The sequence below is a fragment of the Nocardia aurantia genome (assembly GCF_009604425.1).
Lineage (GTDB): Bacteria > Actinomycetota > Actinomycetes > Mycobacteriales > Mycobacteriaceae > Nocardia > Nocardia aurantia.
On sequence record NZ_WEGI01000017.1, the window covers coordinates 1 to 56,475 of the forward strand.

The following is a 56,475-nucleotide window of genomic DNA, read 5'->3' on the forward strand; positions in this document are numbered from 1 at the left end:
CCGACCGACTCGGCCGGCACCGCTGGGTCATCGAACGCACGATCTCCTGGCTGACCAGCTACCACCGGCTCAACATCCGCTACGACCGCAAGGCCACCCACTTCCTCGCCTTCCTCACCCTCGCCGCGGCACTGACCTGCTACAAGAAGCTCGCGAAATCATCCACGTGAGATACGGTCTTAGGCGCAATGCGGCTGTGCACATTCACTTTTCGTGACTCTAGCATGAATGTGCACGGCACCGCCCCCATGGCCGTGTGCCTGCGACGGCGCCAAAGTTTCACCCGCGCAACGAGACTCCGGCGAAAAAACTGATGCTGCTCCGCTCGCCGGCGTTGCCGCGGTGACGCCCGTCACCAGCCACTGCGCTGCTGTACCCACCGGCAGCGGTCACTGTCCCGACTTCTTGTGGCCGGGCCTGGTGTGCGTGTTCTGTTCCAGCGCAGTTGATGTCATGCCGTAGGTGCCCCAGGCGTGGCATCGGTGGCGGGCCCAGCGCGCTATCGACTCTCCGGGCCCGGACATCGGTTCGGCCGGGTCGGCACCAGGGGACACCGAGGTGGTGGTGGAATGAGCAAGCAGTCTTCCGGTCGGTACGGCCGACGGCCGCTAAGGTCGCCGGCCATGGACAGGATCGCCATCCTCGGCTGCGGAGGATCCGGAAAGACCTATCTGGCCAACCGGATCGCAGCACTACTCGATCTCCCGCTCACGCATCTGGATGCCGTGTACTACGACCTCCAGTGGAAGCCGCTGCCGCAGAACGACTTCGCCCAGCGCCAACACGAACTGGTCGCCCCGCAACGGTGGCTGATCGAGGGCAACCACGCCGGCACACTGCCGATCCGGCTCCAAGCCGCCGACACCGTCATCTTCCTCGACCTGCCCGCCACCACCTGCCTGACCGGGATCCTCCAGCGCCGACTGCGCTACCGCGGCGGACAGCACACCGAAGCCGGGGTGTACGACCGCATCACCTGGAACTTCTTCCGCTACATCTGGGGCTATCGCCACACCATGCGACCCCGTGTGCGCGAGCTGATCGCCGAGCACGGCACCCACGCACGTCTGATCACCCTCACCAGCCGCCGGGGCATCCGGCGGTTTCTCAGAACTCTCGACGCGGAACAATCTGCGCCCCAGTAGTTATCGCTCGAAAGGCGATCCGCCCATGTCCTCCACTGGCTCGACCCGGCGGCGTCCGGCCGGATCCGGATCGGTTCACCATGTCGGCGCCGTGTCGTCTCGACTCCTGGGCTGGCCACGATGACCCAGAGCGCATACACAGGGCGCAGGTAACTCCGCTACCAGGTAGCAGCCGCCATCGACGCGGCCTACGCAGGCACGGGCGGTACTTCGGACACAGCTGACGACTGCCGAATTAGCGGCCACTTTCCGGCCACTTCGCCACGAAAACGGCCCAGGCCGGAAGGCTGATACGCCTTCCGGCCTGGGCCTCAAGTAGCGGGGACAGGATTTGAACCTGCGACCTCTGGGTTATGAGCCCAGCGAGCTACCGAGCTGCTCCACCCCGCGTTGGGTGAACACAACATTACACACGTCTTATCCGAGGCTCCAAATCGCCAGGTCGAAGACGGTTTTCGGGCAAAGATCGACGATCTTGGAGAGGGTCAGCGCGGGCCTCGAAGGCGGTGGCGACCACGTCGCGGACCTCGTCCATGTCGCCGCGTCCGGCCTCGCGGAGGACCGAGGTCATGTCGACCTCGGGGAGTCCGCAGGCGACGGCCCATTTCCACGGCTCCAGGTCGCCGTCGACGTTGAGGGCGAAGCCGTGGCTGGTGACGTTGCGGCTCGCGCGCATGCCGATGGAGACGATCTTGCGGGCGGTGGTCGCGGTCCAGACGCCGGTCAGGAGTTCGGTGCCGGGTGGGGTGTCGCGGCGTTCGGCGGGGACGCCGAGGTGGGACAGGGCGTCGATCAGGCGGTGTTCGACCTCGCGGATGTAGTCGACCACGCCTTCGCCGGGGGCGAGTCGCACGATCAGGTAGCCGACGAGCTGGCCGGGGCCGTGATACGTGAGCTGGCCGCCGCGGGTGGTCTCCAGGACGGGGATGCCGTGGGTGGGGTCGGGGAGGTGGTCCGACGGGGTGCGGCGGCCGATCGTGTACACCTGCGGGTGGCTGAGCAGCCAGAGGGTGTCGGGGCGGGCGTCTTCCTGCCGTTCGATCACCATTTCGGCCATTCGCTCCATCGCCTTGTCGTAGTCGACGAGATCGTCGCGGAGCAGGGTCAACGGCCTGGATTTCATGCTGTCGAGCGTACTCAGGGCGGGCTCGCTCGGTGTTCTAGTATTCAGATACTAGTCTGTGTAGCCTACTGGCATGCGTGGAGCTTCTACTCGGTTGTTTCTGCTGGCCGAACTCGCGAGCCGGGGGGAGGCGCACGGGCACGAGTTGCGCCGGGAGGCGGCGCTGGGCAGGGCGGAGATGTGGTCGGAGGTCGGGATCGGCTCGATCTACAGCACATTGCGGCGGATGGCGGAGGAGGGGCTGTTGCGGGTCGTCCGCAGTGAGCGGGAAGGGGCGATGCCCGAGCGGACCGTCTATGCGCTCACGGCCGAGGGACGTAAGGAGCTCTCGGTGTTGCGGGCGGCGATGCTGCGGGAGGTGGTCGTCGGTACCGATCCGTTCGATCTGGCGCTGGCGTGTTCGGCCGACGTGCCGGTCCAGGAGTTGCGCGATGTCGTGACCGATCGGCTGTCGACCCTGCGCGTGCGGATCAGCGAACTGGAGCACCTGCGGATCTCGGCCGGGCCGCATCTCGACGAGCGGGATCATCTGCTGTTCGAGCATTTGCTGATCCGGCTGCGGGCCGATATCGATTGGCATGAAGGACTTTTCGCTGTATTCGAAAGGAAGAGGAACAATGACTGATTCGAAAACTGTTGCCTACGAGTCGTTCCGGCTCATCGAGACCGGTGACGAGGAGCTCGCCCGGCGAATCATCGCGCCCGGCTTCGTCAACGAGGAGGCCGAGGACGATCCCGAGGACGTCGAGCGGCAGCAGCGGGGGCCGGCCGGGTTCCTGGCCACCGCGCAATGGTTGCGTGATGCGTTCTCGGACTTGAGATTCGAACATCACGAGACGGTGGCGGAAGGGGCTACGGTGCTGGCCGTCACGACCATGACCGGGCGGCACACGGGTTCGTTCAACGGAATCGCGCCCACCGGGCGGCCGATCCGGCACGAGCAGGTGCACATCTTCACGGTGACCGACGGGCGGATCGTGCGGCACCGGGCCGTCCGGGACGATCTCGGATTGCTGTTCCAGCTCGGAGCCGGGCCGGGGCGATGATTTCGATCGGGTGCCCCCCGCGCCGGGAGGTCAGTCGTGGGCGGGGAGCAGGAAGCCCAGGACCACCGCGGCGAGCGGGACGATGCACAGCACGGTCAGAACCGCTTGCGGGCCTTGATGATCGGCGACCACGCCCAGCACCGGAACGAACAGGCCGCCCGCGCTGACCGCCAGGCCGAGGGTGACGCTGGAGGCGGTGCCGGGGCGGCCGGGCAGGTAGTCCTGGCCGAGTTTGACCAGGACGGCGAACGGGATGTTCACCGCGGCACCGGCCGCCACGGCAGCGGCCAGCGCGATGTGCTGTTCGGGGACGGCGCGCAGTGGCGCACCGGGCTGCGACTGCACCGCGCGACCCAGTTGCTGGCCGAAGGCGTGCCGGTCACCGTGGTCGCGCACCGCTGCGGATGGGCGTCGGCGAGTGCGTTCATCGACGTGTACCGGCGCGCCCTCGGGCACACGCCGGGAACCTATCGCGCCGGTTCGATGTGAGACGGGTCCGGGAAGGCGCACAATCGGGGCGGGTAAAGGAGTTGCATATGGAAACGATCGTCTCCGTCACCGGCGGCAGGATTCGTGGCGTCACCGAGAGCGGGGTGAGGGCGTTCCTCGGCGTTCCGTACGCGGCCGCACCGGTGGGACCGGCCAGGTTCGACCTGCCGCGCCCGGTGACCGCATGGTCCGGGGTGCGCGATGCCGTCACCTTCGGCCCGAGCTGCCTCCAATCGCGGTATCCGGCGCCGATCGAGGCGCTGATCGGCCACGAGCCGACCTTCGGCGACGAATACCTCAACCTGAACGTGTGGACCCCGGATCCGGGCGGGTCGGGCCTGCCGGTCATGGTCTGGATACACGGCGGCGCGTACGTGCGCGGCTCGAACGCGCTGCCGATCTACGACGGCGGCACCTTCGCCCGCGACGGCGTGGTCACGGTCTCGATCAACTACCGGCTCGGCCTGTCCGGGTTCGCCGCGGTCCCGGGCGCGCCGTTGAACCGCGGGATCCACGACCAGATTGCCGCACTGCATTGGGTGCGGGAGAACATCACCGCGTTCGGCGGTGATCCCGGCAACGTCACCGTGTTCGGTGAGTCCGCGGGCGGTATGAGCGTCGTGAACCTGATCGCCGCGCCGGCGGCGCGCGGCCTGTTCCGGCGCGCGATCGTGCAGAGCGCCAACGGTTCCGGCATCGCCGAAGCCGACGACGCCCGCCTGGTCGCGCTGCGCTTGGCCGAGAAGCTCGATATCGAGCCCACCGCAACGGCTTTCGGTGAGGTGAGCACCGAGCGGTTGCAGGCGGCCCAGGACGGCATCGCGCTGGACCTGATGATGAACCCCGACCCGGAACGCTGGGGCGCCACCGTGATCGGCGGCGGCCTGGGCATCATGAGCTTCTTCCCGGTGATCGACGGCGACCTGCTCACCGGCCGGCCGATCGATCTGGTGACCTCCCAGCCGGATCGGGCCCTCCCACTGCTGATCGGCTGGAACCGCGACGAATTCCGCTTCTTCACCTTCCCCGCGGGCCTCGACGCCGGAATCACCGACACCACACTGCCTCTCGTGCTCCCGCGCTACGGCCTGGATCCGAAGGTCGTCGAAACCTACGCCGCCAATCGTCCCGAGGCCTCCGCCGCCGACCTGTTCGCGGCCGCGGCCTCCGACCTGATCTTCCGCGACGACGCCACCCGCATCGCCGAATATGTCGCGGCCCGAGGCGAACCGGCCTACGTCTACGAATTCGCCTGGGCCTCGGAGGTAGCGAAGCTCGGCGCCGGCCACGTCATGGAGATCCCGTTCGTCTTCGACCGACTGGACGCCGCCCACCGCTTCACCGGCCCGACCCCACCCCAGCCCCTCGCCGACGAGATGCACGCCGCCTGGGTCCGTTTCGCCACCCACGGCGACCCGGGCTGGTCCCGCTACAGCGCCGCCGACCCGAAGACCCGCGTCTTCGACCACCCCGACGTGGGCCTGGCCGCCGATCCCCGCGGCGACGAACTACGCGCCGTGCGAGCGGCCCGGTTGCGCTGAGGCCGTGGCCCGCGATCAGCGCGCTCCTGGTTCCCGATCCGGATGGCAGGACGCCAGGAAGGCGAACATCCCAGTGGCGTCCCGGGTCCGGTAGAAACTCACCATGCCCCTGCCGAACTCGGAACGCCGGGCAGCGGGGACGCTGATCGCGTCGATACCGTGCGCCATCAGATGGCCGTTCATCATCGCTCGGCCCGTGCGCTTGTTGCCGTCGAAGTAGAACTGTTGTAGCGCGGCGAACAGGTAATAGGCCAACGCCTGTTCGAAAGGTTCGGCGACCTCGGTGAGCAGCGCATCGACTCCCCGCGTGTGCAAGTCACGCAGGTTCGCGCCGCCCGCCTCCGTCTCCGGAGGGACGTACCGTCCGTCTGCGCCGAGATCGACCCAGGGCGTTCGGAGAAGCCGGCCCTCGCCGCGGAAGTGACCGGCCTCCGCTGCCTCGTCACGGGCCGTGAGTTCGTGCAACTCGTCGGAAATCGCCCTGCCGAGCGCGAATTCATCCTCGGCGACGAGGTCGGCCAGCCTTCCGGCGGCCTGCGCCAGCCGGATGACCTGCTGGGCGTCGCCGATCCGGTGTCCGCCGACCGTGATTCCGCCGACGAGGGTCAGAACCTCCGGGTAGGTGAGCGGGTTTCCTTCCAATACTGCCGCGTCCCACACGAATTCGGCCAGCGAGCGCCGATACCGCCATAGCGCCCGTGGCACGGTGTGCCGGGTGGCCGAATCGACAGTGGTCCGGTCCCAGTCGAATCCCAGTGCTGCGGCAAGCGAATTCACCATGGTGAGAAGCTTGCCGCTCGCGGGGGCGTGGGTTCAGCGGCGGGTGGGGAGGTAGGGGATCAGGTCGGGTTCGGGTTCCACGTCGAAGGCGCGCAGCGCCATGGCGACCATGGCGTAGGTGCCCACGGTGAAGACGACGTCCATGAGTTGGTGGTCGTCGAGTTCGGCGGCGAGCAGGCTCCAGGTGTCGCGGGAGATCGTGCCGCGGGAGAGGAGGTCGTCGGTGGCCTGGAGGAGGGCGCTTTCCAGCGGTTTCCATTCGGGGGCCTTGGGACCGGTTGCCACGCGGGTGATCTCGTCCTCGGTGATACCGGCGTCGCCGGCCAGCAGGACGTGCTGGGCCCATTCGTAGCGGCACTGGCGGCGGTGGGCGACGCGCAGGATGATCAACTCGCGCTGGCGGTCGGTGAGGGAGCAGCCGTAGAGGAAGTGGCCGTTGAAGGCCAGGAACGACTTCGCGAGTTTCGGGTAGCCGGCGAGGGTGCCGAGCAGGTTCGCGCCGCCGGGGCGGGACTGGACCAGTTCCTCGCCGAGTACGGCGGTACGGAACTCGGTGATGAACGTGGTCATCTCCTCGGACCAGTCCTCCGGGGCAACAGGGTCGATGCGAGCCATCGGGTTTCCTTCCGTCGGTGGGCGTTTCGGTCAGTCGATGCCCAGATAGCGTTCGTAGATCTCGGTCGGGTCGAGGTCGGCGGCGGGGCCGGTGTGCACGATGGCGCCGCGGCCGAGGATGTACACCGTCGTGGCCAGGTCGAGGGCCTTCTGAACGTACTGCTCCACCAGGATCAGGGACATGCCCTGGGCCACCAGTTGTTCCAGGGCGGTGTAGATCTGGTCCACGATGCGCGGGGCGAGACCGAAGGAGGCCTCGTCGACCACGACCGCCTTCGGGTTGGTCAGGTAGGCGCGGGACAGGGCGAGCATCTGCTGTTCACCGCCGGAGAGGCTGCCCGCGGTCTGGTGCAGGCGGGCGCCGAGGATCGGGAACAGTTCCGTCGCCGCGGCGATCGCCTCGTCGCGGTCGCGGCCGCGCGCCTGGACGATCAGGTTCTCCCGGACGGTGAGCGACGCGAAGATGCCCCGGCCCTCCGGGAGGTGGCAGATCCCGCGGCGGGAGAACTGGTGCGGCGGCCGGCCGGTGAGGTCGGTGCCGTCGAATTCGACACGGCCGGAACGGGGCCGGACGAAACCGGTCGCGGTGCGCAGCAGGGTCGTCTTGCCGGCCCCGTTGGGGCCCAGCAGGGCGACGACCTCGCCGGGGCCGACGGTGAGGGTCACATCGCGCAGGACCGTGGTCGCGCCGTAGCCGGCGGTCACCGAGTGCAGGGTCAGCATCGTCGGCTACTCTCCGGCGGGGATCGGCTCGGGCAGCGCGGCCGCGTCGCCGAGGTAGGCGGCGCGGACCTGCGGCGAGGTGTGCATGTCGGCGGGGGAGCCCTCGAAGATCAGGGTGCCGAAGTCGAGGACGTACACGTGGTCGCAGATGTCGCGGATCAGCGTCATGTCGTGCTCCACCAACAGGATTCCGGTGCCGCGGGTACCGACCACCGTCCGCAGGACCCGGCCGAATTCCTCCGTCTCGTGCGCGTCCAGACCGGAGGACGGCTCGTCGAGCAGCAGCAGATCGAACGGGCCCGCGAGGACTCGCGCCAGTTCCACCAGGCGGCGCATGCCTATCGGCAGCAGGCCCGCCTGGGTGTCGGCGAGATGGGTGATCCCGGTCAGTTCGAGGGCCTCGTCGGTAGCGGTGTCGCGGTGCCGCGTGGCGCGGCGCGAACCGGCCAGGTGCGCAAGGGGATTGCCGCCCGCGGCGGCGGCCTCGCAGCCCATCGCGACGTTCTGGCGGACGGTCAGGCTGTCGAACAGTTCGGTGCGCTGGAAAGTCCGGCCGAGGCCGCGCCTGGCCCGCCGGGACGGCCCGAGGCGCGCGATATCGCTGCCGTGCAACATGATTCGGCCCGACGTGGGACGGTTCAGGCCACTGCACGCGTTGAAGGTCGTCGTCTTACCGGCGCCGTTCGGGCCGATCAGGCCGGTGATCGCCCCGGGCCGCGCGGTCAAGGTGACACCGTCGACGGCGGTGACTCCGCCGAACCGCACCGACAACTCGCACACTGCCAGGCCATGACGGACGGGTGTTGCCGTCTCGGTTCGGGCCGCTGCGGGTGCCGACGCCGACCGGTCCGGCGGCGGCACCCGCAGCGGCCGGGGCGAGGCGGTCGCCGCGGCAGGTACCGATGCGGTCGGCAGCACCGTGCCGGCGGGCGTCGTGGTGAGTTCTATGGGGGCGGATACCGGTGGTTCTTCGCCGCCGGAGTTTGCCGCTGCGTCCTCGTCAACGGCTGGTGACGCCGCCTCATCGGACGACCGTGGCCCGGACCGGGTGAACGGCGCTGGTGCCGATGCATCGGATGAGGAAAGCGTGGGTTCGTCGGATCGCGGCGACGTTGTTCCCTCGGGTGACGAGGAGGTGGATCCGCTGAATGCCGACGCGGGCCTTTCGCCGAGTGCGGAATGTGTGTCCTCGGCCGGTGCGAGTGGGGTGAGTTCCCGCGAGGGCCCGGGTATGGTTCGGGCGGGTACCGGTGCGGTGTGGTCGGCCGGTGAACGCTCCTGCGCCCGTTCCGGTTCCGCGCCGGCAGCGGGGGCGCGGCCACCGATCCGGTCCAGCACCCTGCGCAGTGGCGCGGGCATGGTGGCGCTGCCGTAGACGGCGCTCACCGCGCCGATGCCGAACAGCAGTTGCAGGACGCTGTTGGTGGTCCCGCCCTGGATGTAATCGGGGACCACCGCGTAGAGGACGGCGGCGAGGATGCCGTACCAGGGGCTGCCGATCGTCATGATGACCACGACCGCCACGATCACGATCGAGTTGAACCAGTCGAAGTAGGTGCCGACCCCGAATTGGTAGAGCATCCCGGTGAACGCGCCCGCCAGGGCGGCCAGGGCGGCCGAGAGGCAGAACACGATCACCTTCAGGACGGCCGAGTCGGCGCCGTGGGTCTCGAGCGCACGCGGTGAATCCGACAGGGCCGCCAGCAATCTGCCGAGCCGGCCCTGGCCGATCGCGGTCACCAGCGCCACGACCGCCACGGTGACGACCAGCAGCAGGTAGTAGAAGCCGGTATCGCTGGACAGATCCAGCGCGCCGATCGTGAATGTCGGCCGGCGCTCGAGGATTCCCATCGTCGACGGCCCGAACATGAAATCGCGGGTGTAGAACACCTGTTGGGCGAGGATGCCGAAACCCAGTGTGGCCAGGGCGAGGAACACCCCCGACACCCGGACGGCGGGGATCGCGATGATCGCGCCGACCGGCACCGCCACCAGGGCCGCCAGCAGCAGTGCCACCAGCCACGGCATGCCCGCGATCGCGGAGAAGTGCGCGAACGCCGCCGCACCCACGGCCGCGAAAGCCTGATGGCACAACGAGATCTGCCCCGACTGCCGCACCAGCAGGCCCAGCGACAGGAACAGCATCACGTCGACCAGTGCCGCCGACCACACCGCCAGATGCCCGCCCTGCAGGGTCGGCACCAGTGCCAGCGCGACGATCGCCAGCGCACCGGCGGTCAGCCGCACCCGCGGCGGCGCGTAATAGGAACGCCGCACCGGAACTCGTGAAACCGCCTGCCGCGCAACCAGTCTGCCGCGCGGCGTGACGATGAGGACCACGAACAACACCAGGAACGGCAGTGCCGGGGAGAGACCGCCGATCCACGAGACCGTGGCCGCGTACTTGTCCACGAACGCCGCGGCGATCCCGATCACGAGCCCACCGGCGAAGGTCAGCGGCAGGTTCGTGAAATAGCCGACGGCGGCCGCGCCGAAGGCCGCGAAAACGATGGTGGACAGCGTGATTCCGTCCAGCGGCTGACTGGGCGCCAGTAGCAGTCCGGCGACCGAGGCGAAGCCGGTGCCGAGGATCCACGCCCAGCGCCGCACGCGCACCGGATCGTCCCCGCTCATCGCGATCAGGTCCGGATCGTCGACCACGCCGCGCATCACGATGCCCAGCCGCACCGCCCGGAAGAACCAGAACAGCACCGCCGACGCGACCAGCGAGACCAGGAACAGGATGATCTGCTCCCAGGTGACGTTCACCCCGGCGATCCGCACCGTGGACTGTGGCAGGAAATGCCCGAAGGTGGGCGGATTTCCGGGATGCCACAGCGCGCCGGCCGCCGCCACGATCAGGATCAGCCCGACCGTGGCCACCACCCGCAACATCTCACTCGCCCCGGACAGCGAACGGGCCAGCAGTTCCAGCCCCCAGCCCATCGCGGGGGCGAGGACGAGCAGGCAGAGCGCCGCCGAAACCGGCCACGGCAGACCGTGTTCGGTGTGCAGGAAGTAGAACAGGTAGGCGCTGAGCGCGGCCACCGCACCGTAGCCGAAGTTGAAGATGCCCGACGTCTTGTAGGTGAGCACGACGCCGAGCCCGGCCAGGCCGTAGACGGCGCCGGTGGCCAGGCCCGCCACGAGGAAGGGGAGGAAGGCGTTCACGGGAATCCGTTCAGGCGCAGGTGGTCTTGCCGTTGTCGAGCACCTGCGGGGTACCGCCCTGCACGCGAGCGGTGAACCAGCAGTCGACGTGATGCGGCTGCCCGGTGGTGAAGGTCAGTCCGGGGGCGAGACCGTCGGCGGTGAAGTCCCGCAACGATTCCAGGCCCTTCACCACGGCGTCCGCGGACGCTGGGCTGCCCGCGGGCACCCCGTTGCGGATCGCCTGCTCCAGTACCTGCCCCGACACCCACCCCATGATCGCGTTGTGGATGAACACGCTCGGATCCTGGCGCACGCCCGGGAATTTCGCGTCCATCGCCGCGTTGAACCGCTGCACCGCCGGGGTGTCGGCGAAGAACGGCAACGACGAGAACTGGATCCAGGTGTTGTCCGAAAGTCCCGGCGCGGTCGCCAGATTCGTCGCGTACGCGGCGCCTTGGATGACGTAGATCGGGCGGTAGCCCTGTCGCGAGCAGTCCTCGGCGACGTGGGCGATGACCGCGGGGGTGCTGCCGATGTACAGCGCGCTCACGCCCTGCTGCTGCGCGGCCACGCACTGCGCGGTGTAATTCGGTGCGGTGGCGGAGATCTTGGTGTTGTAGGTGACCGGCAGGCCGTGCTCCTTGCCGGCGTCGGTCAGCTTGGCGGCCGACTCGGCGCAGACCGGCGCCTCGGCGCAGTACAGGAAGCCGAGATTCGCTGCCCCGGCCTGCTTCGCGACGCCGATGATCGCCTGGTGGATCTTGTCGCCGGTCTGCCCCTCCGGGAAGAAGTACGGGCTGGACTCGAAGGGCTTGTTGTTGCTCAGCACTCCGACGACCGGGATCTTCGCCGCCTCCATCGCGGTCGACCAGGACTGGTCGAGGATCGAGATGTCGATCACCGCGGCGACTTTCGCGGCGATCAGGCTCTTGGCCGCGGACAGCGCGCTGCCCGGGTTCATGCCGTCGTCCTTCAGCACCAGATCGACCTTGTGGCCGTTGATGCCGCCGGCGGCGTTGGCGGTGTCGGCCCAGGCCCGCACCGCGTCCTGTACGGGCACATTGAATCCGGTCATGCTGCCGCCGGAGCAGCTGCAGATCACGCCGACACTGACGGCGTCGCCGGAGGCGTTCTTCGAACCGGTGGAGGAGCAGCCCGCGACGACCGCCAGCGCCAGGGCGCAGGCGATCGTGGCGAACGTTCGTAGTCTCGTCATCTCGCTACTCGTGATCAGACCGTGCGCCCACCGGCGACGTCGATCACTTGGCCGGTCACATACCCGGCCTCCTCGCTGACCAGGAAGGCGCAGGTGGCGGCGACGTCCTCGGGCTTCCCGACCCGGCCGACCGGGGTGGCGTCGATCTGCTGCTGCAGGTCGATGAAGCCGCCCGCGACGTGATCGCGCATCATCTGGGTCTCGATGAAGCCCGGCGGGATCGTGTTCACGGTGATGCCGTGCTTCGCGAACTCCAGCGCCAGCACCTTGGTCAGGCCGACGACGCCCCACTTCGACGACGTGTACGCGGCGAGACCGGGATTACACGTGTGGATGCTCGACGACGAGATCGTGACGATGCGGCCCCAGCCCTGTTCGATCATGTCCGGCAACACCGCCTGGCAGCTGTGGAACGTACCGCCGAAGTTGATGTCCTGCACCTTGTTCCAGGTCTCGGGGGAGATCTCCAGGAACGGCGCGCTGACGGTGATGCCGGCGCTGGTGACCAGGATGGCGGGCCGGCCGAGCCGGGCGCGCACCTCGGCGACCGCCGCGTCCAGCGCGGGCCGGTCGGAGATGTCCACGGCGACGCCGATGGCCTTACCGCCCGCGTCCTCGATGGATTCGGCCGCGGCACGGGCCGCGTCACCGTTCAGGTCGAAGATCGCCACCAGATTCCCGTCGGCGGCGAGGCGGCGGCTGATGGCGCCGCCGATGCCGGCGGCGCCGCCGGTGACGATCGCGGTGCGACTGGTCATTTGATGGACTCCGTTCCGAGGACGGTCGAGCGATGCATACGGCGCGGCTGCGCGTGATCGAAATCGCAGGCCCGGTGCACCAATCCGGTGTTGTCCCACAGCACCAGGTCGCCGACGGTCCAGCTGTGCTGCAGTACCCGGTCCGGCGCGGTGGCGCGGGCCTCCAGATCGTCGAGCAGTTCCCGGCCGCGGTCCTCGGCACCGACCAGGTGCGAGGCGCCGGCGCCGAAAACCAGTGACTTGCGGCCGGATTCGTGGGTCCAGACCAGCGGGTGCTCACGGTCCACCCAGCGCGCCCAGTCGGCGAGCTGTTCCGGGGTGGGATCGGGGTAGGACAACCGCTGGACGCGCTCCATCCGGTGCACCACCCGGATGTTCTCGAATTCCTTCTTCTCCGTGTCGGAGAGGTCGTCGTACGCGGCATAGGTACTGGCGAAGGCGGTCTCACCGCCGACCGGGGTCACGACGTGCGCGCTCATGATGGAGTACTTCGCCGGCACCTCGTCCATGAAGCCGTCGAGGTGCCAGTAGTCGTTGCTGGGGAAGTACTTCGCGTTCGGGTTGTCCGGGTCGAAGCTGATCTCCATCACGTTCGGATTCGGGTAGTTCGGGAACTGCACCAGCTCACCGAGTTTCCGGGAGAAGGCGACCTGTGCCTCGTCGCCGGCGTGCAGTTCTCGGAACAACACCACGCCGTGTTGTTCCAGCAGATCCAGGACCGCGGCGGGGAGGTCGTCGTCCTCGACCAGCCGCGTCGCGTCGACGTCGAGTACTTCGACGCCGACCTTGTCGCTCAGTTTCTTCGTGGTGACCGCGGGCATGTGCTTCTGCCTTCCTGCCTCGGGAGTGGTGACTCTTCGCTCAGCTCGGGATGTTCGGCGCGCGCTTGTTGAGCAGCGGCCGGGTGTAGGAGGGGTCCTCGGTACTGCGCGACGGGGTGCCGTTGACCTGGATGTCCGGCACGTCGGCGAACGGGATCGGCATGGTCGGCACCAGTCCGGACCATTCGATCGCGTTGGTGCGCAACGCGATCCGCCACTGCCCGTCCCGCCGCTCGAGCCGGTCGATGTACCGGCCGCCGGCGATCCAGTTGCTGTCGTCGCGATTACGGCCGACGAACAGGTAGTACAGCTCGCTGTGCGCGGTGTCGCCGTCGATGTCGACGGTCAGGTTCAGCAGATTGTGGTGTGTGGCGTACTGGCCCGCTTCGTGCATCGCCGATGCCCAGTCGAACAGGTCGGCCGGCCCGCCGACGAAATCGCCCGCCGCGATGGTGGCGTCGTCGTGGAACGCCGACAGGAACAGGTCGCGGTCGAAACGGTCCATGCCGCGGCTGAATCGGGTCAGCGCGTCCTGGATCTCCTGGCGGTCCAGCAGCCGGGTGAGTTTGGCGAGTTGATCGTCGGTGACCGAAGTCGTCATCGTTGTCTCCGAAAAAGAGGTATCGAAAAGTGCGGCGCCGGGCGCGAATTCAGATCGGCGCCCAGATGGGTTCGCCGCGGGTGGCCCGCAGCGAGGGGATCACCTTGCCGTCGATGTCGGTGATCCCGTAGTCCCCGCCCAGTTCGGCGGTGATGAAGGTGCCGCCGGTGTGCCGCATCAGATCCGGGTCGGCGGCGAGCGCGGCGATCACGCGGCCGGGATACTCCGGCGAGCAGCCGTTCTCCGGGCGGGTGGAGGCCTGCTCGGACAGTCCGTCGATGGTGGCCAGATTGCGTTGCGCGCGTTCGGTCCAGGTGAGGCCCTGCCACAGCGAGATCGACGCCACCCCATAGGGTTTGAGTTCGACCGCCATATCGCGAGCCATCCGGTCGGCGGCCGATTTGGCGGTGCCGAACACCACGCCGTAGGTGTAGCTGACGCCGGTGTAGCCGGAGATCGCCACGATGAGTCCGGACTTGTTCGGCGTCATCAGTTTCGCGGCGTGCCAGGCGGCCACGAAGTTCGAGCGCACGCCGACGTCGATCATCTCCCAGTTCGACAACGGCTTGGCCCAGAACGGTTCCGGATCGGTGAGATCCTCCGGCAGCGAGAAGGCGTTGTTGACCAGGATGTCCAGCCGGCCCTGTTCGCGGCCGACCCGGTCGAACAGCGCGGCGACCCGATCGTCGTCGTTGTGATCGACCGCGACGGCAATTCCCTTGCCGCCGCGGCGATCACATTCCGCCGCCGTCTCGCCGACAGTGCCGGGCAGGGCATAGGAGCCGGGCGTGACCGTGCGCCCGGTGACGTACACCGTGGCGCCCTGTCCGGCCAGCGCGAGTGCGATGCCCTTGCCGATGCCCCGGCTGGCGCCGGTGACCACGGCGACCTTGCCCGACAGTGCGGCCATCGAATCGCTCACTGCCCGAAGAAGGTTTCGCTGTGGTCGCCGGCGGACCGGCCGGTGAAGTGCCCGGCGGAGAACGGCGCGCCCATCAGGCCCTGCGACCAGTCGGCCGAGGCGCCGAAGTCCTGCGTCCAGTCGTACAGCATGGTGCGGTGCGCGATCCGCCAATCGCCGTCGCGCTCCTCGAGCCGGTCGAGGTACCGGCCGCCGAGCATCACATCGTGGTGCTCGGTGCCGTAGTCGACCCGGTGATAGGCGTTGACGTGCGTTTCCGTCAGCGCCACCGCGCCTTTCAGCTCGATCGCGGTCTGGCCGAGTACGTGCTGGGTGACCGGAACCGCGGGCGAACCCGGCACCACCCAGTCGAGGTACTCGTCGAAGGAACCGGCGAAGATGCCGAAATCGACGGCGGCGTCCGGCCAGAACGCGGCGCGGATCAGCGCCGCGTCCCGGCGGTCCTCGCCGCGCGCGACGCGGGCGAGGACCTGCCGGATCTGCTCGTTGGCGACGACCGCGCGGACATCCGCGGAAGCCGTGGTCATTTCGTCACCGTCCTCACGCCTCTTCCGGGGCGTAGCCGAGGATGCCCTTGGTCTCGAGGAATTCCTCGAAACCGAATTCGCCCCATTCCCGGCCGTTGCCACTCTTCTTGTAACCGCCGAAGGGACAGGCGAAATCGAAGCCGTCGTTGATCGACACCCAGCCGGCCCGGATCCGCCGGGCCACGGCCCGCGCCTGCTCGAGGTCGGCGCCCGCGACATTGCCCGCGAGACCGTACTCGGTGTCGTTGGCCAGTTCGATCGCGTGCTCGATGCTGTCGTAGCCGATGATCACGAGGACCGGCCCGAAGATCTCCTCGCGGGCGATCGTCATGTCGTTCTTGACATCCGCGAACACGGTCGGCTTCACGTAGAAGCCCTCCGCCAGTCCGTCCGGCCGGCCCGGACCACCCGCGACCAGCGTGGCGCCGTCGTCGATGCCCTGCTGGATCAGCGCCTGGATCTTCTCGAACTGCCGGCCCGACACCACCGGTCCGATGCCGACGTCGCCGGTGGGGTCTCCCACGGTGGTCTGCTCGGCGGCCGCCCGGGCCGCCTCGATCGCCTCCGGAACCCGAGCCGCGGGGACGAGCATCCGGGTGGTGGCGCTACAGGTCTGGCCCGAATTCAGCATCACCCCGGCGACACCCTTGGCGACGTTCCCGGCAAGATCGGCATCGTCCAGGATCACGTTGGGGCTCTTGCCACCGAGCTCCTGGGTGACCCGCTTGACGCTGGGCGCCGCGTTGCGCGCGATCTCGATGCCCGCGCGGGTGGAGCCGGTGAACGACACCATGTCGACATCCGGATGCGCCGACAGCGGCACTCCGACCGCCGGACCGTCGCCCTGCACGAGATTGAACACACCGGCGGGAACGCCTGCGGCATCGAGGATCTCGGCGAAGATCGCGGCCGAGAACGGGGACTGCTCGGAGGGCTTGAGCACCACCGTGCAGCCCGCGGCCAGCGCCGGGAACACCTTGACCGCAATCTGATTCAGCGGCCAGTTCCACGGTGTGATCAGGCCGCACACCCCGATCGGCTCCCGCACGATCAGGGTGCCGCCGCGCTGTTCGGTGAAGGCGTAGCTCTCCGCCACCTCGATGGCCTTCGCCAGATGCCCGGCCGCGAGGTCCAGATGGAATCCGTTGGCCAGGGCGGCCGGTGCGCCCATCTCCTCGGTCAGTGCGGCGCCGAGATCTGGCCGGCGCTGCTCGTAGGCGGCCTGCACCGCGCGCAGCACGTCCAGCCGTGCGCTCGGCTCGGCGGCCGACCAGGCCGGAAAAGCCTTGCGGGCGGCCGCGACCGCGCGGTCGACGTCGGCGGCCGAGCCCTGCGCCACCCGGCCGGCGACCTCCTCGGTCGCCGGGTTCACCACGTCGAACGTCTGCGACTGCGCGGGATCGACCCAGTCGCCGCCGATATAGAACTTCAGGTATTCGCGCATCACTGCTGTCCTTCTGCGTACCAGGTTCGGAATTCGTCGTAGCTCGGCATTTCCTCCGAGTTCGCCTTCGGATCGACGGCGACGTGGATCACGCCCGGCTTGCCGCTGGCGTAGGCGCGCTTGATGGCCGGGGCGATGTCCTCGTCGCGCTCGACGTATTCGCCGTAGCAGCCGAAGCCCTCCGCGACCTTGTCCAGGCGCACGTTCTTGCTCCAGTGCACACCGGTCTCGAGCGAGCCGTGCCCGAAAGTCCGCTTGTAGACGCCGACTTCGAGGCCCCACTGGTAGTCGACGCCGACCACGCAGACCAGCGGCAGGTTCAGCCGCGCCGCGGTCTCCAGCTCGGCGATCTGGAACTGGAACGAGGAGTCGCCGGTGACCAGCATGACCGGCCGCTTGCCGCCGTCGGCGACCGAGGCGCCGACCGCGTACGGCAGGCCGGTGCCGAGGTGCCCGAAGTTCTGGTTCCAGATCACGTCGTGCGGCTTGGCCTGCGAATAGGTCCAGCCGAAGATCGTGGTCGCGCCACCGTCGCGGACCATGATGCCCTCCGGCGGAAACGCCTGGGTGGCTTCGACGATCAGGCGCGCGGGATGCACCGGGGACTGGCCGGACGGCGCTGTCTCGGCCAGGTCCGCGAGCCGGGCGGCGTCCTCGTCGATCCAGCGCTGCAGATCCGGCGTCGCGGTGCGCGGGGTGTCGCGCAGCGCCTCCACCAGCTGCGGCACGATCGCGCGCAGATCGCCGACCAGCGGCACATCGATCGGCCGGTTCACACCGATCGCGGACGGATCCTGTTCCACCAGAACCCATTTGCGGTTGGCCTCGTTGGCGACCCAGTGCCGCCAGCGGCCGAAGTGCACGGGCTCACCGAGTTCGGTGCCGATGGCCAGGCACAGGTCCGAGTTCACCACCGCGTCGATCGACGACGGCGAGAAGCCGTACGGGAAGGTGCGATCCTCGAGACCCTCGATGTAGGAGGTGCCGCCGGAGGTCTGGATGACCGGGACCGCCATGAGATCCGCGAGTTCCTTCACCGCGGCGCCGGCCCGCGAGGTGTGCACGCCGTGGCCGACCAGCAGCACCGGCTGCTTCGCGGCGCGGATGTACTGCACCGCCTCGGCGATCTTGTCCGGTCCCGCGGTCTGCCCGACGAGCCGGTACCGGTGCGGCGGCAGCACCGGCGGGAGCTCGAGCTCCTCGTGGATGACGTGCTGCGGGTACTCGATGTACACCGGGCCGGGCCGCCCGGACACCGCCTGGCGGATGCCCTCGCGGATGATCTCGTCGACCTGGTCCGCGTATTCGATACTCGCGCTGTACTTCACGGAGTTCTCGATCAGCCCGGACTGCTGCACGAACTGGATCCGGCCGCGGCGCACCCGCTGCTCGGTGATCCGGTCCCGCTGGCCGCCGAGGAAGATGATCGGCGAGTTCTCGACCTTGGCGCACATGATCGAACCGGCCAGGTTGGCGATGCCGGGGCCGAGCGTGCCGATGGCGACGGCGGGCTTGCCGGTCATCCGCGAGACGCCCTCGGCCATGAAGCCGGCCGACTCCTCGTGGTGCGGCGCGACGACATTCCAGCCGCGCTGCTCCGCGGTGAGGAACAGATGCACGAAGTTCGGGTCCGGAATACCGAAGATCGTGTTGATGCCCTCGGCCTCGAACAGTTCCAGGATGCGTTCGTAAACCTTGATCGCCATGCTCACTTCCCTTCCGTGCCTGCGTTGCTCGCGGCTGTAGTCCCCGGGCGGCTCGCCGCCGTGGTCCCTGGGCGGCTCGCCGCCGTGGTCCCTGGGCGGCTCGCCGCCGTGGCCATCGCGAAGCTGCGGCCGATGTGATCGGCCTGCCCCGACGGCACCGGTGACAGCTGCCACGAGTTGTCGGTGTTGCGGATTTCGTCGATACGCGCGGCGACCTCGTCGACCGTCCAGGACGGCTGGTACACGCCCGGGGTCTCCGCGATGTAGGCGCGGGCCACCCGGCCCGCGATGGCGATCAGCATTTCGCCGGTGAGAGTGCAGGATTCGTGCGCGAGATAGGCCACCGTGGGGGCGACCAGCTCGGCGCGCATGTCCGGGTAGGCCGAGGTGTCGATACCCTCGGCCATCCGGGTCAGCGCCGACGGGAGGATCACGTTCGAATTGACCCCCACCGCAGCGCCTTCCAGCGCGATGATGTTCGACAGCCCGATCGCGCCGGCCTTCGACGACGCGTAGTTGGCGCACGCCTGCGCGCCGTAGATGCCGCCGATGGAGGAGGTCAGCACCACCCGGCCGTACCCGGCTTTCGCCATGTGCGGGAACGCCGCTCGCGACACGTGGAACGCACCGCGCAGGTGCACGTCCAGCACGGCGTCGAAATCCTCGTAGCTTAGCTCGGTCAGCGATCCGTAGCGCACGTTGCCGGCGTTGTGGATCAGGATGTCGATGCGCCCGTACGTGTCCAGCGCCGTATCGATGATCGCCTGCCCGCCGGCGGCGGTCGCCACCGATGCGGTGGAAGCGACCGCCGCGCCGCCCGCTGCCTCGATCGCTTCGACAACCTCCGCGGCGACGTTCTTTTCGACGGTGTCACCGCGCATGGTGCCGCCGGCGTCGTTGACGACCACCTTGGCGCCACGGGACGCGAGCAGTTCGGCGTACGCGCGCCCCAACCCTCGCCCGGCGCCGGTGATCACGGCGACACGGTCGTCGAATCTGAGTTCGGACAACGAAAATTCCTCTCACACAATGGGTACGGTCGGAGTGATGATCACTCGCTGAGGGCCATGCCCTCGAGGTCGCCGGCGTCGCGCCACCCCTGCAGCAGTTCCTCGAGGACGTAGAAGCCGCCCCAGAACGGATCACCCAGGAACGAGCGGCCGTTCGGCTCACCCTCGCTGTTGTAGTAGCCGGGGGTGCACTCGGAGGTGAACTGGCTGTTGTCGATCGAGTGCGCGCGCACGGTCTGCACCCAGCCCTCCTCGGCTTCCTCGGTGGGCTCCACCACTTTCGCGCCGCGCGCCAGCGTCTGGCTGATGATGTAGGCGATGTGATCGGCCTGCTGCTCGAACATCAGCGTGGTCGCCGCGGTGACGCCGCCCTGGATGAATCCGGTGGCGAGGTAGTTCGGGAAACCGTGCGCCATGATGCCGTGCAGCGTGCGGAAACCCTTGCCCCAGTGCTCGTACAGCGACTGACCGCCGCGGCCGGCGATCGGCTTGATGTCGAGCTGCCGCTCGAGCGCGGTGGTGATCTCGAAGCCGCTGGCGAACACGATGGCGTCGACCTCGTACTCGACGCCGTTGGCGACGACACCCTTCTCGGTGATGCGCTCGACGCCCTTCTGCTCCGAGACGTCGACCAGGGTGACGTTCGGGCGGTTGAAGGTCGGCAGGTAGTCGTCGTTGAAGACCGGCCGCTTGCACATGTTGCGGTAGTAGGGCTTCAGCGTCTCCGCGGTCTGCGGATCCTTCACCACCTCGGCGATGCGCTGCCGCAGCCGTTCCATCGACTTGTAGTCCTCGATCTCCTTGAGCTCGAGGAACTTCAGCGGATCGGCCAGGGCGGCCCACCCGTTGGTGGCGTCCAGCTTGGCGGCCAGGTTGCGCGCGACCTCGGTCCAGCCGTCGCAGATCAGGTCCGGCTCACCGGGGGAGTAGAACGCGAAGGCGGCGTTGTGGAAGTTGCGTTGCCGCGCCGCGCGCCAGCCCGGGGTCAGGGACTTCACCCATTCCGGATCGGTCTCGTAGTTGTCGCGCTCGAAGATGTAGGAGGGCGTGCGCTGGAACACGGTCAGGTGCTTCGCGCCCTGCGCGAGATGCGGAACCACCTGCACGCCACTGGCTCCGGTGCCGATGACGGCGATCTTCTTGTCGCTGATCCGGTCCAGGCCGCCGTGCAGATCGCCGCCGGTGTACTCGTAGTCCCACCGGGCGGTGTGGAAGGTGTGGCCCTTGAAATCCTTGATGCCGGGGATACCGGGCAGCTTCGGACGGTTGTAGGGGCCCTGGCACATCACCACGAACCGCGCGCGGATCTCGTCGCCGCGATTGGTCCCGATATGCCAGCGCTTGTCCGCCTCGTCCCAGGCCAGCGAACGGACCAGGGTGTGGAAGATCGCGTGCTCGTACAGGCCGAAATGCTTACCGATGCGCTGCGCGTGCTCGTAGCATTCGTCGCCGTGCGAGAACCGCTCCTTGGGCATGAAGCCGGTTTCCTCGAGCAGCGGGAGATAGCAGTACGAATCGGAATCGACCTGGATGCCCGGGTAGCGATTCCAATACCAGACACCGCCGAAGTCACCGCCGAGTTCGACGATCTTGAAATCGGTGACCCCGGCCTGCTGCAACCGGTGCGCGGTGATGAGTCCGGAGAAACCGCCGCCGAGGATCACGACCTCGATCTCGTCGGTGATCGGATCACGGGGCGTCACCGGGGTATGCGGATCCGCCTCGTAGAATTCGGCGAATTCGTCCTCGGCCTCGAGGTACTGCTGCTGCCCTTCCGGGCGCAGGCGCTTGTCCCGCTCGGCGAGGTACTTCGCCCGCAGCGCTTCCTGATCGACATCGGGGGTCTGCGTTGGTGCGCAGTTCTGCATTCGAAATCCTTTGTAACTGAGTAAAAGTCGGCGTCACACGAAATCGCGTGGCTCGCCGGTGCCCATGTAGGAGGCGAGATTGTGGTGCAGGCTGACCACGGTCCGCTCGCGGTACGGATTGGGCTTCGGCCCGGAGAATCCGCGCGATTTCATGCCCTGCTGCACGGCGGCCATGTTGTCGAAATCCTGCGGCAGAACGGTGCGCCAGCCCGGATCGCCGACCGGTGTGTAGATCCATTCCGTCTCCGGTTCCTCACCGGGCGGGAACAATTCGAAGACCGCGGCCTCGAAGATGCACTTGTCCGGGTCGTAGCCGTAGGGCCGGAATCGGTAGCAGAGCATGTTGTTGACCGCGTGGCCGATCTGGAAATTCGGGAAGATCTGCCAGGAGGTGCCGCTCTTGGCGACCGTTTCCGGGTCGACGGTCGGCCAGATGACGCCGCGGTCGGCGTCCTCCTTGCGGCAGGTGTCCAGCCAGTACCGCAGCACCTCGGCCGGCGGGGTGCCCTCGGGCAGTTCCGTGGCCAGCCGGTTCGCCACCTCGACCATCGTCTCGGTGGTGTTGGTGTTGGCGTTCTCCCAGGTGAAATTCTGCAATTGCGCGGTGGAGAGCCGGGCATCGGCGCCGCTGCCGACGCGCAGTTTGCCCTGGTTCTCCTCCATGCCCTTCGGCGCGTCGTAGCCGATGTTGCTGTGCAGGCCCTGGTTACGTCCCCAGCCGAGGAAATTGCCGAAATTCATGAATTCCGGATGGGTGTAGGGGACGTGGTAGGTCTCCATGAACGCCTCGAAGGCGACCTTCCAGTTGCAGTCGAAGGTCAGCCAGCGCCGCCACCGGTACCGCATGTTCTCCAGCTGGAACGGATCCAGCAGCGAGGCGGCCGGCTCCAGATATTCGCGCAGCGGAACACAATCGGGATCCATGTTCAGCCAGACCCAGCCGCCCCAGGTGTCGACCTGGACCGGATTGAGCCGATCGGTGCGGTCGTTCAGGCCGCAGGTCCAATCGTCTCGTTCGGGGACGAAGGTGTTCTGGCCCTCCAGGTTGTAGCGCCAGCCGTGGAATCCGCAGACGAATTGCTTGCGCTGCCCGCGGGCGTCGTGCTCGCCCGGGGGAGTGTCGACCAGCCGCCGGCCGCGGTGCGCGCAGACGTTGTAATAGGCCCGGATCGTCTCGGCGTCGGTCCGCACCAGAATGAACGATTCGTGCTGGATCTCGTAGGTGAGGAAATCCCCCACCCGCGGCAATTCCTCCACACGGCAGACCTGCTGCCACACCTTGGACCAGAGTTTGTCGGCCTCGGCGCGGGCGTACTCCTCGGAGATGTACGCTTCCACGCCGATCGTCATCGGGCTCGACAGCGGCTCGGCCGCCGCGGCGGACCCGCTCGATGATGCGGATACATTATCGATGGTTTCGGTCATGGCTTCTCCCGGTGGATTCAGCGGGTGGGGGTTTTCGACATGGATTCACGCATCCTGACGCAGGGCCAGCACGCTGCCCTCGGCGTCGGCGGACACGTACACGGTGCCGTCCGGTCCGGCGGTGATACCGGTGAACGGACCCTGCGGGCCGGAGAACGGCTGCACGCCCAGCAGCGGCTTCGCGGTGACCCCGGGAGGCGCGCCGACCGGCAGGTTCTCCGCGAGCGTCTGCCGGATCTTGGTGCCGAGATCGACGCTGATCACGGCCTTGAGGCCGACGTCGACAACGAGCAGTTGCCCGCCGCGGACCAGCAGCCCGTGCGGGGTCCGCAGGCCGTCGACCAGGGTGTCGACCCTGCCGTCGACGATGGACACGACCCGCCCGGCGCCCGATTCGGCCACCAGGACCGTGTCGCCGGGGCCGAACGCGACGCCGATCGGCTGGTTCAGCCCGCTCGCCAGCGTCTCGATCTGTCCGCCGCGCACCGCCAGAACCCGTCCCGCGGAACCGAATTCGGTGACCACGAGCCGGCCGTCGGATCCGGACGCGATGCCGTACGGCTGGTCGATGCCCTCGGCGAGGACCTCGGTCTCCTCCTTGGCCGGACGGTAGACGGCCACCGTGCCGGCCGCGGTGGTGACGAGGAATTCGTCTGCGCCCGCGGCGATCACGCCGCGGATCGGGCCGGGGTAGTTGGGCGTGAACAACATTCCCAGCGCCTCGGGGGTGCCGGAGCGCAGGGCGTACAGGTGGGTGCCGTCGGCGATGTACAGCACGCCGTCGGGCCCGACGGTCAGGTCCAGCGGCCAGCTCAGGCCACCCGGCAGGGTGGTGCTGGTCTCGCCGGCGGCGGAGATCTCGGTGATCTCGCCGGTGAAGTTCGAGACGTACAGCCGGTCGCCGATGAACGTGCAATTGTCCAGGCCCGGAGCGAGATTCGCGAGCACCCGGCGGTCGCCGGTGCGCGGATCGATGCGCAGGACCTGCCCGGACCCCGCCTGGGTGGAGACGATGTTCCCGTGGGGATCGAATTTCACCGAGTCGGGTCCGGCGAGGTCGCCGACGACCCGTTCCGGTTCTCCGCCTTCGGGATCGATGCGCCAGATGTCATTGGTGCCCATCACCGGGTAGTAGAGGTAGCCGTCCGGGCCGACCTCCATGGCGTTGGGCAACGGCAGGTTGTCCACCAGGACGCGGGGCGCGCCGCCGTCGAGCGGCAGCTCCATCAGCCGGCCGCCGATCCGGCATTCGTTGACGAACAGCCGGCCCTGGTACACGGTGATGCCGTTGGCGCCCGGGAGGTCGTCGCGCAGCAGCCGGACGCTGCCGTCGGCGCCGCGCACACTGACGCGGCCGTCGTAGTACTCGGTGGCGTAGAGGTTGCCGGCCGGGTCGAAGGCGATGTCGTCGGGGGCGACGATGTCGCCGCCCTTCGCGCTGATGGTCTCGATCTCGCCGCTGGCTGTGTCCAGTGCGCTGATCGTGCTACCGCTGACCTGGGCCACGTAGATGCGGCCGTCCGGACCGGTTCTCAGTCCGTTGGCGCCGAAGAGGCGGCTGGGCGGGGTGAGCCGCTCCACGCTCCAGCCCTCGGCAAGGGCGATCGAAGTTGTACTGGCGTAACGCGCCCCTGGTGCCAAAGCGGGGCCTCCCATGCTGAAGAAGAACGTCGGTGTCCACGATGTGGCGACAGGGATTGATCCATACGTTTCGTGACCCAGGCCACTATCGATGGGTCAGGCTACTTCAATCCTCACAAGGATAGCAATACTTGAAAAGCTGGCAGGTCGATGTCTAGACTCTGGCCCGGACGACGACACCCCGCCACCGGACGGCGACGGGGTGTCGAAGCTGTTGCAGCAGTACTAGATTCGGGCCCGTGGCCCGGACTGGACCGCCTGCCGCGCCATCGCGGCGGAGGCATTGACAACACCGTCGTCGAAACGTTCGAGCACGATCGCCTGGGTGGCGATCAGATGGGCCCGCGCCAGACGCGCCGCCTCGGCGGCGTCCCCGTCCGCGATGGCCCGGGTGATCCGCCGGTGTGCGTGCACGGCATCGTGCGCCTCGCTGGTCGAGGGATACTCGCCGCGCCGCGTCAGCACCTCGGCCCACGCCTCCTCCTGCGCCGACCACAGCCGGGCCAGGCTGGACACCACGTAGCGCGTGGTGGCGTTCGGCACGAACGAGATGATCAGATCGTGATAGTCGCGCGCGGAGTGGGTGAATTGCGCTCCCTCGCCGACGAATTCGGCCGACGAGTCGACCGCGGCTTCCAGGGCCGGCACCACCACCTCCAGCCGGTCCGCCCGGCGCGCGCACTCGGCGGCGCACATCGGTTCCAGCTGTTGCAGGCCGACGGCCAGATCGCCGAGCGTGACGCGGGCGCCCTGCAGGGCCAGGCCCAGGTGATACGCGGCCGACGACTCGTCGGGCCGGTGCACCTCGGCGCCGCCGACATTGCCACGCCGGACCGTCACCAGGCCCTCGGTCTCCAGGATGCGCAGCGCCTCCCGGATCGAGGGGTAACTGACGCCGAACTCCTTGACCAGCTGATCCTGGGTCGGCAGGCGGAAATCGTCGTCGCCGGCGAGAATGCGCGCACGCAATTCCGCCGCGACCGTCTCCGCGATGCGGCGCTGCGGAATGCGGCCGCGACGGGCCGTCGTCACGCAGTCCGCCTGTCGGTCATGCGTTGGAGTCTAACCATCACCGAACGAGCGTTACAAATATTGCCATCCTTACAATGATTGACGTAATGTGCGGCCCATGGACTTCACGATGGGTGAGGCCGCCACCGTCCTCCGCGGTGAGCTGCGCAGTCTGGTGAAGGAGCAAATCCCTCCCGACTTTCTCGGTGCCTTCACCGACGACCCGGCGGATCTGGAAGTGGCGCAGAGCTTTTCGCGTCTGCTCGCCGAACGCGGACTACTCTGCGCGGCGTGGCCCGAGGAATTCGGCGGCCGTGGCGCCTCGGTCTGGGAACAGACGGCCGTGCGCGAGGAGATGTGGGCGCATCACGAGCCGCGTGGTGCGCAGTACATGGGTGTGAACTGGGTGGGGCCGACGATCATGCGGCACGGTACGGAGGAGCAGCAGCGTAAGCATCTGCCGCCGATCGCGCGGGGTGAGGTGATCTGGTGTCAGGGGTTCAGTGAGCCGGACGCGGGGTCGGATCTGGCGTCGTTGCGGACGTCGGCGCGTCGCGACGGTGACGGCTGGCTGGTGTCGGGGCAGAAGATCTGGACCTCCTACGCCACCATGGCGCAGTGGTGCTTCCTGCTCGTCCGCACCTCACGCGAGGAGCGGAAACAACAGGGCCTCACCGTCTTTCTGCTGCCGATGTCCGATCCCGGCATCGAGGTGCGGCCGATCCGTGCGATGCTCGGCCCGCATCACCTCAACGAGGTCTTCTTCGACGGCGTCCGGGCGACCGAGGCCGACGTGCTCGGCACGGTCGGCGACGGCTGGCGGGTCGTGCAGGAGGTGCTGGCGTTCGAACGGGTCGGCATCGCCCGGTACGCGCGCTGCGAGCGGCTGCTGATGGCCGCCCCCGAAGTGCTCGGCGACCGCTGGGAGACATTGCCGGCCGAACTGCGCGGCCGCTGGACACGCATGCTCATCCACAGCCGGCGCGCGCGACTGCTGGCGTATCAGGTGCTGTCGCTGCAGAGTTCGGGCCGCGTCGCCCCGGCCGACGCCGCCGTCTACCGGATCGCGGTGACCAGACTCGATCAGGAGAGTGCCGCGGTGCTCTCGGAGATCGCCACCTTCGCGGCGGCGGACGACGAGCCGGACCGGCGCTTCCGCCGCGCGGTGGAGGACCACTGGAAATACGCGCACGCCGCCACCGTCGCCTCGGGCAGCATCGAGATGCAACGGATCCTGCTCGCCCGATCACTGCTGGCCTCGGCGTGAACCGGGCCGCACCACAACGGTATTCGCACGCGGCCGGCGGCCGGCGGGCCATCGGCAGGGGTGACCGTCGCGACCGCGGGTGCCGGAGCCATCGGGACGCAATGCGATCCACCGGCCCGCGCGCGCCTCGCCCGAGAGGGGAGAAAAAGTGAACATCGAACTGTCCGCGGAAGCAACGGAATTCGGGCACCAGGCCCGGCGGGCGCTGGAAGCCGCAGGTGGCGACGAGCTCGTGCAGCGGGCCGAGCAGGATCCGCGTGCCCGCGCCGACCTGGTGGACCCGGTACTGCGGAAGCTCGGCGCCTGGGAGCTGACACCCCGCGCGGACGCCACCGAACTGGAAGCCGCTGCGGCGCTGTGCCGTTCGGCCGGCTACTGGGCGCTGCCGTATCCCGTGGCCGAACGACTCGCGCGGCCCGCCGACGCCGACGGACTGATCGTGATCTCCGAGCGCGAACCCACCGGCGCCGTGGCCGATCTCGACTTGCGCTGGGCCACCGTGACTCTGTCGGACGAGCCCGGCTCCGCGACACCTCGGGCCGCCGAATCGCGGCCTCGCGACACGGCTTTCGTCACGGCGCTGGATGTGCGATCGGCCCGGCGCGATCCGGCGGGGGACCTCGCGCTGGGTCTGCTGTTGCCGTGCTGGACCCTGCTCGGAATGCTGGACCGGGCCATCGATCTCGCTCGATCCCATGTGACGGTGCGTGAGCAGTTCGGCCGCACCCTCGCGGAATTCCAGGGCGTGCAGTTCCAATTGACCGACGCTGCCGTGGAACATCGCGGCGTGGAAATGCTGGCCCGCTATGCGCTGTGGAGCTTCCAGACCGGAAGCGCGGACGCCGTCGATGATGCCCTGTCGCTGCGCCTGGCCGCGATCGAGGCCGCCGACATCGTCTTCCGGGTCTCCCATCAATTGCACGGTGCGCTGGGCTTCTGCGACGAGTCGCCGTTGTCGTGGCTGTCCCGGTACAGCCGGCCGCTGCGCCGCCTGCCCACCGGGCTGTCCGAGACGCGCGACGAACTGACCCGGCGCCTCGGACGCCACGGCCTGACCGGGCTGTTCAGCGACCCCGAAACAGAGAAGATCGCATGAGTTCCGGAAATGTGTCGTACCGAGGCGAGACGACGAGACTCCTCGATCAGAGCATTGATCCAGCACCACCCGCCGCCCGGCTCGTCCGTGGCACCGCACCCGCGACAGGAGTTGCCGCGTGAAGTATGACCTTCCCGATGAGTTGATCGTGGAGTGCGACGGCCCGGTGCGGACGCTGATCCTCAATCGTCCGGACGAATTGAATGCGGTCAACGAGCGGTTGCACTGGGGTTTGGCTCAGGTGTGGCGTCAGTTGGCGATGGATGCCGAGGCGCGGGTGGTGATCGTGACCGGTGCGGGGCGGGCGTTTTCGGCTGGTGGTGATCTGGATTGGATCACGTCGTTTCTGGAGGATCCGGTCGCGCGGGACGAGAGTGTCCGTGAGGGTGCGCAGATCGTGGAGGAGATGTTGCGGTTTCCGTTGCCGGTGATCGCGGCGGTCAACGGTGCGGCAGTCGGGTTGGGGTGCAGTGTGGCGGTGCTCAGTGATGTGGTGTTGATGTCGGAGCGGGGGTCGTTGGCGGATCCGCATATCTCTGTGGGTTTGGTGGCCGGTGACGGTGGTGCGGCGTTGTGGCCGTTGCTGACTCCGATTATGCGGTCGCGGGAGTTTCTGTTCACCGGTGATCGGATTGATGCGGTGAAGGCGGTGGAGTTGGGGTTGGCGTCGCGGGTGGTGGCGGCGGATGACCTTCTGGTGCAGGCGCGTGCGTTGGCTGATCGGTTGGCGCGGCAGCCGGTGGAGGCGTTGCGGGGGACGAAGCGGGTGGTGAACATGTATTTGTCGCAGGCGTTGTCGGGTCCGTTGCAGGCGGGGTTCGCGGCGGAGGTGGTGTCGATGCAGACGGTCGAGCATCGGGAACGACTGCTGGCGTTGCGGAACAGAGCCGGTCGCGAATGAGCACGGAATGCGGTAGCCCGGCCCGGCGAGTGTCCGGCGGTACGGTCGTGCCCGGTCGGTTGACCTTGCCCGGCGCCGGTGTCGTGGGAACAGTGATCCGCGTCCGGCCGTTGGTGTCGCGGCGCGACCCGAATCGGTGTTCGGCGAGTGGGACTTCGGAGCGGAGGTTCCGCGATGGGTAGGCCGGTGATGGGGGATTTCCGTGCGGGGGTGCGGGATTGGTGCCGAGCGAATGTGCCGGCGGAGTGGCGGTCGGCGCAGACCGGTGTGCCGGACGCGGAGTTCGTAGCGTTTCAGCGGGAGTGGTTCCAGACATTGCGGTCCGGCGGGTTCGCGGTCCCGCACTGGCCGAAGGAATTCGGCGGCGGGATGACCGTCCCGGAGCAGGTTGTCCTGTATCAGGAACTCGCCGCGGCGGACGCGCCCCGGTTGGTGCTGGCGTTCGTGGCGATCCACCACGCGGCGTCGACCCTGCTCGCAGCCGGTACGGAAGCCCAGCGGCAGCGGTATCTTCCGGCGATTCTCGAGGGTGAGATCTGGTGCCAGGGCTTCTCGGAGCCCGGAGCGGGATCGGATCTGGCGTCGTTGCGGACGGTCGCGCGCCGCGACGGTGACGATTTCGTGGTCACCGGGCAGAAACTTTGGGCCAGCGGCGCACAGCACGCGGACTGGTGCCTGCTGCTGGCGCGGACGGATCCGGATGCCCCGAAGCGGAAGGGGATCTCGTACTTTCTGATGGACATGCGGTCGCCGGGGATCGATGTGCGGCCGATCAAGCAGGCGACCGGGGAGTCGCATTTCTGTGAGCTGTTCCTGGATCAGGTGCGGATTCCGGTGTCGCAGTTGATCGGTGCGGAGAACATTGGCTGGCAGGTCGCGCAGTCCACCCTCGGCGCCGAGCGCGGGTTGACGATGCTGGAGTTGGCCGAACGGCTCGGGAACGCCGGGTTCCGTTGGCTGGTGGAGGAATGCGCCCGGCCTCGGCCGGAGGGTGGCCGTCCGATCGATGACGCGGTCGTCGCGGACCGGCTGGCGACCTTCGAGACCGAGATCGCGGGACTGCGGGCGCTGTGTGTGGATGTGGTGCAGCGGCACGAGGCGGGGACGGCGGGTCCGGCGGACGCGTCGGTGGTGAAGTTGTTCTACAGCGAGTTGTTGCAGCGGCTCACCGGGTTCGGTGCCGAGATCGGCGGACTCGCGACGCAGACCGTTGTGCGCAAACCGATGTCCGGCGGCTGGGAATCGGGGGCATGGGTCCTCGACTTCGTCGGGTCGTGGGAGTGGACCATTCCCGGTGGCAGCAGCGAGATCCAGCGCAACATCATCGGCGAGCGCGGACTCGGCCTACCCAGAGAACCGGCAGGAAACTGATGTCCGACGATCTTTCCGAATTCCACGACGAACTGCGCACCGTCGCACGCGAACTGCTCGCGGCCGGTTCGGGGGCGGCACTCGACCGGCGGCAACTGGCCCGCACCGGATGGCTCGGTCTGGAAGCCGCCGACGAATACGACGGTGCGGAAGCCACTTTCGCCGAAGTCGCGGTGATCCTGCACGAGTTCGGCCGCGCCGCCGCGCCCGGCCCGTACCCGACCGTGGCCGCGCTGGCCATCACCACCCTGGAACAACTGCGACCCGGCCCCGACCGCGATCGGCTACTGCGCGACACGGTCGCCGGCGCCGCCACGCCGGTGCCGGTGTTCGACGCCGAACTGTTCGGCGCACAGGACATCCCGGCGGAACCGGCACCGCCGGCGTCGGGTTCGTCGGCCGCGACGGACAGCCTTCCGATCGTCCGGAGCGTCACCCCCTTCCGCCTCGTCTACGAGGCGGATCGCGTGAACGTCAGTGGCACAGCAGATTTCGTGCTCGACGCGCCGGAAGCGGATCGCCTGCTGTTGCTCGCCGCCGACGACAGTGGGATACCCGTTGTGGTGCCCGTCGATCCGTCGGCCCCCGGCCTCACTGTGACCACCCGGCCGGTGGTCGACCTCACGCGCAGCATCGCGACGGTATCAGCGGAAGATGTTGCGGTGGAGCAGGTCTGGCGATTCGTCGACAATCCCTATGAGGCGCTGCGCTACCTCCGCGACCGGGCCGCCGTCGCGGTCGCCTGCGACAGCCTGGGCCTGAGCGAAGCCATGCTCGACGCCACCGTCGACTATGCCCGCGTCCGTGAACAATTCGGGCGGCCGATCGGCTCGTTTCAGGCGGTCAAGCACGCCTGCGCCGACATGCTGGTCCAGATCACGATCGCCCGCAAGCTGATCGATGCGGCGATCCGCGGTCTCACCGACGAGTCGGCGGACGGCGCCGCCGCGGCGATGGCGAAGTCCTACGCCTGCACCGCCGCGGTCGACATCGTCGGCAAGGCAATGCAATTGCACGGCGGGATCGGCTACACCTGGGAGAGCGGCATCCACACTTACCTGAAGCGCGCGCTGCTGAACCGCTCGCTGTACGGAGCCCCCGCCGATCATCGCCGCCGCCTGTCCCGTCGCTACGCCTGAAAAGTCGCCCGCCCAGGTTCACCGGTATCGGCGCGGCGTGTCGGCGATGCGGCGGCGTGTGCCCGGCAGGCCAGGACGTTGCTTCAGCGACCGGTCCAACGGGGCGAACGCTTTTCGGCGAAGGCGCGCGGACCCTCCTGCGCGTCGTCGCTGGTGTAGCAGTACTCGGCGGCGTGCCGCGCGGCCCGCAATGCGGCGGACCGGCCCATTTCGGTTGCGAGCATGACCGTTTCGCGTGCCGCGCGCACCGACAGCGGTGCTCCCGCGAGCACATCGGTGGCCAGTTCCACCGCGGCCGACAGCAGATCCCCGGGTTCGGCGATCCGGTTGACCAGCCCGATCTCGTAGGCGCGCTGCGCGGTGATCGGCTTTCCGGTGAGCAGGATCTCCATCATGATCCGCTGCGGGATCATGTGGATCAGTGGTGACGCCCAGGGCGAGCTGCGGCCCACCTTCACCTCGGTGATCGCGAATCTCGCTGTGCTGCTGGCGACACAGAGGTCGCAGGCCTGCGCGATCATCCAGCCACCCGCGAAGGCGACGCCGTTCACCGCGGCGATGGTCGGCTTCGACAGCTCGATGGTGTCGTAGGGGAGCGGGAACATGTCGCGCGGCGGCACCCGCATCCCGGTCTCCACCATCTCCTTCAGATCGCCGCCGGCGCAGAACGCCTTGTCGCCTGCGCCGGTGAGGATCGCCACCCGTGAGTCGGGATCGCGCTCGAAGCGGTCCCAGGCGTCGAACAGGCCCTCGCGCACATCCTTCGACAGGCAGTTGCGGGTTTCGGGCCGGTTCAGCGTGATCACGGCGATCCCGTCGGGACGTGCGTCGTAGGTGACCGCGTCGGACATCAGAAACCTCTCTGCCGGATGAGGTGGGCGGCTCGGTCCAGATCCTCGCGAAAGTCGGGATGCGCGATGGCGATCAGGCGGCGGGTGCGCTCGGCGAGGTTCTGCCCGCGCAGTTCGGCGGCGCCGAATTCGGTGACGACGATGTCGACGTCACTGCGGGCCGTGGTCACCGGGCCGGACAGCGCCGCGGTGATACGGCTGATCGTGCCGCCCTTCGCCGTCGCCGGCAGTGCGATGATGGCGTGCCCGCCGAGGGAATTCGCGCCGGCGCGGACGAAGTCGACCTGGCCGCCGGTGCCGCCGAGATACGCGGATCCGCTCTGTTCGGCGTTCACCTGCCCGGTGAGGTCCACCTCCATCGCCGAATTCAGCGTGACCAGATTGTCCAGCTGGGCCAATATCGCCGGATTGTGCGTGTAATCGGTTGTGCACATGCGGATTTCGGGATTGCGGTGGGCGAAGTCGTAGAGCCGCCTGGTGCCGATCAGGGCGCCGGTGATCGAGACGCCGGCGTCGATGCGCTTGCAGGCGTTGGTGACCACGCCGGCCTCGGCCAGATCGACCAGGCCGTCACCGATCATGCCGGAATGCACGCCCAGATTCCGCCGGTCGTGCAACTGCCGCAGCAGCGCGTCCGGCACCGCGCCGACCCCGGTCTGCACGACCGCGCCGTCCTCGATGTAGGCGGCGGCGTAACCCGCGATGGCCGTGTCGATCTCGCCGATCCGGGCGGCCGGCACCTCGACCGGCGGCCGCGACACGTGCACCGCGTAGTCGATGTTCGACGAGGGTAGCCGCTCACCGAGAGTGAACGGGACCTGGTCGTTGACCTCGGCCACCACCACCCGCGCCGTCGCGGCGGCCGCGAGGACGTGATCGCTGATCAGGCCGAGGCTGTGGTTGCCGTCCGCGTCGGCGGGACTCACCTGCACGAAAGCCACGTCGCAGCCCAGGGCCCCGGTCTCTATCATGGGCCCGACCCGGCTCACGTGACAGGGCACCACCGAGAGCCGATGTTCCTTCGCCGGCGCGCGCAGCGTGCCGATCGCGCCCATGCTCGACAGCGCGAAACTGTCGGTGGCGGAGGAGGTGAAGATCCCGGAGAAACTGGTCGCCACGAACACCGAGAGGTCGCCGATGTCGCGGCCCTGCTCGATCAGGGCCTCCAGCAGGGTGCTCGGCTCCCCGCACGCCTGCCCGACGACGATGCGATCACCGGGGCGCACGAAATCCGCCAGGTTCAAAGCGGTTTCGGGCAGTACGGTCGGGGCGCTCACCGCGGCTCCCAGCCATGGGCGAGGTCGCCGGTGTGCTCGCCGAGCCGCGGTGCGGGCCCGGCCACATGACCAGGGGTGCGGGAGAACCAGGCCGGCGGGCCGGGGAATCGCACGGGACCCTGTGGGGTGTCGACGGTTTCGAAGAAACCGACGGCGTTCAGGTGCGGATCGTCGAACAGATCGTCCAGGCTGCGCACCGGCGCCGCGGGAATGTCCAGCGACCGCAACAGATCCAGCCACTGCTGCGTGGTCCGCTCGGCGAACGTCTCGCCCAGCAGCGCGTACACGGTGTCGATCTGCCTGGCCCGCTGTTCCAGCGTCGCGAACTGCGGACCCGCCCACGCCGGTTTCACCGCCTCCACGAACGCCGTCCACTGTTTGTCGTTGTAGACCAGCGCGCCGATGTGACCGTCCTTGGTGGCGTACGGTTTCCGATTCGGCGCCAGCGCGCGCGGATATCCGGCGGGCGCCAGCGGGGGGCTGAACATCGCCCCGTTGGCGTGTTCGACGAGCATGAACGAGGCCATGGTCTCGAACATGGCGATCTCGACTTCCTGTCCCTCACCGGTGCGTTCACGGTGGAACAGCGCCATCATGGTGGCGTAGAGGGCGGTGAGCCCGGCCACCTTGTCGGCGAGGATGGTGCCGGCGTAACTGGTCTGCCCGGTCAATTGCCCCTGCACATAAGGCAATCCGCTCTCGGCCTGGATGGTGTCGTCGTAGGCGGTGCGGTTCGCGTCCGGCCCGCGACGGCCGTACCCGTAGCAATTGGTGTAGACGACAGCGGGATTGATCGCCGCCACCGCCGCGTAGTCGAAACCGAGATCCGCGATCGCCCGGGCGCGCATGGAGTGGATGAACACGTCCGCGCCGGCGATCAGCGCGCGCAGCGCCTCCTTGCCCGCGTCGGACCGCAGGTCGAGCACCGCGCTGCGCTTGCCGCGGTTCACGTTGACGAAGACGCCCCCGAGGCCGGGTTCCGGGCCGACGGAGATGTACCGGGTGTTGTCACCTGCGGGGGGCTCGATCTTGATCACGTCCGCCCCCATGTCGGCCATGATTTGGGTGCAGTACGGCCCCATCACCATCGCGGTGAGATCGACGACCCGTACTCCGGACAGTGGACCGTGTGTCATCCGCGCCAGCCCTCGCCTTCCATCCAATGAATCTTTGCAAGGATAGATCAAAACAGTGAATCTTTGTAAGGATAGTGATATCAAGGTTGCCGTGGAGAGCTTCACCGATCCGGGAATGCCGGGCCAGGGCATCACCCTCCCCGCGTCGATCGCCGCCGTTCTGGACACCGCTCTCGCGCAGCGTCCCGATGCCCCCGCGATCGAGGCGGTCTCGGGCATCTGGTCGTACGCGCAGCTGGACGAACAGGCCGGCCGCGCCGCCGGCGCGCTGTGGGAACTCGGGGTCCGCCCCGGCGACCGGGTGGCGGCCTGCCTGCCCAACGACCTCGACATCGTCGCCGCCTTCCACGGCGTGCAACGCATCGGCGCCGTGTGGGCCGGGATCGGTGAGGCCCTGGCCGAGGCCGAACAGCAGCAACTGCACGACACGGTCGAGCCCACGGTGGTCCTCGCCGGCCCGCGCTGCCTGCTGACCGGGCCCACCGTGGTCGGGCTCGACCGCTGGCGCGCACTGCTGGACACGGCCGCCCCCGCGCCGGCCGTCACCACGGATCTCGACGCCCCCGCCGGAATCGCTTTCACCAGTGGCACTTCCGGCGCTCCGAAGGCGGTCGTGCACAGCCAGCGCAACATGCTGCTGCCCGGCGCGACACTGACCGCCACCCGCGGCTGGGGCCCGGATCTGCGCAAGGGCGACAGCTTCCCGCTGACCATCCTGAATCTCATCGTGCTGTCCACACTGCTGACCGCCCAGGCCGGCGGCTGCGCGGTGATCATGAACCGCCGTGACGTCGACGGTGTCGCCGAGTGGATCACCACCCGCCGGGTCACGGTGTGGAACGGCGCGCCCGCACAGGTCTACGACCTCGCCCAACGCCCCCACCTCGACCTGAGCTCGCTGCGGGAGGTGTGGAGCGGCGGTGCCGACACCTCCGACGCCCTGCGCCGCGCCTTCGCCGACGCGCACGGCCTGACCCCGCGCGCCACCTACGGCCTGACCGAGGCGCCGACCGTGGTCGCGATCGATCCGCCGGGTGAACGCTGGCAGCCCGGCACCGGCGGCCGGGTCCTGCCGCACCTGGACGTCGCCGCCCACGACGACGCCGGCAACCGGCTGCCGCCGGGCGAACTCGGCGAATTGCGCATCACCGCAGCGACTTCCGGCCCGTACGCGAACCTGTGGCGCCCGATGCTCGGCTACTGGGCCGACGGCGCCGTACAGCCCGTCGACGCCGACCCGACCCCGACCGGCGACATCGGCACGGTCGACGGAGAGGGCTGGCTGTCGGTACTGGATCGCAAGAAGCTGGTCATCATCCGCGGCGGCGCGAACGTGTATCCACTGGAGGTGGAACGCATTCTGACCGCCCACCCCGCCGTCGCGAAGGCCGCCGTCTACGGCATCCCCGACGACCGGCTCGGCCAACGCGTCGCCGCCGTCGTCGAAACCGACGGCACCGCAATCGATTTCACCGCACTCGCCGAGTCGTGCCGGCGGGAGCTGGCCGGCTACAAGGTGCCGGAGCTGTGGTCGCGGGTGGACGGCCTACCGGTGAACGCGATGGGCAAGGTGGTGCGCCCCGGGCTCCCGGAATTCGTCGCCGCCCACCGTACCGACAGCGCCGGGGAGTGATCATGGAAATACGCAGTGTCACAAGCATGTTCGCCCTGAAGGGCCGGGTGGCGATCGTGACCGGCGGATCGTCCGGGCTCGGCGCCGCGACGGCGACCGCGCTGGCCGAACTCGGCGCGCGGGTCGCCGTGGTGGCCCGCCGCAAGGACCGGCTGGCGGAACTGGCGGAGCGGATCGACGGCCTCGCCGTCGCCTGCGACCTGTCCGACCCCGAGGCGGTCGCCACCGTGGTCCCCGAGGTCGCCGAAACCCTCGGCCCGCCGGAGATTCTCGTCAACGCCGCGGGCAACCGCTTCTCCGAGGACCGCGCAGAGTCCGAGACCCTCACCGACATCCGCGCCACCATCGACCTCAACCTGGTGGCCCCGTTCCTGCTGTCCCAGGCGGTCTTTCCGCACATGTGCGCCACCGGCCGCGGCAGCATCGTCAACATCTCGTCGATCAGCGGCCGGGTCGGCGTCCCCGGAATCCCCCAAGCCTCCTATGCCGCAAGCAAATTGGGCCTCTCGGGCCTCACCGCCGAGCTGGCCGTGCAATGGGCCCGCCACTCGATCCGCGTGAACACCGTGGCCCCCGGCTTCTTCCGCAGCGAGATCACCGACGCCCTCTACGACAGCGAACGCGGCGGCGCCTACCTGCGCCGCAACACCCCGCTACCGACCGAGGGCACCGCCGACGATCTCATCGGCGCGATCTCCTGGCTCGCCGGCGACGCCGCCCGTTATGTCACGGGACAGACCATCGTCGTCGACGGAGGCTGGACGGCTCGCTAGCCTGCCGCTGCGAGCGAAGCCCGAGCCGATATCACGCTCCGGCCGAGTATTCGGCAGACTGATCGGCGATGATGCTGCCCGAACTACCCGACCTGCCCGTGCGCGAGGTGCTCGGTGCGGTGACGTCGGCGCTGACCGGCGCAGGCGCTGCGGTACTGGTCGCGCCGCCCGGCACCGGGAAGACGACGCTGGTGCCGTTGGCGCTGGCCGCGGGCACGAGCGGGAAGATCCTCGTCGCCGAGCCGCGGCGGCTGGCGGCGCGCGCGGCGGCGGCGCGGATGGCGTCGCTGCTCGGCGAACCGGTGGGGGAGACGGTCGGTTATTCGGTGCGCGGGGATCGGCGGGCCGGACCGCGCACCCGGGTCGAGGTGGTCACCTCCGGGCTGCTGGTCCGGCGCCTGCAAGGCGACCCGGAACTCGCGGGCGTGGACGCGGTGATGCTCGACGAATGCCACGAGCGGCATCTCGACGCCGACCTGTTGCTGGCCCTGCTGCTCGACGCGCGTGGCGGCCTACGGCCGGACCTGCGGGTGCTCGCGACCTCCGCGACCGTAGCGGCGGACCGGTTGGCGGCGTTGCTCGGCGGGACGGCTCCGGCGCCCGTGGTCGAGGCGCACGCCCGGACCTATCCGGTGGAGATCGCCTACAGCCCGGTGCTGCCACGCGAGCGCTTCGAGGCGCAGGTGGCGCGGACCGTCCGGACCGCGCTCGCCGAATTCGCAGGCGACGTGCTGGTATTCCTCCCGGGCGCGGCCGAAATCCGCAGAGTCGCTTCGATAGTGGACGGCCTCGGCGGCGTCGACGTCCTCCCGCTGCACGGCCGCCTGCCCGCGGCGGCACAGGACGCGGCGCTGCGCGCCGGAGCACGGCGGCGCGTGATCCTGTCGACCGCGGTCGCCGAATCCAGCCTGACCGTCCCCGGGGTCCGGATCGTCGTGGACGGCGGCCTGGCCCGGGTGCCCCGAGTAGACCACCGCCGTGGGCTGACAGGTCTTGCGACAGTGCGGGTTTCGGCCGCCGTGGCCGAACAGCGCGCCGGCCGTGCCGGCCGCGAGGGACCGGGCCGGGCCTGGCGCTGCTGGCCGGAGAACGAGCACGCGACCCTGCCCGCCTATCCGGAACCGGAGATCCGCACCGCCGACTTGACCCGCCTCGCACTGGAACTCGCCTGCTGGGGTACCGCCGACGGCAGTGGCCTGTCCTGGTGGGACCCGCCGCCGACCGGCGCGCTGACCGTCGGCCGCGACGTCCTCACCGCCCTCGGCGCACTCGAAAACGGTGAGGTCACCGCCCGCGGCCGCCGCATGGCCGCCCTGGGCCTGCATCCCCGGCACGCCCGCGCGTTGCTCGACGGCGCCGCCGAGATCGGCGCTCGCGCCGCGGCCGAGGTCGTGGCCATCCTCGACGACGACACCCTGCTGCCCGCCACCGATCTGGCCGCCGGCCTGCGCACCCTGCGCGCCGATCGTCCCGACCGCTGGCGCCGCGAGGTGCAGCGCCTGACGCGGATGCTCGACCGGGCAGAGTCCGGACAATCCCCGGCCAGAGATACCCACACCGCAGGCGACCCGTCGTTGATCGTGGCCCTGGCGTACCCGGAGCGACTGGCGCGGCGGCGGGCATCGGGTTCGGCGAGCTATCTGATGGCCGGTGGAACCGCGGTGACATTGCCGCCGGGGTCCGGCCTCGGCGACGCCGAATGGCTGGCGGTCGCGGTCGCCGACCGGGATCCGGGCCGCGCGGAGGGCCGGATCCGATCGGCGGCCACCGCAGATGAGGAACTGGCCCGGCATGCGGCCCCGGCACTGCTCAGCACCGCCGACGAGGTGGAATGGGCCGACGGCGATGTGGTGGCGCGGCGAGTGACAAGGCTCGGCGCGATCCTCCTGTCCGGCAAGCCGTTACAACGACCGCCCGCCGAATCGCTGGCACTCGCCGTGCGATCCGGCCTGCGGTCCGAAGGACTCGGCCTGCTGCACTGGTCGGAAGACGCGGTATCACTGCGACATCGCCTGGACTTCCTGCACCGCACCCTCGGCGCCCCCTGGCCCGCGGTCGACGACGAGACACTGCTCGACGACAACACCTGGCTCGCAACGGAACTCGCGACCGCCCGCCGCCGAGCCGACCTGGAACGGATCGATGCCGGCCACGCCCTACGCCGCCTGTTGCCCTGGCCGGCGGCCGCCCGCCTCGACGAACTGGCCCCCGAACGCCTGGAGGTGCCCTCCGGCAGCCGAATTCGTCTCGACTACACCACCGACCCGCCGGTCCTCGCGGTCAAGGTGCAGGAAATCTTCGGCTGGACCGAAACCCCGCGCCTCGCCGACGGCCGCACAACCCCGGTACTGCACCTCCTGTCCCCCGCCCAGCGCCCGGTAGCGGTCACTGCCGACCTCCCCTCCTTCTGGCGCACCGGCTGGCCCCAGGTCCGCGCCGACCTACGCGGCCGCTACCCGAAACACGCCTGGCCCGAAGACCCCACCACCGTCCCCGCCCACCGCGGCACCGCCCGCAACGCACGCCGATAAAATTCATCCGCCTCGATCGGGTAGGGATGCCCGGCGGGCGGGGCATCGAGTGTTTCGGCAGCGTCGAAAGTATGACTGTCGATGATGAGCAACAGGTCGGCCAAGTCCCGGAACCGGGTGCTGACGATCCCGCTGTCTCATCAATAATTACCTCCAGGGCGGAATTATTGATGCGCGGACGTAATTATTGATGCGTAGCAACTCGCGGATGAGCTGCTCGGGCCTCATCCGAAGGCGACCGTCGGCGCGTACGGTCCGCGGGCGGGTGAATGACCGCCCGGATGGCCCACGCGCATCCGGGCGGCACTGATCAGCCCGCGACCTCCGCCCCCGTCGGCGGCGGTGTCAACTCCCCGAGTTCCGCATCGGTCAGTAGCCGGGAGCGAATGAGGAAGCGGACGCCCTCGGGGGCTTCGAGGGAGAAGCCGCTGCCTCGGCCGGGGACCACGTCGACGGTGAGGTGGGTGTGTTTCCAGTACTCGTACTGGTCGGCGCTCATCCAGAACGGGGTGTCCGCGTCGACGGTGCCCAGTAGGACGTCGGCGGCGCCTACGCGGAATTCGTTGCGGGGGTAGCACATCGGGGCGCTTCCGTCGCAGCAGCCGCCGGACTGGTGGAACATGACCGGGCCGTGTTGTCGAATCAGGGTGCGCACCAGGGTTTCCGCGGCTTCGGTGAGCTCCACCCGGCGGGGCATCAGAAGAACCCGAGTTTTTTCGGTGAGTAGCTCACCAGGAGGTTCTTGGTCTGCTGGTAGTGGTCGAGCATCATCTTGTGGTTCTCGCGGCCGATGCCGGACTTCTTGTAGCCGCCGAATGCCGCGTGGGCGGGGTAGGCGTGGTAGCAGTTGGTCCAGACGCGGCCGGCCTTGATGCCGCGGCCGAGGCGGTAGGCGGTGTTGGCGTCCCGGGTCCAGACGCCGGCGCCGAGGCCGTAGAGGGTTTCGTTGGCGAGTTTCAGGGCCTCGTCGACGGAGTCGAAGGTGGTCACCGAGACCACCGGGCCGAAGATCTCCTCCTGGAAGATCCGCATGTCGTTGCTGCCCTTGAAGATCGTCGGCTCGATGTAGTAGCCGTTGGGGTAGCGGTCGACCTTGCGGGTGCCGCCGCCGGCGAGGATCTCGGCGCCCTCCTTCCGGCCGATGTCGAGGTAGGACAGGATCTTCTCGTACTGGTCGTTGCTGGCCTGGGCGCCGATCATGGTGGCCTCGTCGAGCGGGTCGCCGCCGACGATCGCCTTGGTGCGGGCGATGCAGCGCTCGATGAACTCGTCGTAGATCGAGGACTGGATCAGGGCGCGGGACGGGCAGGTGCACACCTCGCCCTGGTTCAGCGCGAACATCACGAAGCCCTCGACCGCCTTGTCCAGGAAGTCGTCGTCCGCGGCGGTCACATCCTCGAGGAAGATGTTGGGGCTCTTGCCACCCAGCTCCAGGGTGACGGGGATGATGTTCTCGCTGGCGTACTGCATGATCAGCCGGCCGGTGGTGGTCTCGCCGGTGAACGCCACCTTCGCGACCTTCGGGCTGGAGGCCAGGGGCTTACCCGCTTCCACACCGAAACCGTTGACCACGTTGAGGACTCCCGGCGGGAGCAGGTCCGCGATCAGTTCGACCACCTGCAGGATGGAGGCGGGGGTCTGTTCGGCGGGCTTGAGCACCACGGCATTTCCGGCGGCCAGTGCCGGCGCCAGCTTCCAGGTGGCCATCAGGATCGGGAAGTTCCACGGAATGATCTGTCCCACAACGCCGAGCGGCTCGTGGAAGTGGTAAGCGACTGTGTCGGCGTCGATTTCGGCGATGCTGCCCTCCTGCGCGCGGGCCGCGCCGGCGAAGTAGCGGAAATGGTCCACGGCCAGCGGCAGATCGGCCGCCTTGGTCTCCCGGACCGGTTTGCCGTTCTCCCAGGTCTCCGCGACGGCGAGCGCCTCGAGATTCGCCTCGATCCGATCGGCGATCCGGTTGAGGATGTTGGCCCGCTCGTTGGCGGGGGTGGCGCCCCACGCGTCGGCGGCGCGGTGCGCGGCGTCCAGCGCCAGATCGATGTCGGCGGCCGACGACCGGGCGACCTCGCAGATCGTCTCCCCGTCGACCGGGGACGGATTCTCGAAGTAACGGCCCTCGACCGGTGCGGTCCACTCGCCGCCGATGAAATTCTCGTACCGGGACGGGTAATCGACGATGCTGCCGTCCGCGCCGGGCTTGGCGTAGATCATGGCTGTGCTCCTCGCTGAGTCGAGACGGTCGGTGATGTGGATCACTATGCTCAGCGCGGGTTGGCGGATGGTTGACGACACGGCGACGCGCCCGGATCGCGGGTTCGTCAGCGGCGCAGCGCGGTGTGCCGGCGGGCGACGGCGACGGCCCGCCGGGGATCGTCGGCCGGCAGCAGGCGCAGCGCGTGTTCGTGTACGGCGATGTCGTCGGGCACCCGCTCGCCGTAGCTCAGGGCGTGGGCCGGATCCGGATCGGCGAGTACCGCGGCGCGCACGCCGACCGCGAGATGGTCGCGCCACTCCACGATGCCGGGTGTGTCGGAACCGGGCAGCAGCGGGCCCCGATACAGCCGGACCGCGGTCGCCGTGTCGCCGGCCGCCAGCGCCTCGACCAGTTCCACCGCGTCGCAGGCCAGCGGGGTGGTCAATTGGTAGACGCGGTTGGCGATCTCGCCGCCGGTCGCCCGGCGCAGATGCGAGACTTCGGCTTTCAGCGTGCTGGAGCCGGCGGGGCGGTCGCCGTAGATGGCGTGGTGCAGCCGCTCCGGGGTGTATCCGCCCGGTTCCAGGGCGAGCAGCGTGAGGATCTCCAGCTGCCGGGGCCGCAGCCGGACCGGCCGCCCGGCGCGGGTGAGGCCCGCGGCGCCGAGGCAGCGGAGCCGGATCCCGGCGGCGGGTGTCGCGGCCGGGTCGGCGCGCAGCTGGGTTTCGATGGCGCTGACCAGTGTTCGGACGGTCGACATCGCCAGCGGGTTGGAGCGGTCCCAGGAGGCCGAGAGGTCCAGGACCCCGAGGCGTCGTCCGTCGGCGGCGTGGATCGGCGCGCAGTAGCAGACCCAGCCGTGCAGCGCGGCCACCAGATGTTCGGCGGAGAACACCGTGCTCGGTTCCCCGGTGCGCAGTGCCAGCGACAACGCGTTGGTGCCCATGTGCGCCTCGTCCCAGCGGCCGCCGGGGGCGAAGTTGACGCGTTCGGCGCGGCGGCGCATGGCCGGTCCGCCGTAGGACCAGAGGATGGTGCCGTCCGCGTCGGTGACGGCCGCGATGTAGCCCGCGTCGTGGGCGATGCTGTGCAGCTGACCGGTCAGCGCGGTGACCGGGCCGCGCAGCGGGGAGTCCGCCCAGCGTGGTCCGATGTCCGCGGAATCATCCGGGGCGCAAGTGGTTTCGGGGTCGACCGTACGCATCGAGCGCTGCCAGGACTGGGCGACCTCGCGCCGCACACCGGATTCGGCGGGTGCCGGCGCCGACGACCCGGGAATCGTGCGCGCCCATTCCCGCTCCAGCGCGGCCCGCCGCCGCGACAGGCTGCTCCGCTCCGCCATCGGACGAGCCCTTCCGCATGACACTCTCGCGAACCATCATGCCTCACCGGCCCGTCCGGCTGCGGCAAGTTCGGCGGTCAGACCGCAGCCGGCGCCGGGAAACCGTCGATGAAGCGTTCGTACCCGTCCAGCAGCCTTGCCAAGCAGAACTCGAAATCGGCGTCCGCCCAGTCGACGTTGTCGTCGTCGAAGGCTCGCGCGCCGAGGGTCCGGACCAGTACCGGGAAACGGTCGGGATCGAGGACCCGAGCGAGGATCTCGGGGTAATCCGTGACCTCCGGGCCGGTCTGGGTGTCGCGCTGGAATCGCGCCCGGCCGATCACGTACAGCGAAAGATTCAGCACCAGTTGCATTTTGAGCGGGTCGGGGACGCTCGTGCCGTCGAGAACGGTGAGCGCGGTGTTCAGCCACGCCATGTTGTTGGGGCCCATCGGCGGTGCGGAGATCGGGATGTCCAGCCACCACGAATGTGCCTGCAACATACGGAATTCCGCCCAGGCCCAGCGGTACAGCCCGTCCCGCCACGGCGTTCCCGGCGGGATCTCCGGCGGCAGGCCGACCACGCGGTCCGAGAGCAGATCGAGCAGGGTGTCCTTGCTGTCGACGTAGCGGTACAGCGACATGGTGGTGAAGCCGAGCCGTTCGGCGACCCGGCTCATCGACAGCCCCGCGAGGCCGTCGGCGTCGGCGAGCTCCATGGCCGCGTCCACGATCTGGTCCAGGCTCATCCCGCGCCGGGGACCGCGGCTGCCGGTGCTGCCCAGCCCCCAGAGCAGCTCCACCGATTTGGGCAGCGTCACCTCGCCGGATTCGTCCACAAGGCCTCCGATCGTCGTCGTCTCCTGGACGACATCTTGCCCGGTCCGGAAAACTGTGTATCTTATAAACAGAGTGTACAACGCACACAGTTTCTCTCGATCGGATGTCCCATGACTCCCCCTCCAGCGCTCGCCGTCTCCGTCACGGGGCTGGCCAAATCCTTCGGCGGTGTTCCGGTGCTGTCCGGCATCGACGTGAAAGTCCCTGCCGCAACGATCTTTTCGTTACTCGGACCGAACGGTGCGGGTAAGACCACGATGGTCCGGATCCTGGCCACGCTCGGCACCGCCGACCGGGGTGAGGTCCGCGTCGGCGGCCACGATGTGCTGCGCGAACCGGACAAGGTGCGCCGGCTGATCGGCGTCACCGGCCAGAACTCCGCGGTCGACGACGTGCTGACCGCGGCCGAGAATCTGCGCCTGGTCGGCAACCTGCTGCATCTGCCGGGTGGCGAGATCGGCCGCCGTGCCGACAACCTGCTGAAACGGTTCGACCTGACCGCGGCGGCGGGCAAGCGGGCCGGCGCGCTGTCCGGTGGCACCCGCCGCCGGCTCGATCTGGCCATGAGCCTGATGGGCGATCCGCGGATCCTGTTCCTGGACGAGCCCACGACCGGGCTCGACCCGCGCAGCCGCCGGGAACTGTGGGCGGTCATCCGGGATCTCGTCGCCGGCGGCGTGACGATCTTCCTCACCACTCAATACCTCGAGGAGGCAGATCAGCTGGCCGACCGGATCGCGGTGCTCGACGGCGGGAAGATCGTCGCGGAGGGCACCCCCGCCGAGCTGAAGCAGCTCGTACCGGGCGGGCACGTCCGACTGACCTTCACCGATTCGGCGGGCCTGGCCGCAGCCTCCCGCGCGGTCCCGGCCGCGGAGGTCGACGCCGGCGAACTGGCGCTGCGCGTGCCCTCGGACGGCAGCGCCGAGCAATTGTCGCGGCTGCTGGGCCGTTTCGCCGAGGACGCCATCGCGATCGGCGAACTCACCATCCACACACCGGATCTCGACGACGTGTTCTTCGCGCTCACCGGCGCACCGGCCGCAAAGGAAACCCGATGACCGACACCATGATCCGGCCGCCGCTGGCGGTCCGCGCGACGCGCGAGGCGGCGACGATGGCCGGCCGCAACCTGCGGCACACGCTGCGCAGCCCCGACACCATGATCATGACGCTCGCCGTGCCGATCATGATCCTGCTGATGTTCGTCTACGTCTTCGGCGGGGCGATGCGCGTCGACGGGCACTACATCGACTACGTCGTGCCCGGAATCATCCTGCTGTGCGCGGGATTCGGGTCGGGTACCACGGCCGTCGGCGTCTGCACCGATATGCGGAACGGCATCATCGACCGCATCCGCACCCTGGCGGTGCGGCGGACGTCGATGCTGGTCGGTCACGTGGCGGACAGCGTGCTGCGCAATCTGTTCACCACCGCGCTGGTGGTGCTGGTCGCCGTCGCGATCGGCTTCCGGCCCACCGCAGATCCGGTGCGCTGGCTCGGCGTACTGGGCGTGGTCGCGCTGTTCGTGCTGGCGTTGTCGTGGCTCGCCGCCGCGCTGGGGCTACTGGCCGCGAATCCGGAGGCCGCCAACGGCTTCACTTTCGCCTACATGTTCCTGCCCTACGTCAGTAGTGCTTTCGTGCCGCCGGACACGATGCCGGTGTGGCTGCGGTGGTTCGCCGAGAATCAGCCCATCACACCGATCACGGAAACGATCCGGGGCCTGCTGATCGGAACGCCGACATGGCACGATGCCGGAGCGGCCGTGGGCTGGTGCGCGGGGATCGCCGTCGCCGGCTACCTGCTCGCCGGGGCGCTTCTGCGTCACCGCACGCGGGATTGAGCTGCGGGGCTTGATCGGCGAAAGCCGGTCGGGTACAGACAGGGTCCATGACTATGCGAATGTCGGTGACCGGGATCGGGGCGCTGTGCCTGTTGCTCACCTCCTGCGGGGGTCTGCACGGCCACCCGGTGCCGGCCACCGACACCCCGGGCGCCGCCTTCCCCACCAGCAAGGCCGCGGCCGCCACGCCGGGCACGACACTGCCGGAGCTGACCGCGTGGGTGCAGGGCGGAGAGTCGGTGGATCGCAAGGGTTTCCACACCGTCACCCGTGAGGGCGCCACCACCGACCTCGGTGACGACGTGGCGTTCACCAGCCCGTCGCAGAAGATCAAATGCATGACCTCGTCCAAGATGTCGCCGTACGCCGGGGGACTCAGCTGTCTGGTGCAGCTGGTCGACCCGCCCGCCCGGCCGGCCGCGGTCCCCGCCGACTCCAACTGGGTGGGCGGCTGGCTGGACTATCCCGGCGATACGCTGAACGTCGGTGCCCAGCACGGTGATCCGGGCCAGTTCGTCAACGGGTACGGCTCGGTGCTGAACTACGGCAACCGGCTCACCTTCGGTGACTACGACTGCCGCATGGACAGCAACGGACTCACCTGTGTCGACAAGTCCGCCGGATCCGGTGTGCGGATCAACGATTCGGGAGTGCAGCCGGTCGGCTGCCTGCAGCGCACCGATCCGGGGATGCACGGACTCGCGTACGCCTGCGCCGGTTCCGAATCCTCTTCGCCGGAAACCGATTCCACCACGACCACCGCTCCCGCGACCGGCACCGCGCGGCCGGCCCCGACCCGATAACGGGCCGGGGCCGGCCGTCACGCTGTCCCGGCCCTGTCGATCACGCCGTCCCGGCGGCGGGGCCGTCGTCGGCGAATCCGAAGGCGCAGAAGGTCCAGACCTCCTCGGCCGTGATCGGCCGGCCGGGGAGATCGTCGTTGCTGCCGATGGACTGGGCCAGGAACAACACCATCTGCGTCATCAGGGTGGCGGTGCGGTCCGCGTTCACCTCGGTCCGCAATCTGTGTGCGGCGCCGACCTTTTCGATCAGTTCGGTGAACAACGCCACCAAGGGGGTGTGCGCGAGCTGCACCTCCGCCGGATGCGTCACCAGCAGCTGGGTGGCGAACTCGGTGAGCAGCGGGCGGATCGGCGTCGCGTCCGGCCTGGACAGCTCGAACAATTCGTGGCACCCCGCCCGCAGCTGTTGCAGCGGGTCGGTGTGGACGGCGGCCGCGGCGTGGATCTGGTCGGCCAGTTGCGCCAGCGCGTCCTCGTACAGTGCGAGCAGCAATTCGTGTTTACCGCTGAACTGCAGGTAGAACGTGCGCAGCGACTGCCCGGAGCGATCCACCACCTCCTGGACGGTGAAATCGGTGTTGCCTTTTTCGACGATCAGCGCGCGGGCGGCCTCGAGGCATTCCTGGACCCGTTGCTCGGCACGGAGTTTCGCGGTTCGGATGGACCGCTCCACCGCACGTTGCTTCCAGACCGGCTCTTTCCTGAAGGTGCCCACCGTGTGATCGGCCTTTCGCCAGCGTTGGAGAGCAAGCTTACACTCCGACTACGAACTAATTCTCGAATAGGAGAATAGCATTCTCGCATGGCCTGTATGTGGAAGTTGACACTCATTCGCTGACGAAAACAACAGTGTGCGGATTCCGGCTTCTAGTAGTTGCTGCCGGTCCCACTGCCCGTCGGGGGCCGGTAGTAGCCGGGCCCGTGCCAGACCGGCGGGCCGTCGTGCCAGCGCGGCGGGTGGTATCCCCAGCCGCCGTCACCGCCGCCGTGGCCGCGATGGCCGTGGATCTCGTCGCCCTGCTGCTGGGTGATCGGTACCCCTTGGGCGAAAGCCGCTGCGGCGGTGAGGCCCACGGGCGCCACGGCCACGGCCGCGACCACCGCGATGCGGGCGGCCGTTCTGGTCAGTGCTGTTCTGTGGAACATCGGATCTCCTGAGTTCGGACGGCCGGCGGTTCCGGACCAGCCGTTCACAATGATGCCAATGACCAATGTACCGTTATCTATCGGTTAGATCCACTTTCCCGGAAACTTTGGCCATAACGGCAGGTGAATGGGCAATTTGTGCGAGCTTTCGGAACGATACACATCCGATGTGCCATCCATTGACGGCGGATCTACCTCGCCGATCGGATTTGGTCGGGACGACCAGCGCTCTATCAGTTGATTAGATCACATGATAGAGATTCGGCGCGGCCGAGGGCCGCGCGCGATTAGACTGCGCCAGGTGACCGATGCGAACGGTAGTGACCTGCGGGTGAGCGAGGCCGAACTCGCCATGCCCACCGAACGCCGGCTGGTGCTGGCGGCGGAACGGCTGTTCGCCGAACGGGGCATCGACGGCGTCTCGCTGCGCGCGGTGATGGCCGCCGCCGGCACCAATGTGGCTTCCGTGCACTACCATTTCGGCTCCAAGGAGGCGCTGGTCGAAGTGCTGATCCGGCAGCGCAGCGACGAGGTCGCGGCGCGGCGCACCGCCCTGCTGGACGAGATGGAACAGACCGGGCCGGTGACCGTCCGGCAGCTCGCCGAGGCGTTCGCACGTCCGGTGTGGGAGATGGCCATCGGCGACGGCGCCGCCTGGGTGAAGTTCATCGCCGGCGTCGTCGGCAGCGGGCATCCCGCATTGTCGCTGGTGGCCGAGGGATTCACCGAGCAGGCCGTGCGGTTCATGGCTCTGCTCACCGCCGCGGTTCCCGAATTGCCCGGTCCCACCGCGCGTTTCCGTCTCGCGCAGGCGATGACGCTGACCTTCCAGGTGCTCGGCGACGTGCACCGCACCCAGGACCTCATGGCCATCTCCGGCCTGCGGCTGAGCCCGGACCAGGTCTACGCCGAACTCGTCGACGTCGTGACCGCGATGCTGTCCGGGCCCCCCGCCTGACTCACCGGCCGAGCAACTCCGCCGCGAGCGCCCGGATCGCCTTCTTGTCCGGCTTGCCGAGCACCGTCAGCGGCAGCGCGTCCACGGGCACAACATGTTTCGGCGACTGCACCGGCCCCTTGGCCCGCTTCACCGCGGCCTGGATCTCGGCGGTGACGGCCGCGACGCTGTCCGCGTCGCGCGCTTCGGGTTTCAGCACCACGACCGCGGTGACCGCCTCACCCCACTGCGGATCCGCGACACCGACCACCGCGACCTCCAGCACCTGCGGGTGTTCGGAGACGACATCCTCCACCTCACGCGGGAACACGTTGAAGCCGCCCGTGACGACCATGTCCTTGCTGCGGCCGACGATGTGCAGGAAACCCTCGGCGTCCTCGCGAGCCAGGTCGCCGGTGCGCAGCCAGCCGTTGCGGAACGTATCCGCCGTCACCTCCGGCAGATTCCGGTACCCGTTCGCCAGCAGCGGTCCGGAGACGCAGATCTCGCCGACCTCGCCCGCGGCGACCGAATTGTCCTCCGGGTCCAGCAGTTTCACCCGCAGCGCCGCGGCGGGCCGGCCGCAGGAGGTCAGCCGTTCCTTGTCGTGCTCGTCCTTGGCGAGGTAGCTGATCACCATCGGCGCCTCGGATTGCCCGTAGTACTGGGCGAAGATCGGGCCGAACCGGTCGATGGCCTCGGTGAGCCGGGCCGGATCGATCGCGGAGGCGCCGTAGTACACGATCTCCAGCGACGACAGGTCGCGCGTGCGGCTGTCCGGGTGATCCAGCAGCGCGTAGATCATCGAGGGCACCAGCATCGTCGCGCTGATCCGGTACTCCTCGATGGCGCGCAGCACCTCTCCGGCGTCGAAGCGCGGCAGTACGAAGCACTGGCCGCCGAGCAGTACCGTCGGCAGGAAGAACGCGGCCCCGGCGTGGGACAGCGGCGTGCACAACAGGAATCGCGGCCGCCGTGGCCATTCCCATTCCTGCAGTTGGATGGCCGTCATCGTCGCCATCCCGCCGGCGGTGCCGACCACACCCTTCGGCTTACCGGTGGTGCCGCCGGTGTAGGTGATGGAGATGACGTGATCCGGCGTCAGCTCGTTGGCCTCGATGGCCGGATCCGGCTCGTACTTGGCCACCTCGTCGAGCAGGTTCACCCCGACATCGGCCAGTTCGTCCGGAACCGGGCCCAGCACAAGCACTTTCGTGAGTTCCGGTACCCGGTCGACCAGGGCGCGGGCACGCTGCACGAACGGCGGCAGCGGGTCCAGGATCAGCGTGGTGATGCCGGCGTCGGCCAGCACGTAGGCGTGGTCGTCCAGTCCGCCCATGGGATGCAGGGCGGTGCGGCGATGTCCGCGCACCTGTCCGGCGCCGAGGATGAACAGCACCTCGGTGCGGTTGAGCGCCAGCAGCGCCGACGGGGTGCCGGTGTCGACGCCGTGCGCCGCGAAAGCCTGGATATACCGGCTGATCTCGGCGATCACGTCGGCGCCGGTGAGCACCGTGTCGCCGAGGGTCATCACGGGTGCGGTGCGGTGCCGGCGCAGGCCCGCCAGCAGGGAGTGCCCGTTGTGCACCGGAAGCCGCAGCCGGGCATCGGGTTCGATGGTCGTCATGAGGGGCTCCGATCGGTTGCCGTCAGTTCTGTGCCGCGCCGGCGGGCGCGGCGTAGGCGGTGACCACGCAGGCGCCGCCGAGTCCGAGGTTGTGCGCCAGGCCGATTCGCGCGCCCGGCACCTGCCGTTCGCGGGCCAGCCCGCGCAGCTGCCAGGACAGCTCCGCCGCCTGCGCGAGGCCGGTGGCGCCGAGCGGGTGGCCCTTGGAGATCAGCCCACCGGACGGATTCACCACCCACTGCCCGCCGTAGCCGGTGGCCCCGGATTCCACCAGCGCGCCGGATTCGCCCGGCGCGCACAGGCCCAGCGCCTCGTAGGTGATCAGTTCGTTGATCGAGAAGCAGTCGTGCAACTCGATGACGTCGACGTCGTCCACACCGATTCCCGCGCTGTCGAACACCTTTCGTGCCGCGGCCCGGGTCATCGGCGCGCCGACGACGTCGATCATGGATCCGCTGCCGAAGGCCGAGGCGTCGTCGGTGACCAGCTCCTGGGCCAGGATCTCCACCGCCTGCGCCTCGAGGCCGTGCGCGGCCACGAAATCCTCGCTCGCGATCACCGCGGCGGCGGCGCCGTCGGACATGGGGGAGCACTGCGAGCGGGTCAGCGGGCCGTGCACCGGCCGGTCGCCGAGCACCTGCGCGAGCGTGTACGGATCCCGGAACTGCGCCAACGGATTTCGTGTCGAGTGCTGATGGTTCTTCACGGCCACCGCGGCCAGCTGCTCGACGGTGGTGCCGTAGCGCCGCATGTGCTCGATCGCGGCGTTGCCGAAGAACTGGGTGGTCATCGGGGAGGTGCCGAATTCGAACTGCCCGGCCATGGCCTTCAGGTGCGCGTCGATGGTGGTGACCTTCGGGGCGGCGCCCGAACCGGCCATCGCCTCCTTCGTCATCTGCTCGAAGCCGACGGCCAGCGTCACCTCCGCCAGGCCGGCGCCGACCCACTCCCGCGCCAGCATCAGGGCCGTCGAACCGGTGGCGCAGTTGTTGTTGACGTTGACGATCGGGATACCGGTCAGCCCGACGTCGTACAGGGTGCGCTGCCCGGCCGCCGACGGCTGGAACACGTAACCCGCGGCGGCGCGCTGGATCCGGTCGTAGCCGATGCCCGCGTCGCCGAGCGCGGCGCCGACCGCCGCGCTCACCATCTCCGGGTAGGTCCACTCCCGGGATCCGATCTTGACGAACGGTGTCATCCCGACACCCACGACGAACACCCGTCGCATCCTGTCCCTCCTCGCTGCCCCTCGAGCATGAACCGCCCGCGGTCTACTGTCCGGTGAATCTCGGTTCCCGCTTCTCCACGAACGCCTTCCGGCCCTCCCGCGCGTCGGCGGAGGTGATCACCTCGCGCACGAAGCGGGCCTCGATCGCGCGCGCGTCCTCGTCCGGCAGCCAGCCGCTGGCCAGCAGCGCCGCCTTCGCGTGCTGCACCGCCAGCGGTGAGTTGCGGGCCACCCGCTCGGCGAGCTCGTGCGCGAGGGTCAGCGCGGTACCGGCGGGCACGACGTGCCCGATCAGCCCGAACTCGTACGCCTCGCGCGCGGTGAGCGGTTCGCCGGTGAGGATCATTTCCATCGCCTTGGTGTACGGGATCTGGCGTTTCAGCCGTACCGTCGAGCCGGCGCCGGGGATCAGCCCGCGCCGCACCTCGGGCAGCCCGAAGGTGGCCGTCTCGTCGGCGACCCGAATGTCGGTCTGCTGCAACATCTCCAGGCCGCCGCCGAGGCAGGCGCCGTTGACCGCGGCGATCAGCGGCTTGCGCAGCGACCGGGTGAGCAGCAGGCCGCGGCCAAGCACGCTCGGATCGAAATCCGCGCGGAGTTGCCCATCGGTCATCCAGCCGTCGCCGAGATCACCACCGACGCAATAACTCTCGCCCGCACCGGTCAGGATCGCGACCCGGATGCGGTCGTCGGCGTCGATCTCCTCCCACGCGCGGGCGAGCAGTTCGATCATCGGCAGATTCAGCGCGTTGCGCCGCTCCGGGCGGTTCATGGTCACCACCGCGATCGCGCCGGATCGCGCCAGCAGCACCGGATCCGGCGTGGTCATGCCGCCGCTCACGACGTCGGCCGTTCGCTGCCGACCACCCAGAGCGCGTGGAACTGGGAGGCGCCGCCCATCGCGTGGCCGATGGCCCGGCGGGCGTCCGGGACCTGCCGTTCGCCCGCCAGTCCGCGTACCTGGAGCGCCGCCTCCAGGAAGCGCACGAGACCCGTTGCGCCCGTCGGGTTTCCGGACAGCACCCCACCGGACGGATTGATCGGCAGCCGGCCCTCGAAGCGGGTGTCGCCCGCGTCCACCAGCCGCCAGCCCTCGTGCAGCGGGGCCAGGCCGATGTTCTCCAGCCACATCGGCTCGTACCAGCTGTAGGGGATGTAGAGCTCGGCGAGGTCGATCTCGGCGGCCGGATCGGTGATGCCGGCCTGCCGGTAGGCGTCGGCCGCGCATTCCGCTCCGGCCCTGGGGTTCACCTCGTCGCGGCCCGCGAAATGACCCGTCTCGGTGCGCCAGGACATGCCGTGGATCCAGGCCGGCGGCCGGGCCGGAGTGCCCACATCGTCCCCGCCGGTCAGGACGATCGCGGCGGCTCCGTCGGAGGAGGGGCACGACTCGAGGTAGCGGATCGGATCCCACAACACCGGTGAGTCGCGGACCTTCTCGACGGAGATGTCCGGCATGTGGATGTGCGCGTACGGGTTACGCAGCGCGTTGCGCCGGTGGTTGACCGCGACCTGCCAGCCGATGTGCTCGGGGGCGTCCGCGCGGCGGATGTACTCCCGGATCACCGGCGCGAAATGACCACCGGCTCCGGCGCCGAGCTTCGCGCTGAACGGCAGCGGCCGCGACAGCGCCCAGGTGAAATTGCCCTCGGATTCCTTGGAATACGCCGCCACGAGCACCCGCCGGGCCAGGCCGGCCTGGATCAGGTGCGCGCCGTAGATCGCCGCGTGCCCGCCGACGCTGCCGCCGGTGAACACCCGGGTCACCGGTAATCCGCGCGCGCCCAGCGCATCCGCGAGATACAACTCCGGATTCATCACACCGTCGAACAGATCCGGGGTCTTCGACAGCACCACCGCGTCGACCTCGCCGAGCCCGAGTTCGGCGTCCGCGAGGGCGGCGGCGACGGCCTCCCGTACCAGCGCGCCGATCGTCACCTCGCGGCGCTTGGCCTGTTTGCCCTGGCCGATGCCGATCACCGCGATCGGTTCGTTCACGATTGCCGCCTCTCCGCTCGGCCACCGCCGGTGGTGTCGCTCATGATGCGTCCGCCGCCAGCAGACAGACCAGATTCTGTTGCAGCGCTTGGCCGTTGGTGGCGTGTGCGAGGGCCCGCCGGGCGCGGCGGTCGTGGATCGCGTTCGCCGCCTCGGCGATGCGCAGCAGGCCGGTCGCGGTGGCCGGTCGCCCGGCCAGCGGGCCGCCGGACGGGTTGACCGCGGTCGCCTCGGTGAGACCGAATTCGCGGACCAGCAACGGTTCCTGAGCCGAGTACTCGGTGTGCAGTTCGGCGACCTCGACCGCCGACGCGGCGAAACCGGCTGCCGCCGCGGCCTTCTCGGCGGCCAGCGCGGCCGACGGCGCGCGGGTCAGATCGCGGGACCCCGGATAGTGGGTGTCGCACCGGTGGTCGATCCCGCGCACCCAGGCCGGTCGATCGCAGAGCTCGCGGGCGGTGTCGCCCGCCGCCAGCACGACCACCGCCGCGGCGTCGCCGATCGGTGAGATGTCCTGCGCGCGTAGCGGACTGGCGACGTAAGGGGCGGCCAGCAGGGTGTCGATGTCGACCGTGCCGGACACCTGGGCGTGCGGATTCGACCGCGCGGCGGCGAGGCTGCGGGCGACGATGCGCGCCATCTCGCGCTCGCTCGTCACCCCGGCCCGGACCAGCGCGTCGGCCTGGAGCCCGGCGATCGCGTCCCGATGCGGCCGCAGCGGCGTCAGATAGTAGGGATCCAGCTGGGCCGGGACGACCTCGTCCGGATCGTCCGGCAGTGATCCGCGGCCGACCCCGTACACCAGCGCGATATCGCCGTGGCCCAGCTGCAACCACGTCCACGCCTCGTGGAAGGCCCAGGCGGCGTCCATCTCCACGTGCGATTCGGAGATCGGCGGCCACGCGCCGACGGCGTCCAGCGATTCGATGTACGCGAAGGTGCGGCCCTCGTGGAAGTCGTGACTGCCGGAGCAGACGAAATCGACGCGGTCCCGGTCCAATTCGAGGCGCGCCAGCGCCTGCCGGATCACCGGCAACAGGATGCCCGCCATATCGTCGCGGCGGTTCGCGGCCAGGCACGCGGACTGGGCGCCGCCGACCACCGCCACCTCACGCATCGACGTCTCCCGCCGAATCCTGCTGCGGCACCGGCCGATAGTGCCGGATGCTGGTCCACGAGGGCTCCAGTTCGCCGTCGGCCCAGACCGGTTCGACCTCCATGCCGATGCGCACATCCGCGATGTCGACCTCCCGGATCAGATGCATCAGCCTGGTGTCGGCGCCGTGCGGCCGGATGTGCGCGACCACGTACGGCGGCTCGATCTCCTGACCGGGAAACGGGAAGCTGACCACGCAGAAGGTGGAAACCGTTCCGCGCCCGTCGAGTTCGGTGGTGGCGCCGAGCTCGACCAGGCATCGCGCGCAGAATTCGGGCGCCGGCAGATAGACCTGGTGACACGACGGGCACGCCCGCGCGAGCAGGCGCCGATGCGCGAGCCCGCGCAGGAAGCCCGACCGGCCGGCGCCGGCGACGAACGTGTAGCGCATCCGCAGCGGGGTGGGCATCACCCGGACCGCCTCCGGCAGTGGACGATTCACGCTTCCTCCATCGGCTCGAAGCACACCAGGTCGCGAAGTTCCCCGCGCGGCTCCTCGGCCCAGCGGGCCCGGACCCGCAGCCCGTGCCGTACCCGGTCCGGATCACCGCCGGTGTCGAGCGCGTGGAAGAAGCTGCCCTCGGCCCCGTCGACGGCGATCAGCGCCCAGGCGAAATCGTGGCCGACCGGATCGCCGTCGCGATGCGGCACCCACGTCCACGCCTCGACCCTGCCGTGTGGCTCCAGATCCACCAGCTCGTCCAGCGATTCGCCGGTCACCGGGTCGAATTCCGCGGGCGGGCACAGCACCGTCCCGCGTCCGGTACGGATCCCGAGCAACCGGCGTTCCCGCAGTCCGCCGAGGAAGGTGCCGACCACCGTCCCCACGGTGCGCTCGAACGGGAACGCGATCTCGTAGCCCGCGCACAGGCTCTCGCCACCGTCGTCGTCGGCCATCGCGCTCCTTCCTCCGAGCCCGGAGTCTGCCTCAATCAAGTGATTAAATCAAGTGCTTGAACGAGGCGGCGGCGTCGAGGCGCACGGCCGGTTGCGGGTATTCGACACCGATATCACGATCCGCTCGGAATCGGATGTGAGTTCGCTGGGGATCTGCGGAATGCATTGCGATACCCGCGGGAATGGCGTGCACTGTCAGCGGTTCCCATGACCGGCAGCAACCGGAAGAGGTACAAGTTGTGAGATCGAAATTAGTTGCCACCCTGTTCATCGGCGCGGCCGCGAGCATGATGATGGTGCCCGCGATCGGCGCGGCGTCGGCGAGCCCGATCGATGCGCCGGGAATCGCGCATCAGCAGCCGCCGTGGGACCACGATCGCGATCACGACCGCTGGGGCGGATTCGAACGGCCGGGCTGGTTCGACCCGTGGGATCCGTTCCACAACGACTGGCACTGCGACCGGCACGGCCGCTGGCACGACAACGAGCACGACCGCTGGGGTCACGACGATTTCGGGCGTTGCCACGCCTGGTGACCCGACCCCGCCATGATCGCGGCGCTGCCTCCGGGCGGCGCCGCACTCGTATCCGGAGTATGCGGCCGGTTGTGCGCGCGGGCAGAGAATGCTTACGGTCAGCTGTTTTTCCTGGAGGTTTCACCGGCCCCGCACTGTACTGATTCCGGTCCCCGCGATTCCCGGGAGAAGGAAAGGGATTTCGACGTGAAACGAAAATTGATCGGTACATTGTTCGTGGCCGCCGCGTCGGGTGCGCTCGTTGCCGGACCGATGGTCGGCTCCGCGCTGGCGGACGTGCCCGGATGGGCGCACCGGCAACCGCCGGGCCCCGGTGGTCCAGGTCCGGACTGGGGTGGATTCGACCGGCCCGGCTGGGCCGATCCGGCGGATCCGTTCCGCAACGACTGGCATTGCGACCGGC

53 protein-coding genes, 1 tRNA gene and 2 pseudogenes (1 of these 56 only partly in view) are annotated in these 56,475 nt (G+C 68.9%); 20 read left to right on the plus strand and 36 right to left on the minus strand.

Annotated elements, in window-relative coordinates; translation table 11 throughout:
* Both NRB56_RS33485 and NRB56_RS33490 read left to right on the plus strand, forming a co-directional pair.
* On the plus strand, positions 1–170 hold a 170-nt coding region (locus tag NRB56_RS33485), incomplete at its 5' end, for a transposase (protein WP_153348388.1).
* Positions 171–623: 453 nt separating this feature from the next.
* Positions 624–1,145 (plus strand): P-loop NTPase family protein, encoded by a 522-nt coding sequence (locus tag NRB56_RS33490; RefSeq protein WP_153348389.1) that lies wholly within the window; start codon positions 624–626, stop codon positions 1,143–1,145.
* Between the two features lie 316 nt (positions 1,146–1,461).
* Here NRB56_RS33490 and NRB56_RS33495 read toward each other — a convergent pair.
* A tRNA-Met gene (locus NRB56_RS33495) sits at positions 1,462–1,535 on the minus strand.
* Between the two features lie 16 nt (positions 1,536–1,551).
* Positions 1,552–2,268, minus strand: a complete 717-nt coding sequence (lipB, locus tag NRB56_RS33500; RefSeq protein WP_227838548.1) for a lipoyl(octanoyl) transferase LipB — start codon at positions 2,266–2,268, stop codon at positions 1,552–1,554.
* Positions 2,269–2,341: 73 nt separating this feature from the next.
* Here lipB and NRB56_RS33505 point away from each other — a divergent pair, with 73 nt between their 5' ends.
* On the plus strand, positions 2,342–2,893 hold the full coding sequence (locus tag NRB56_RS33505; RefSeq protein WP_153348390.1) for a PadR family transcriptional regulator: 552 nt from the start codon (positions 2,342–2,344) through the stop codon (positions 2,891–2,893).
* On the plus strand, positions 2,886–3,314 hold the full coding sequence (locus tag NRB56_RS33510) for an ester cyclase (protein WP_153348391.1): 429 nt from the start codon (positions 2,886–2,888) through the stop codon (positions 3,312–3,314). Before NRB56_RS33505 ends, NRB56_RS33510 begins: the two co-directional genes overlap by 8 nt.
* 30 nt (positions 3,315–3,344) lie before the next feature.
* On the opposite strand, the pseudogene NRB56_RS33515 reads toward NRB56_RS33510, so the two are convergent.
* A pseudogene (locus NRB56_RS33515) lies at positions 3,345–3,617 on the minus strand (MFS transporter); the annotation flags it as partial.
* Positions 3,618–3,632: 15 nt separating this feature from the next.
* Here NRB56_RS33515 and NRB56_RS33520 point away from each other — a divergent pair.
* Together NRB56_RS33520 and NRB56_RS33525 are read left to right on the plus strand one after the other, a co-directional pair.
* Positions 3,633–3,803: pseudogene (locus NRB56_RS33520) on the plus strand (helix-turn-helix domain-containing protein); the annotation flags it as partial.
* A 47-nt stretch (positions 3,804–3,850) separates the two neighbouring features.
* The gene (locus tag NRB56_RS33525) at positions 3,851–5,344 is read left to right on the plus strand and encodes a carboxylesterase/lipase family protein (protein ID WP_153348392.1); all 1,494 of its coding nucleotides are present in this window, start codon (positions 3,851–3,853) and stop codon (positions 5,342–5,344) included.
* A gap of 15 nt (positions 5,345–5,359) precedes the next feature.
* On the opposite strand, the gene NRB56_RS33530 is transcribed toward NRB56_RS33525, so the two are convergent.
* The 17 genes from NRB56_RS33530 to NRB56_RS33615 all read right to left on the minus strand — a co-directional run bounded on the left by NRB56_RS33530 (position 5,360) and on the right by NRB56_RS33615 (position 25,586).
* The gene (locus NRB56_RS33530; protein ID WP_153348393.1) at positions 5,360–6,124 is read right to left on the minus strand and encodes a Fic family protein; all 765 of its coding nucleotides are present in this window, start codon (positions 6,122–6,124) and stop codon (positions 5,360–5,362) included.
* 33 nt (positions 6,125–6,157) lie between these two features.
* Positions 6,158–6,739, minus strand: coding sequence for a carboxymuconolactone decarboxylase family protein (locus NRB56_RS33535; RefSeq protein ID WP_153348394.1), 582 nt, complete (start codon positions 6,737–6,739; stop codon positions 6,158–6,160).
* A 30-nt stretch (positions 6,740–6,769) separates the two neighbouring features.
* Positions 6,770–7,462 (minus strand): ABC transporter ATP-binding protein, encoded by a 693-nt coding sequence (locus NRB56_RS33540; protein ID WP_153348395.1) that lies wholly within the window; start codon positions 7,460–7,462, stop codon positions 6,770–6,772.
* Positions 7,463–7,468: 6 nt separating this feature from the next.
* Positions 7,469–10,633: an ABC transporter permease subunit gene (locus NRB56_RS39465; protein ID WP_319943910.1), complete on the minus strand. Its 3,165-nt coding sequence runs from the start codon at positions 10,631–10,633 to the stop codon at positions 7,469–7,471.
* A 10-nt stretch (positions 10,634–10,643) separates the two neighbouring features.
* Positions 10,644–11,831, minus strand: coding sequence for an ABC transporter substrate-binding protein (locus NRB56_RS33555; protein ID WP_153348396.1), 1,188 nt, complete (start codon positions 11,829–11,831; stop codon positions 10,644–10,646).
* Positions 11,832–11,845: 14 nt separating this feature from the next.
* Entirely contained in the window at positions 11,846–12,589 is a 744-nt protein-coding gene (locus tag NRB56_RS33560) for an SDR family NAD(P)-dependent oxidoreductase (RefSeq protein ID WP_153348397.1), read from the minus strand.
* Positions 12,586–13,410 (minus strand): TauD/TfdA dioxygenase family protein, encoded by an 825-nt coding sequence (locus tag NRB56_RS33565; RefSeq protein ID WP_153348398.1) that lies wholly within the window; start codon positions 13,408–13,410, stop codon positions 12,586–12,588. The genes NRB56_RS33560 and NRB56_RS33565 overlap by 4 nt, the downstream gene beginning before the upstream one ends.
* A gap of 40 nt (positions 13,411–13,450) precedes the next feature.
* Positions 13,451–14,011 carry a nuclear transport factor 2 family protein gene (locus NRB56_RS33570; RefSeq protein ID WP_153348399.1) on the minus strand — a complete coding sequence of 187 codons (561 nt, stop codon included), beginning with the start codon at positions 14,009–14,011 and terminating at the stop codon, positions 13,451–13,453.
* A 49-nt stretch (positions 14,012–14,060) separates the two neighbouring features.
* Positions 14,061–14,921 (minus strand): SDR family NAD(P)-dependent oxidoreductase, encoded by an 861-nt coding sequence (locus NRB56_RS33575; protein WP_153348400.1) that lies wholly within the window; start codon positions 14,919–14,921, stop codon positions 14,061–14,063.
* A gap of 8 nt (positions 14,922–14,929) precedes the next feature.
* Positions 14,930–15,460 (minus strand): nuclear transport factor 2 family protein, encoded by a 531-nt coding sequence (locus NRB56_RS33580; protein ID WP_153348401.1) that lies wholly within the window; start codon positions 15,458–15,460, stop codon positions 14,930–14,932.
* Positions 15,461–15,473: 13 nt separating this feature from the next.
* Entirely contained in the window at positions 15,474–16,904 is a 1,431-nt protein-coding gene (locus NRB56_RS33585; protein ID WP_153348402.1) for an aldehyde dehydrogenase family protein, read from the minus strand.
* Positions 16,904–18,610 (minus strand): thiamine pyrophosphate-binding protein, encoded by a 1,707-nt coding sequence (locus NRB56_RS33590; protein ID WP_153348403.1) that lies wholly within the window; start codon positions 18,608–18,610, stop codon positions 16,904–16,906. Before NRB56_RS33590 ends, NRB56_RS33585 begins: the two co-directional genes overlap by 1 nt.
* A gap of 2 nt (positions 18,611–18,612) precedes the next feature.
* A complete protein-coding gene (locus NRB56_RS33595) occupies positions 18,613–19,620 on the minus strand; it encodes an SDR family NAD(P)-dependent oxidoreductase (RefSeq protein ID WP_227838549.1) in 1,008 nt (335 codons plus the stop codon).
* Positions 19,621–19,661: 41 nt separating this feature from the next.
* Positions 19,662–21,488: a flavin-containing monooxygenase gene (locus tag NRB56_RS33600; protein ID WP_153348404.1), complete on the minus strand. Its 1,827-nt coding sequence runs from the start codon at positions 21,486–21,488 to the stop codon at positions 19,662–19,664.
* A 33-nt stretch (positions 21,489–21,521) separates the two neighbouring features.
* Complete coding sequence (locus NRB56_RS33605) at positions 21,522–22,913, minus strand: aromatic ring-hydroxylating oxygenase subunit alpha (RefSeq protein WP_153348405.1); 1,392 nt, start codon at positions 22,911–22,913, stop codon at positions 21,522–21,524.
* A 45-nt stretch (positions 22,914–22,958) separates the two neighbouring features.
* Entirely contained in the window at positions 22,959–24,569 is a 1,611-nt protein-coding gene (locus NRB56_RS33610) for an SMP-30/gluconolactonase/LRE family protein (protein WP_153348406.1), read from the minus strand.
* A gap of 210 nt (positions 24,570–24,779) precedes the next feature.
* Positions 24,780–25,586 carry a FadR/GntR family transcriptional regulator gene (locus NRB56_RS33615; protein WP_319943911.1) on the minus strand — a complete coding sequence of 269 codons (807 nt, stop codon included), beginning with the start codon at positions 25,584–25,586 and terminating at the stop codon, positions 24,780–24,782.
* Between the two features lie 97 nt (positions 25,587–25,683).
* Here NRB56_RS33615 and NRB56_RS33620 point away from each other — a divergent pair, with 97 nt between their 5' ends.
* From NRB56_RS33620 to NRB56_RS33640, 5 genes are all read left to right on the plus strand, one after another.
* The gene (locus tag NRB56_RS33620; RefSeq protein WP_153348407.1) at positions 25,684–26,832 is read left to right on the plus strand and encodes an acyl-CoA dehydrogenase family protein; all 1,149 of its coding nucleotides are present in this window, start codon (positions 25,684–25,686) and stop codon (positions 26,830–26,832) included.
* Positions 26,833–26,980: 148 nt separating this feature from the next.
* Entirely contained in the window at positions 26,981–27,928 is a 948-nt protein-coding gene (locus tag NRB56_RS33625; RefSeq protein WP_319943912.1) for an acyl-CoA dehydrogenase family protein, read from the plus strand.
* A 118-nt stretch (positions 27,929–28,046) separates the two neighbouring features.
* Positions 28,047–28,829: an enoyl-CoA hydratase/isomerase family protein gene (locus NRB56_RS33630; protein ID WP_319943913.1), complete on the plus strand. Its 783-nt coding sequence runs from the start codon at positions 28,047–28,049 to the stop codon at positions 28,827–28,829.
* 174 nt (positions 28,830–29,003) lie between these two features.
* Positions 29,004–30,200, plus strand: a complete 1,197-nt coding sequence (locus NRB56_RS33635) for an acyl-CoA dehydrogenase family protein (protein WP_153348408.1) — start codon at positions 29,004–29,006, stop codon at positions 30,198–30,200.
* Positions 30,200–31,339 (plus strand): acyl-CoA dehydrogenase family protein, encoded by a 1,140-nt coding sequence (locus NRB56_RS33640; RefSeq protein ID WP_153348409.1) that lies wholly within the window; start codon positions 30,200–30,202, stop codon positions 31,337–31,339. The genes NRB56_RS33635 and NRB56_RS33640 overlap by 1 nt, the downstream gene beginning before the upstream one ends.
* Before the next feature lie 83 nt (positions 31,340–31,422).
* Here the strand turns inward: NRB56_RS33640 and NRB56_RS33645 are convergent, their stop codons facing one another.
* The 3 genes from NRB56_RS33645 to NRB56_RS33655 are packed head-to-tail and all read right to left on the minus strand — an operon-like array spanning position 31,423 to position 34,603.
* Positions 31,423–32,190: an enoyl-CoA hydratase/isomerase family protein gene (locus NRB56_RS33645; protein ID WP_153348410.1), complete on the minus strand. Its 768-nt coding sequence runs from the start codon at positions 32,188–32,190 to the stop codon at positions 31,423–31,425.
* A complete protein-coding gene (locus NRB56_RS33650) occupies positions 32,190–33,467 on the minus strand; it encodes an acetyl-CoA hydrolase/transferase family protein (RefSeq protein WP_319943914.1) in 1,278 nt (425 codons plus the stop codon). The genes NRB56_RS33645 and NRB56_RS33650 overlap by 1 nt, the downstream gene beginning before the upstream one ends.
* Positions 33,464–34,603, minus strand: coding sequence for a CaiB/BaiF CoA transferase family protein (locus NRB56_RS33655; RefSeq protein WP_153348411.1), 1,140 nt, complete (start codon positions 34,601–34,603; stop codon positions 33,464–33,466). The genes NRB56_RS33650 and NRB56_RS33655 overlap by 4 nt, the downstream gene beginning before the upstream one ends.
* Before the next feature lie 91 nt (positions 34,604–34,694).
* Between NRB56_RS33655 and NRB56_RS33660 the strand changes: the two genes are divergently transcribed.
* From NRB56_RS33660 to hrpB, 3 genes are all read left to right on the plus strand, one after another.
* Positions 34,695–36,236: a class I adenylate-forming enzyme family protein gene (locus NRB56_RS33660; protein WP_319943915.1), complete on the plus strand. Its 1,542-nt coding sequence runs from the start codon at positions 34,695–34,697 to the stop codon at positions 36,234–36,236.
* 2 nt (positions 36,237–36,238) lie between these two features.
* Positions 36,239–37,009: an SDR family NAD(P)-dependent oxidoreductase gene (locus tag NRB56_RS33665; protein ID WP_153348412.1), complete on the plus strand. Its 771-nt coding sequence runs from the start codon at positions 36,239–36,241 to the stop codon at positions 37,007–37,009.
* A 68-nt stretch (positions 37,010–37,077) separates the two neighbouring features.
* Positions 37,078–39,540, plus strand: a complete 2,463-nt coding sequence (gene hrpB, locus NRB56_RS33670) for an ATP-dependent helicase HrpB (RefSeq protein ID WP_194291086.1) — start codon at positions 37,078–37,080, stop codon at positions 39,538–39,540.
* A gap of 310 nt (positions 39,541–39,850) precedes the next feature.
* Here the strand turns inward: hrpB and NRB56_RS33675 are convergent, their stop codons facing one another.
* The 4 genes from NRB56_RS33675 to NRB56_RS33690 form a co-directional block, all read right to left on the minus strand.
* Positions 39,851–40,237 (minus strand): DUF779 domain-containing protein, encoded by a 387-nt coding sequence (locus NRB56_RS33675; RefSeq protein ID WP_153348413.1) that lies wholly within the window; start codon positions 40,235–40,237, stop codon positions 39,851–39,853.
* Positions 40,237–41,754, minus strand: a complete 1,518-nt coding sequence (gene adh / locus NRB56_RS33680; RefSeq protein ID WP_153348414.1) for an aldehyde dehydrogenase — start codon at positions 41,752–41,754, stop codon at positions 40,237–40,239. The genes NRB56_RS33675 and adh overlap by 1 nt, the downstream gene beginning before the upstream one ends.
* A gap of 107 nt (positions 41,755–41,861) precedes the next feature.
* A complete protein-coding gene (locus NRB56_RS33685) occupies positions 41,862–43,079 on the minus strand; it encodes a helix-turn-helix domain-containing protein (RefSeq protein WP_153348415.1) in 1,218 nt (405 codons plus the stop codon).
* Between the two features lie 77 nt (positions 43,080–43,156).
* Entirely contained in the window at positions 43,157–43,897 is a 741-nt protein-coding gene (locus NRB56_RS33690) for a TetR/AcrR family transcriptional regulator (RefSeq protein ID WP_319943916.1), read from the minus strand.
* A gap of 111 nt (positions 43,898–44,008) precedes the next feature.
* Between NRB56_RS33690 and NRB56_RS33695 the strand changes: the two genes are divergently transcribed.
* From NRB56_RS33695 to NRB56_RS33705, 3 genes are read left to right on the plus strand one after another with little or no spacing between them, the layout of a single operon-like run.
* On the plus strand, positions 44,009–44,959 hold the full coding sequence (locus NRB56_RS33695) for an ATP-binding cassette domain-containing protein (protein ID WP_153348416.1): 951 nt from the start codon (positions 44,009–44,011) through the stop codon (positions 44,957–44,959).
* The gene (locus NRB56_RS33700; protein WP_153348417.1) at positions 44,956–45,744 is read left to right on the plus strand and encodes an ABC transporter permease; all 789 of its coding nucleotides are present in this window, start codon (positions 44,956–44,958) and stop codon (positions 45,742–45,744) included. The genes NRB56_RS33695 and NRB56_RS33700 overlap by 4 nt, the downstream gene beginning before the upstream one ends.
* 47 nt (positions 45,745–45,791) lie before the next feature.
* Positions 45,792–46,547 carry a hypothetical protein gene (locus tag NRB56_RS33705; RefSeq protein WP_194291087.1) on the plus strand — a complete coding sequence of 252 codons (756 nt, stop codon included), beginning with the start codon at positions 45,792–45,794 and terminating at the stop codon, positions 46,545–46,547.
* A gap of 40 nt (positions 46,548–46,587) precedes the next feature.
* Here NRB56_RS33705 and NRB56_RS33710 read toward each other — a convergent pair whose 3' ends face one another.
* Both NRB56_RS33710 and NRB56_RS33715 read right to left on the minus strand, forming a co-directional pair.
* The gene (locus tag NRB56_RS33710; protein ID WP_406603566.1) at positions 46,588–47,220 is read right to left on the minus strand and encodes a TetR/AcrR family transcriptional regulator; all 633 of its coding nucleotides are present in this window, start codon (positions 47,218–47,220) and stop codon (positions 46,588–46,590) included.
* 194 nt (positions 47,221–47,414) lie between these two features.
* A complete protein-coding gene (locus tag NRB56_RS33715; protein WP_153348418.1) occupies positions 47,415–47,693 on the minus strand; it encodes a hypothetical protein in 279 nt (92 codons plus the stop codon).
* Positions 47,694–47,994: 301 nt separating this feature from the next.
* Between NRB56_RS33715 and NRB56_RS33720 the strand changes: the two genes are divergently transcribed.
* Positions 47,995–48,651 carry a TetR/AcrR family transcriptional regulator gene (locus NRB56_RS33720; protein ID WP_319943918.1) on the plus strand — a complete coding sequence of 219 codons (657 nt, stop codon included), beginning with the start codon at positions 47,995–47,997 and terminating at the stop codon, positions 48,649–48,651.
* A gap of 1 nt (position 48,652) precedes the next feature.
* Here the strand turns inward: NRB56_RS33720 and fadD8 are convergent, their stop codons facing one another.
* Genes fadD8 through NRB56_RS33755 form a run of 7 tightly spaced genes read right to left on the minus strand, consistent with a single transcriptional unit; the run spans position 48,653 to position 55,536 of the window.
* Complete coding sequence (gene fadD8 / locus NRB56_RS33725) at positions 48,653–50,257, minus strand: fatty-acid--CoA ligase FadD8 (protein ID WP_153348419.1); 1,605 nt, start codon at positions 50,255–50,257, stop codon at positions 48,653–48,655.
* Positions 50,258–50,279: 22 nt separating this feature from the next.
* On the minus strand, positions 50,280–51,485 hold the full coding sequence (locus NRB56_RS33730; RefSeq protein WP_153348420.1) for a thiolase C-terminal domain-containing protein: 1,206 nt from the start codon (positions 51,483–51,485) through the stop codon (positions 50,280–50,282).
* Between the two features lie 43 nt (positions 51,486–51,528).
* Complete coding sequence (locus NRB56_RS33735; protein ID WP_153348421.1) at positions 51,529–52,314, minus strand: enoyl-CoA hydratase-related protein; 786 nt, start codon at positions 52,312–52,314, stop codon at positions 51,529–51,531.
* Between the two features lie 8 nt (positions 52,315–52,322).
* Entirely contained in the window at positions 52,323–53,483 is a 1,161-nt protein-coding gene (locus tag NRB56_RS33740) for a thiolase domain-containing protein (RefSeq protein ID WP_319943919.1), read from the minus strand.
* A gap of 40 nt (positions 53,484–53,523) precedes the next feature.
* Complete coding sequence (locus NRB56_RS33745) at positions 53,524–54,600, minus strand: lipid-transfer protein (protein WP_153348422.1); 1,077 nt, start codon at positions 54,598–54,600, stop codon at positions 53,524–53,526.
* Positions 54,593–55,048 carry a Zn-ribbon domain-containing OB-fold protein gene (locus NRB56_RS33750; RefSeq protein ID WP_153348481.1) on the minus strand — a complete coding sequence of 152 codons (456 nt, stop codon included), beginning with the start codon at positions 55,046–55,048 and terminating at the stop codon, positions 54,593–54,595. Before NRB56_RS33750 ends, NRB56_RS33745 begins: the two co-directional genes overlap by 8 nt.
* Positions 55,049–55,077: 29 nt before the next feature.
* Entirely contained in the window at positions 55,078–55,536 is a 459-nt protein-coding gene (locus tag NRB56_RS33755) for a Zn-ribbon domain-containing OB-fold protein (RefSeq protein WP_153348423.1), read from the minus strand.
* Between the two features lie 239 nt (positions 55,537–55,775).
* On the opposite strand from NRB56_RS33755, the gene NRB56_RS33760 reads away from it, so the two are divergent.
* Both NRB56_RS33760 and NRB56_RS33765 read left to right on the plus strand, forming a co-directional pair.
* Positions 55,776–56,072 carry a hypothetical protein gene (locus NRB56_RS33760; protein WP_319943920.1) on the plus strand — a complete coding sequence of 99 codons (297 nt, stop codon included), beginning with the start codon at positions 55,776–55,778 and terminating at the stop codon, positions 56,070–56,072.
* A 186-nt stretch (positions 56,073–56,258) separates the two neighbouring features.
* Positions 56,259–56,475: the 5' portion of a hypothetical protein gene (locus NRB56_RS33765; protein ID WP_319943921.1), read on the plus strand. It continues 68 nt past the right edge of the window; only the first 217 of its 285 coding nucleotides appear in the window; it begins with the start codon at positions 56,259–56,261; the stop codon falls past the right edge of the window.

Coding starts and splice junctions, on each gene's coding strand:
- NRB56_RS33705 (WP_194291087.1), top strand. CDS start 45,792: ATGACTATGCGAATGTCGGTGACCGGGATCGGGGCGCTGTGCCTGTTG.
- NRB56_RS33605 (WP_153348405.1), bottom strand. CDS start 22,913: ATGACCGAAACCATCGATAATGTATCCGCATCATCGAGCGGGTCCGCC.
- NRB56_RS33730 (WP_153348420.1), bottom strand. CDS start 51,485: ATGCGACGGGTGTTCGTCGTGGGTGTCGGGATGACACCGTTCGTCAAG.
- NRB56_RS33505 (WP_153348390.1), top strand. CDS start 2,342: ATGCGTGGAGCTTCTACTCGGTTGTTTCTGCTGGCCGAACTCGCGAGC.
- NRB56_RS33635 (WP_153348408.1), top strand. CDS start 29,004: ATGGGTAGGCCGGTGATGGGGGATTTCCGTGCGGGGGTGCGGGATTGG.
- NRB56_RS33580 (WP_153348401.1), bottom strand. CDS start 15,460: ATGACCACGGCTTCCGCGGATGTCCGCGCGGTCGTCGCCAACGAGCAG.
- lipB (WP_227838548.1), bottom strand. CDS start 2,268: ATGAAATCCAGGCCGTTGACCCTGCTCCGCGACGATCTCGTCGACTAC.
- NRB56_RS33755 (WP_153348423.1), bottom strand. CDS start 55,536: ATGGCCGACGACGACGGTGGCGAGAGCCTGTGCGCGGGCTACGAGATC.
- NRB56_RS33640 (WP_153348409.1), top strand. CDS start 30,200: ATGTCCGACGATCTTTCCGAATTCCACGACGAACTGCGCACCGTCGCA.
- NRB56_RS33490 (WP_153348389.1), top strand. CDS start 624: ATGGACAGGATCGCCATCCTCGGCTGCGGAGGATCCGGAAAGACCTAT.
- NRB56_RS33530 (WP_153348393.1), bottom strand. CDS start 6,124: ATGGTGAATTCGCTTGCCGCAGCACTGGGATTCGACTGGGACCGGACC.
- NRB56_RS33610 (WP_153348406.1), bottom strand. CDS start 24,569: ATGGGAGGCCCCGCTTTGGCACCAGGGGCGCGTTACGCCAGTACAACT.
- NRB56_RS33675 (WP_153348413.1), bottom strand. CDS start 40,237: ATGCCCCGCCGGGTGGAGCTCACCGAAGCCGCGGAAACCCTGGTGCGC.
- NRB56_RS33575 (WP_153348400.1), bottom strand. CDS start 14,921: ATGGCCGCACTGTCGGGCAAGGTCGCCGTGGTCACCGGCGCCAGCCGG.
- NRB56_RS33585 (WP_153348402.1), bottom strand. CDS start 16,904: ATGCGCGAATACCTGAAGTTCTATATCGGCGGCGACTGGGTCGATCCC.
- fadD8 (WP_153348419.1), bottom strand. CDS start 50,257: ATGACGACCATCGAACCCGATGCCCGGCTGCGGCTTCCGGTGCACAAC.
- NRB56_RS33750 (WP_153348481.1), bottom strand. CDS start 55,048: ATGCCCACCCCGCTGCGGATGCGCTACACGTTCGTCGCCGGCGCCGGC.
- NRB56_RS33620 (WP_153348407.1), top strand. CDS start 25,684: ATGGACTTCACGATGGGTGAGGCCGCCACCGTCCTCCGCGGTGAGCTG.
- NRB56_RS33535 (WP_153348394.1), bottom strand. CDS start 6,739: ATGGCTCGCATCGACCCTGTTGCCCCGGAGGACTGGTCCGAGGAGATG.
- NRB56_RS33560 (WP_153348397.1), bottom strand. CDS start 12,589: ATGACCAGTCGCACCGCGATCGTCACCGGCGGCGCCGCCGGCATCGGC.
- NRB56_RS33510 (WP_153348391.1), top strand. CDS start 2,886: ATGACTGATTCGAAAACTGTTGCCTACGAGTCGTTCCGGCTCATCGAG.
- NRB56_RS33745 (WP_153348422.1), bottom strand. CDS start 54,600: ATGCGTGAGGTGGCGGTGGTCGGCGGCGCCCAGTCCGCGTGCCTGGCC.
- NRB56_RS33700 (WP_153348417.1), top strand. CDS start 44,956: ATGACCGACACCATGATCCGGCCGCCGCTGGCGGTCCGCGCGACGCGC.
- NRB56_RS33715 (WP_153348418.1), bottom strand. CDS start 47,693: ATGTTCCACAGAACAGCACTGACCAGAACGGCCGCCCGCATCGCGGTG.
- adh (WP_153348414.1), bottom strand. CDS start 41,754: ATGATCTACGCCAAGCCCGGCGCGGACGGCAGCATCGTCGATTACCCG.
- NRB56_RS33735 (WP_153348421.1), bottom strand. CDS start 52,314: ATGACCACGCCGGATCCGGTGCTGCTGGCGCGATCCGGCGCGATCGCG.
- NRB56_RS33525 (WP_153348392.1), top strand. CDS start 3,851: ATGGAAACGATCGTCTCCGTCACCGGCGGCAGGATTCGTGGCGTCACC.
- hrpB (WP_194291086.1), top strand. CDS start 37,078: ATGATGCTGCCCGAACTACCCGACCTGCCCGTGCGCGAGGTGCTCGGT.
- NRB56_RS33540 (WP_153348395.1), bottom strand. CDS start 7,462: ATGCTGACCCTGCACTCGGTGACCGCCGGCTACGGCGCGACCACGGTC.
- NRB56_RS33565 (WP_153348398.1), bottom strand. CDS start 13,410: ATGCCCGCGGTCACCACGAAGAAACTGAGCGACAAGGTCGGCGTCGAA.
- NRB56_RS33600 (WP_153348404.1), bottom strand. CDS start 21,488: ATGCAGAACTGCGCACCAACGCAGACCCCCGATGTCGATCAGGAAGCG.
- NRB56_RS33665 (WP_153348412.1), top strand. CDS start 36,239: ATGGAAATACGCAGTGTCACAAGCATGTTCGCCCTGAAGGGCCGGGTG.
- NRB56_RS33645 (WP_153348410.1), bottom strand. CDS start 32,190: ATGTCCGACGCGGTCACCTACGACGCACGTCCCGACGGGATCGCCGTG.
- NRB56_RS33570 (WP_153348399.1), bottom strand. CDS start 14,011: ATGACGACTTCGGTCACCGACGATCAACTCGCCAAACTCACCCGGCTG.
- NRB56_RS33590 (WP_153348403.1), bottom strand. CDS start 18,610: ATGGCGATCAAGGTTTACGAACGCATCCTGGAACTGTTCGAGGCCGAG.
- NRB56_RS33555 (WP_153348396.1), bottom strand. CDS start 11,831: ATGACGAGACTACGAACGTTCGCCACGATCGCCTGCGCCCTGGCGCTG.
- NRB56_RS33685 (WP_153348415.1), bottom strand. CDS start 43,079: ATGGCGGAGCGGAGCAGCCTGTCGCGGCGGCGGGCCGCGCTGGAGCGG.
- NRB56_RS33655 (WP_153348411.1), bottom strand. CDS start 34,603: ATGACACACGGTCCACTGTCCGGAGTACGGGTCGTCGATCTCACCGCG.
- NRB56_RS33695 (WP_153348416.1), top strand. CDS start 44,009: ATGACTCCCCCTCCAGCGCTCGCCGTCTCCGTCACGGGGCTGGCCAAA.